General features: G+C 59.7%; 51 protein-coding genes (1 of these 51 only partly in view). 20 read left to right on the top strand and 31 right to left on the bottom strand.

All coding sequences use genetic code 11. The annotated features are described in order from the left end of the window. Positions 1–74 precede the first annotated feature (74 nt). The 4 genes from GM79_RS24610 to katG all read right to left on the bottom strand — a co-directional run bounded on the left by GM79_RS24610 (position 75) and on the right by katG (position 8,019). Positions 75–1,256 carry a DUF6011 domain-containing protein gene (locus GM79_RS24610; RefSeq protein WP_152559817.1) on the bottom strand — a complete coding sequence of 394 codons (1,182 nt, stop codon included), beginning with the start codon at positions 1,254–1,256 and terminating at the stop codon, positions 75–77. Positions 1,257–1,287: 31 nt separating this feature from the next. Further along, positions 1,288–4,719: a methylmalonyl-CoA mutase family protein gene (locus tag GM79_RS04075; protein WP_035559702.1), complete on the bottom strand. Its 3,432-nt coding sequence runs from the start codon at positions 4,717–4,719 to the stop codon at positions 1,288–1,290. Between the two features lie 195 nt (positions 4,720–4,914). Then, positions 4,915–5,517, bottom strand: a complete 603-nt coding sequence (locus tag GM79_RS04080; protein WP_035559705.1) for a Uma2 family endonuclease — start codon at positions 5,515–5,517, stop codon at positions 4,915–4,917. 189 nt (positions 5,518–5,706) lie between these two features. Beyond that, positions 5,707–8,019, bottom strand: coding sequence for a catalase/peroxidase HPI (katG, locus tag GM79_RS04085; RefSeq protein ID WP_035559708.1), 2,313 nt, complete (start codon positions 8,017–8,019; stop codon positions 5,707–5,709). Positions 8,020–8,407: 388 nt separating this feature from the next. On the opposite strand from katG, the gene GM79_RS04090 reads away from it, so the two are divergent. After that, a complete protein-coding gene (locus GM79_RS04090; RefSeq protein ID WP_035559711.1) occupies positions 8,408–8,692 on the top strand; it encodes a TIGR03643 family protein in 285 nt (94 codons plus the stop codon). A gap of 79 nt (positions 8,693–8,771) precedes the next feature. On the opposite strand, the gene GM79_RS04095 is transcribed toward GM79_RS04090, so the two are convergent. Next, on the bottom strand, positions 8,772–9,179 hold the full coding sequence (locus GM79_RS04095) for a GlcG/HbpS family heme-binding protein (RefSeq protein ID WP_035559713.1): 408 nt from the start codon (positions 9,177–9,179) through the stop codon (positions 8,772–8,774). A gap of 169 nt (positions 9,180–9,348) precedes the next feature. Beyond that, complete coding sequence (locus GM79_RS04100) at positions 9,349–10,203, bottom strand: hypothetical protein (protein WP_035559715.1); 855 nt, start codon at positions 10,201–10,203, stop codon at positions 9,349–9,351. A gap of 154 nt (positions 10,204–10,357) precedes the next feature. Between GM79_RS04100 and lepA the strand changes: the two genes are divergently transcribed. The 5 genes from lepA to GM79_RS04125 all read left to right on the top strand — a co-directional run bounded on the left by lepA (position 10,358) and on the right by GM79_RS04125 (position 16,791). After that, positions 10,358–12,145, top strand: a complete 1,788-nt coding sequence (gene lepA, locus GM79_RS04105; protein WP_035559717.1) for a translation elongation factor 4 — start codon at positions 10,358–10,360, stop codon at positions 12,143–12,145. 157 nt (positions 12,146–12,302) lie between these two features. Further along, entirely contained in the window at positions 12,303–13,217 is a 915-nt protein-coding gene (locus GM79_RS04110) for a bifunctional 5,10-methylenetetrahydrofolate dehydrogenase/5,10-methenyltetrahydrofolate cyclohydrolase (RefSeq protein WP_035559720.1), read from the top strand. 199 nt (positions 13,218–13,416) lie between these two features. Then, positions 13,417–13,998: a 7-carboxy-7-deazaguanine synthase QueE gene (locus tag GM79_RS04115; RefSeq protein ID WP_200875580.1), complete on the top strand. Its 582-nt coding sequence runs from the start codon at positions 13,417–13,419 to the stop codon at positions 13,996–13,998. Positions 13,999–14,006: 8 nt separating this feature from the next. Further along, positions 14,007–15,983, top strand: a complete 1,977-nt coding sequence (locus GM79_RS04120) for an OmpA family protein (RefSeq protein ID WP_035559722.1) — start codon at positions 14,007–14,009, stop codon at positions 15,981–15,983. Between the two features lie 430 nt (positions 15,984–16,413). Further along, positions 16,414–16,791, top strand: coding sequence for a hypothetical protein (locus tag GM79_RS04125; RefSeq protein WP_035559724.1), 378 nt, complete (start codon positions 16,414–16,416; stop codon positions 16,789–16,791). Positions 16,792–16,881: 90 nt separating this feature from the next. On the opposite strand, the gene GM79_RS04130 is transcribed toward GM79_RS04125, so the two are convergent. From GM79_RS04130 to GM79_RS04150, 5 genes are all read right to left on the bottom strand, one after another. Continuing rightward, entirely contained in the window at positions 16,882–18,174 is a 1,293-nt protein-coding gene (locus GM79_RS04130) for a citrate synthase (RefSeq protein WP_035559726.1), read from the bottom strand. 147 nt (positions 18,175–18,321) lie between these two features. Then, positions 18,322–19,746 carry a tRNA uridine-5-carboxymethylaminomethyl(34) synthesis GTPase MnmE gene (mnmE, locus tag GM79_RS04135; RefSeq protein ID WP_035559728.1) on the bottom strand — a complete coding sequence of 475 codons (1,425 nt, stop codon included), beginning with the start codon at positions 19,744–19,746 and terminating at the stop codon, positions 18,322–18,324. 59 nt (positions 19,747–19,805) lie between these two features. Continuing rightward, a complete protein-coding gene (locus GM79_RS04140; RefSeq protein WP_035559730.1) occupies positions 19,806–20,468 on the bottom strand; it encodes a metal-dependent transcriptional regulator in 663 nt (220 codons plus the stop codon). A gap of 117 nt (positions 20,469–20,585) precedes the next feature. Next, positions 20,586–21,596 (bottom strand): 3-oxoacyl-ACP synthase III family protein, encoded by a 1,011-nt coding sequence (locus tag GM79_RS04145; RefSeq protein WP_035559733.1) that lies wholly within the window; start codon positions 21,594–21,596, stop codon positions 20,586–20,588. A 110-nt stretch (positions 21,597–21,706) separates the two neighbouring features. After that, entirely contained in the window at positions 21,707–22,834 is a 1,128-nt protein-coding gene (locus tag GM79_RS04150) for a glycosyltransferase (RefSeq protein ID WP_152559818.1), read from the bottom strand. A 138-nt stretch (positions 22,835–22,972) separates the two neighbouring features. Here GM79_RS04150 and GM79_RS04155 point away from each other — a divergent pair, with 138 nt between their 5' ends. Both GM79_RS04155 and GM79_RS04160 read left to right on the top strand, forming a co-directional pair. Beyond that, positions 22,973–23,797, top strand: coding sequence for a 2,3,4,5-tetrahydropyridine-2,6-dicarboxylate N-succinyltransferase (locus tag GM79_RS04155; protein WP_035559738.1), 825 nt, complete (start codon positions 22,973–22,975; stop codon positions 23,795–23,797). Between the two features lie 12 nt (positions 23,798–23,809). After that, a complete protein-coding gene (locus tag GM79_RS04160) occupies positions 23,810–24,355 on the top strand; it encodes a hypothetical protein (protein WP_035559741.1) in 546 nt (181 codons plus the stop codon). A 35-nt stretch (positions 24,356–24,390) separates the two neighbouring features. On the opposite strand, the gene msrA is transcribed toward GM79_RS04160, so the two are convergent. Then, a complete protein-coding gene (gene msrA, locus GM79_RS04165; RefSeq protein ID WP_035559744.1) occupies positions 24,391–24,927 on the bottom strand; it encodes a peptide-methionine (S)-S-oxide reductase MsrA in 537 nt (178 codons plus the stop codon). 144 nt (positions 24,928–25,071) lie between these two features. Further along, positions 25,072–25,959, bottom strand: a complete 888-nt coding sequence (locus GM79_RS04170; protein ID WP_035559747.1) for a 3-hydroxybutyryl-CoA dehydrogenase — start codon at positions 25,957–25,959, stop codon at positions 25,072–25,074. Between the two features lie 198 nt (positions 25,960–26,157). Here GM79_RS04170 and GM79_RS24615 point away from each other — a divergent pair, with 198 nt between their 5' ends. Continuing rightward, positions 26,158–26,328 (top strand): lmo0937 family membrane protein, encoded by a 171-nt coding sequence (locus GM79_RS24615; RefSeq protein ID WP_152559819.1) that lies wholly within the window; start codon positions 26,158–26,160, stop codon positions 26,326–26,328. A gap of 71 nt (positions 26,329–26,399) precedes the next feature. On the opposite strand, the gene GM79_RS04175 is transcribed toward GM79_RS24615, so the two are convergent. Together GM79_RS04175 and GM79_RS04180 are read right to left on the bottom strand one after the other, a co-directional pair. Further along, positions 26,400–27,215, bottom strand: coding sequence for a hypothetical protein (locus GM79_RS04175; RefSeq protein ID WP_035559750.1), 816 nt, complete (start codon positions 27,213–27,215; stop codon positions 26,400–26,402). A gap of 76 nt (positions 27,216–27,291) precedes the next feature. Continuing rightward, on the bottom strand, positions 27,292–28,914 hold the full coding sequence (locus GM79_RS04180; protein ID WP_035559845.1) for an ABC-F family ATP-binding cassette domain-containing protein: 1,623 nt from the start codon (positions 28,912–28,914) through the stop codon (positions 27,292–27,294). A gap of 283 nt (positions 28,915–29,197) precedes the next feature. Here GM79_RS04180 and GM79_RS04185 point away from each other — a divergent pair, with 283 nt between their 5' ends. Both GM79_RS04185 and GM79_RS04190 read left to right on the top strand, forming a co-directional pair. Further along, the gene (locus tag GM79_RS04185) at positions 29,198–29,677 is read left to right on the top strand and encodes a DUF4199 domain-containing protein (protein WP_035559754.1); all 480 of its coding nucleotides are present in this window, start codon (positions 29,198–29,200) and stop codon (positions 29,675–29,677) included. A 184-nt stretch (positions 29,678–29,861) separates the two neighbouring features. Next, on the top strand, positions 29,862–30,278 hold the full coding sequence (locus GM79_RS04190) for a hypothetical protein (protein WP_035559756.1): 417 nt from the start codon (positions 29,862–29,864) through the stop codon (positions 30,276–30,278). A gap of 76 nt (positions 30,279–30,354) precedes the next feature. On the opposite strand, the gene GM79_RS04195 is transcribed toward GM79_RS04190, so the two are convergent. Continuing rightward, positions 30,355–30,759: a hypothetical protein gene (locus GM79_RS04195; RefSeq protein WP_035559760.1), complete on the bottom strand. Its 405-nt coding sequence runs from the start codon at positions 30,757–30,759 to the stop codon at positions 30,355–30,357. Between the two features lie 147 nt (positions 30,760–30,906). Here GM79_RS04195 and GM79_RS04200 point away from each other — a divergent pair, with 147 nt between their 5' ends. Beyond that, complete coding sequence (locus tag GM79_RS04200) at positions 30,907–31,683, top strand: murein L,D-transpeptidase catalytic domain family protein (RefSeq protein WP_081867546.1); 777 nt, start codon at positions 30,907–30,909, stop codon at positions 31,681–31,683. Positions 31,684–31,803: 120 nt separating this feature from the next. After that, on the top strand, positions 31,804–32,616 hold the full coding sequence (locus GM79_RS04205; RefSeq protein ID WP_035559763.1) for a M48 family metallopeptidase: 813 nt from the start codon (positions 31,804–31,806) through the stop codon (positions 32,614–32,616). Positions 32,617–32,828: 212 nt separating this feature from the next. Here GM79_RS04205 and GM79_RS04210 read toward each other — a convergent pair whose 3' ends face one another. Next, a complete protein-coding gene (locus GM79_RS04210; protein ID WP_035559766.1) occupies positions 32,829–33,464 on the bottom strand; it encodes an LON peptidase substrate-binding domain-containing protein in 636 nt (211 codons plus the stop codon). Positions 33,465–33,771: 307 nt separating this feature from the next. Here GM79_RS04210 and mtgA point away from each other — a divergent pair, with 307 nt between their 5' ends. Both mtgA and GM79_RS04220 read left to right on the top strand, forming a co-directional pair. Then, positions 33,772–34,536, top strand: a complete 765-nt coding sequence (gene mtgA, locus GM79_RS04215; RefSeq protein ID WP_035559770.1) for a monofunctional biosynthetic peptidoglycan transglycosylase — start codon at positions 33,772–33,774, stop codon at positions 34,534–34,536. Between the two features lies 1 nt (position 34,537). Then, positions 34,538–35,020: a YybH family protein gene (locus GM79_RS04220; RefSeq protein ID WP_035559773.1), complete on the top strand. Its 483-nt coding sequence runs from the start codon at positions 34,538–34,540 to the stop codon at positions 35,018–35,020. 67 nt (positions 35,021–35,087) lie between these two features. On the opposite strand, the gene GM79_RS04225 is transcribed toward GM79_RS04220, so the two are convergent. Next, on the bottom strand, positions 35,088–36,191 hold the full coding sequence (locus GM79_RS04225; RefSeq protein ID WP_051718495.1) for an App1 family protein: 1,104 nt from the start codon (positions 36,189–36,191) through the stop codon (positions 35,088–35,090). A 105-nt stretch (positions 36,192–36,296) separates the two neighbouring features. On the opposite strand from GM79_RS04225, the gene GM79_RS04230 reads away from it, so the two are divergent. Continuing rightward, positions 36,297–37,406 (top strand): DNA topoisomerase IB, encoded by a 1,110-nt coding sequence (locus GM79_RS04230; protein ID WP_035559851.1) that lies wholly within the window; start codon positions 36,297–36,299, stop codon positions 37,404–37,406. A gap of 94 nt (positions 37,407–37,500) precedes the next feature. On the opposite strand, the gene GM79_RS26235 is transcribed toward GM79_RS04230, so the two are convergent. Together GM79_RS26235 and GM79_RS04235 are read right to left on the bottom strand one after the other, a co-directional pair. Then, the gene (locus GM79_RS26235; RefSeq protein WP_262489433.1) at positions 37,501–37,626 is read right to left on the bottom strand and encodes a hypothetical protein; all 126 of its coding nucleotides are present in this window, start codon (positions 37,624–37,626) and stop codon (positions 37,501–37,503) included. A 61-nt stretch (positions 37,627–37,687) separates the two neighbouring features. Further along, entirely contained in the window at positions 37,688–39,307 is a 1,620-nt protein-coding gene (locus GM79_RS04235; protein WP_152559820.1) for a hypothetical protein, read from the bottom strand. A 241-nt stretch (positions 39,308–39,548) separates the two neighbouring features. Between GM79_RS04235 and GM79_RS04240 the strand changes: the two genes are divergently transcribed. Continuing rightward, a complete protein-coding gene (locus tag GM79_RS04240) occupies positions 39,549–41,084 on the top strand; it encodes a hypothetical protein (protein ID WP_035559775.1) in 1,536 nt (511 codons plus the stop codon). Here GM79_RS04240 and GM79_RS04245 read toward each other — a convergent pair. Then, the gene (locus GM79_RS04245) at positions 41,081–41,791 is read right to left on the bottom strand and encodes a hypothetical protein (RefSeq protein WP_051718497.1); all 711 of its coding nucleotides are present in this window, start codon (positions 41,789–41,791) and stop codon (positions 41,081–41,083) included. The two genes, GM79_RS04240 and GM79_RS04245, sit on opposite strands and share 4 nt — an antisense overlap. 170 nt (positions 41,792–41,961) lie before the next feature. Continuing rightward, positions 41,962–42,474 carry a pyridoxamine 5'-phosphate oxidase family protein gene (locus GM79_RS04250; RefSeq protein ID WP_035559780.1) on the bottom strand — a complete coding sequence of 171 codons (513 nt, stop codon included), beginning with the start codon at positions 42,472–42,474 and terminating at the stop codon, positions 41,962–41,964. A gap of 127 nt (positions 42,475–42,601) precedes the next feature. Between GM79_RS04250 and GM79_RS04255 the strand changes: the two genes are divergently transcribed. After that, complete coding sequence (locus tag GM79_RS04255; protein ID WP_035559858.1) at positions 42,602–43,198, top strand: ACP phosphodiesterase; 597 nt, start codon at positions 42,602–42,604, stop codon at positions 43,196–43,198. 88 nt (positions 43,199–43,286) lie between these two features. Here the strand turns inward: GM79_RS04255 and GM79_RS04260 are convergent, their stop codons facing one another. The 6 genes from GM79_RS04260 to GM79_RS04280 all read right to left on the bottom strand — a co-directional run bounded on the left by GM79_RS04260 (position 43,287) and on the right by GM79_RS04280 (position 47,902). Next, a complete protein-coding gene (locus tag GM79_RS04260; RefSeq protein ID WP_035559783.1) occupies positions 43,287–43,811 on the bottom strand; it encodes a peptidylprolyl isomerase in 525 nt (174 codons plus the stop codon). Between the two features lie 72 nt (positions 43,812–43,883). Beyond that, entirely contained in the window at positions 43,884–44,267 is a 384-nt protein-coding gene (locus GM79_RS04265) for a GxxExxY protein (protein ID WP_035559786.1), read from the bottom strand. Between the two features lie 85 nt (positions 44,268–44,352). Beyond that, complete coding sequence (locus GM79_RS04270) at positions 44,353–46,344, bottom strand: AAA domain-containing protein (RefSeq protein WP_235183916.1); 1,992 nt, start codon at positions 46,342–46,344, stop codon at positions 44,353–44,355. A gap of 66 nt (positions 46,345–46,410) precedes the next feature. Further along, positions 46,411–46,893 (bottom strand): hypothetical protein, encoded by a 483-nt coding sequence (locus tag GM79_RS24620; protein ID WP_152559821.1) that lies wholly within the window; start codon positions 46,891–46,893, stop codon positions 46,411–46,413. Beyond that, positions 46,886–47,245: a hypothetical protein gene (locus GM79_RS04275; RefSeq protein ID WP_035559789.1), complete on the bottom strand. Its 360-nt coding sequence runs from the start codon at positions 47,243–47,245 to the stop codon at positions 46,886–46,888. Before GM79_RS04275 ends, GM79_RS24620 begins: the two co-directional genes overlap by 8 nt. A gap of 15 nt (positions 47,246–47,260) precedes the next feature. Beyond that, on the bottom strand, positions 47,261–47,902 hold the full coding sequence (locus GM79_RS04280; protein ID WP_152559822.1) for a hypothetical protein: 642 nt from the start codon (positions 47,900–47,902) through the stop codon (positions 47,261–47,263). Between the two features lie 13 nt (positions 47,903–47,915). On the opposite strand from GM79_RS04280, the gene GM79_RS22735 reads away from it, so the two are divergent. Beyond that, positions 47,916–48,386 (top strand): hypothetical protein, encoded by a 471-nt coding sequence (locus GM79_RS22735; RefSeq protein WP_152559823.1) that lies wholly within the window; start codon positions 47,916–47,918, stop codon positions 48,384–48,386. Positions 48,387–48,576: 190 nt separating this feature from the next. Then, positions 48,577–52,230, top strand: coding sequence for a DEAD/DEAH box helicase (locus GM79_RS04290; RefSeq protein WP_035559800.1), 3,654 nt, complete (start codon positions 48,577–48,579; stop codon positions 52,228–52,230). 106 nt (positions 52,231–52,336) lie between these two features. Here GM79_RS04290 and GM79_RS04295 read toward each other — a convergent pair whose 3' ends face one another. From GM79_RS04295 to GM79_RS04305, 3 genes are all read right to left on the bottom strand, one after another. Beyond that, positions 52,337–53,257, bottom strand: coding sequence for an FKBP-type peptidyl-prolyl cis-trans isomerase (locus GM79_RS04295; protein ID WP_035559803.1), 921 nt, complete (start codon positions 53,255–53,257; stop codon positions 52,337–52,339). Positions 53,258–53,455: 198 nt separating this feature from the next. Then, positions 53,456–54,877 (bottom strand): Glu/Leu/Phe/Val family dehydrogenase, encoded by a 1,422-nt coding sequence (locus tag GM79_RS04300; RefSeq protein ID WP_200875578.1) that lies wholly within the window; start codon positions 54,875–54,877, stop codon positions 53,456–53,458. Positions 54,878–54,984: 107 nt separating this feature from the next. Next, positions 54,985–56,181, bottom strand: partial view of an efflux RND transporter permease subunit gene (locus GM79_RS04305; protein ID WP_035559809.1) — the 3' portion only. 1,110 nt of this gene lie beyond the right edge of the window; the window shows 1,197 of its 2,307 coding nt (coding positions 1,111–2,307); the start codon falls outside the window, past its right edge; its stop codon occupies positions 54,985–54,987.

The raw sequence follows: 56,181 nt of genomic DNA on the forward strand, positions 1-56,181 counted from the left end.
CGCCGCGTGGCGTAGCTGGGGAGAAGCAGGAGAAGCTGTTAAGTAGTAATAAATGCCACTATAGAATTAGTTAGCTAAACGGAGCCGCCCATATTCTGTAGGCATATCGGACCGATGCCATACTTGATAGAAATCGAATTAGTTAATGTTTTGCCACAAGCAAAGCAAGAGCCTGTTTCTACCCCGGATGAAAACTCAATCATTTTTCGCCCCCTCACAAATTCACAAAAGAGTATTGCAAAAGGCTTCGCCCCATCAATATTTTGAATAAAACGGCCCTGTTCATTAACACTCCCAATTCGGTTAGCTAGAGATTTACTGTAAATGCGAACCTTACTGGTTGAGTTGGCTAACTCACCTTCTTGTAAGTGAAAAACAATAGTATATTTCTCCTTGTGCGCAGCAGTTAGGGTAATTGTTGGGAAGTCAATACTAGCACTAGTGATATGATAGTTAGTAGGGACTTTAATAGAGGTAATTTTTTTATGAAGCTCAAATTTCCTCAATCCAAGCAAGAAGGTAATTACATGCCCACCATAGTATTCTAAAGCTTGATTTGCTAAAAAATGCAAATTATAAGTCTGTTGGCTATCATGGTTGAATTTTGTTGCGATGTCTCTTGCGATAGGGTCAGCCATCTTACCGCAAAGATTGCTTGCTTGCTGGTGAGTGAAAAAGGAAGGCAGATTCTTATTTGCAAATTCAACTGTTGTTACAGGCTCTGTGAATAAGTTTTTCTCAAATATTAATACATTGATTCTTTTTATAGAATCCAAAGAAGAGTTGTTAATAGCTGATTTGTCAGCGTCTTTCAAATGCTTCGTGAAGGGATTAAATGTTTTGCGGCGTAGCCTGTCTTCTGCATTGAAAGCACGTACCTCCGCCATCATTGCTCGGCTTTGAGCTTCAGAAGCTTTAATTTTCTCTTCTAGCTTATCAATCTTTTTTTGAAGAATGTCTCGGTATTTCTGAGCTTCAACTTTGGTTTTACTGGCAGCTATTGCTGCTCCAAGCCGAGACACCTCCGCCATCTCTTTCTCGTGCCTTCGTGATGCTTCCTCTTCTGGACTGCTGGAAGTCTTATTGCTAGGTGCCCTTGGCTTATGAACCTCTTTCCCAGGTATTACATCAAGTTCTTTACGAAGTTGCACTATCCGCTTTCTGTGCGGCCGAGCTTCAGCAGATGTATTGCTAGCTCTAATGGCAGTACGTAAAAGAGAGATTTCTGCAAGAATTTCCTCAGCGTTTTTAATCATAGTCTTTGAATTAAAAATGGCTTCGAACTCCTTACATATTTCGCCGGTACTGCCCGCCAACCTCAAACAACGCGTTCGTAATCTGGCCCAGTGAGCAAAATTTCACGGTTTCCATCAGCTCGTCAAACAGGTTGCCGTTGGCCACGGCGATTTGCTGGAGCTGCTTGAGGCGCGCCGGCGTTTGGGCCGCGTTGCGCTGGTGCAGCAGGATGAGCATGTCGATTTGGTACTGCTTTTCCTCCTCCGTGGCGCGGATGACTTCGGCTGGCACCACCGTGGGCGAGCCCGTGGACGAGAGGAAGGTATTCACGCCGATGATGGGGTACTCGCCGGTGTGCTTCAGCATCTCGTAGTGCATGCTTTCCTCCTGGATTTTGCCGCGCTGGTACATCGTTTCCATTGCGCCGAGCACGCCGCCGCGCTCCGTGATGCGGTCGAATTCGAGCAGTACCGCCTCTTCCACCAGCTCGGTCAGCTCCTCGATAATGAAGGAGCCTTGCAGCGGGTTTTCATTCTTGGCCAGTCCCAGCTCGCGGTTGATGATGAGCTGAATGGCCATGGCCCGGCGCACCGATTCCTCGGTGGGCGTGGTGATGGCCTCGTCGTAGGCGTTGGTATGCAGCGAGTTGCAGTTGTCGTAGATGGCATACAGCGCCTGCAACGTGGTGCGGATGTCGTTGAAGTCGATTTCCTGCGCGTGCAGGCTGCGGCCCGAGGTCTGGATGTGGTACTTCAGCATTTGGCTGCGGGCGTCGGCGCCGTACTTCAGCTTCATGGCCTTGGCCCAGATGCGGCGCGCCACCCGCCCAATCACGGCGTATTCCGGGTCGATGCCGTTGGAGAAGAAGAAGCTCAGGTTGGGCGCGAAGTCGTTCACGCTCATGCCCCGGCTCACGTAATATTCCACGAACGTGAAGCCGTTGCTCAGCGTCAGGGCCAGCTGCGTAATCGGGTTGGCCCCCGCCTCGGCAATGTGGTAGCCCGAAATCGAAACGGAGTAGAAATTCCTTACCCGCTCGGTGATGAAATACTGCTGCACGTCGCCCATCAACCGCAGGGCAAACTCGGTGCTGAAAATGCAGGTATTCTGCGCCTGGTCTTCCTTTAGAATGTCGGCCTGCACGGTGCCGCGCACCTGCGTCAGCGTCTTAGCCTTGATGGCGGCGTACACGTCGGCGGGCAGCACCTGGTCGCCGGTCACGCCCAGCAGCATGAGGCCCAGGCCGTCGTTGCCGGCCGGCAATTCGCCCTGGTAGTGGGGGCGGGGCTGCCCGTAGCCAGCGTACAGCGCGTCCATTTTCGCGCTCACCTCGTCTTCCAGCCCGTTTTCGCGGATGTATTTCTCGCAGTTCTGGTCGATGGCCGCGTTCATGAAAAACGCCGCCAGCGTGGCCGCCGGCCCGTTAATGGTCATCGAAACCGACGTGCTCGGGGCGCTCAAGTCGAAGCCCGAATACAACTTCTTGGCGTCGTCGAGGCAGGCGATGCTCACGCCCGCGTTGCCGATTTTGCCGTAGATGTCGGGCCGGTGGTCGGGGTCCTCGCCATAGAGCGTCACCGAGTCGAAGGCCGTGCTCAGGCGCTTGGCCGGCAAGCCCATGCTCACGTAGTGGAAGCGGCGGTTGGTGCGCTCCGGCCCGCCCTCGCCGGCAAACATCCGCGTGGGGTCCTCACCCTCGCGCTTGAACGGGAACACGCCCGCCGTGTACGGAAACTCGCCGGGGAAATTCTCCTGCATCGCCCAGCGCAGCCGGTCGCCCCAGCCCGAATAGCGCGGCACCGACACCTTCGGTATCATATTGCCCGACAGCGACTTGGTATGCGTCTGCACCTTAATCTTCTTGCCCCGCACCTCATACACGTACTCCGGGTCGCGGTAATTCTGGAGGGTGGCTTCCCAGTTTTCCAGCAACGCCTGGCTGTCGGCATCCAGCCGGCGCAGCTGCGTCTGCTTGTTCTTGGTAAATTCCTCGATGGTGCTTTCCGAGCTGTTTTTATCGGCGCGGTAGTGCTCCTCCAGTTTGGCAAAGGCTCCGGCCACCTCAGCAATATTGGCCTGCTCGCGCACCCGCTGGTCGTAGGCGCGGTTGCTCTCCGCAATTTCCGACAGGTAGCGGGTGCGGCTCGGCGGGATGATGTAGATTTTCTCCGAATCCTCCACGCTGGTTTCCAGGTGCGAGGCGAAGGTGGCCCCGGTTTTGGTTTCCAGCATCTTCAGCACCGCCCGGTACAGCCGGTTCATGCCGGGGTCGTTGAACTGCGAGGCAATCGTGCCAAACACCGGCATCTGGTCGGTGGCCGTGTCCCACAGCCCGTGGTTGCGCTGGTACTGCTTGCGCACGTCGCGTAGCGCATCCAGCGCCCCGCGCTTATCAAACTTGTTCAGCGCAATCACATCCGCAAAATCGAGCATGTCGATTTTCTCCAGCTGCGTGGCCGCGCCGTACTCCGGCGTCATCACGTACAGGCTGGCGTCGGAGTGCTCAATAATCTCGGTATCGCTCTGGCCGATGCCCGAAGTCTCCAGAATAATCAAATCGTAATTCGCGGCCTTCACCACGTCCACCGCGTCCTGCACGTAGCGCGACAGCGCGAGGTTGCTCTGGCGCGTGGCTAGGCTGCGCATGTACACCCGCGGCGAGTTGATGGCATTCATCCGAATGCGGTCGCCGAGCAACGCCCCGCCTGTCTTGCGCTTGCTGGGGTCCACCGAAATAATGGCGATGGTCTTCTCCGGGAAGTCCATCAGAAACCGCCGCACCAACTCATCCACCAGCGACGACTTGCCCGAGCCGCCCGTGCCGGTAATGCCGAGAATGGGAGCTGTTTTATTAGCTGTTAGCTCAGAGCTGTTCGCTGATAGCTTCTCGTCAGAACGGGAGCTATCAGCTAACAGCTGTTGGCTAAAAGCTCTTTTAAACTCCTCGGGGAAGTTTTCCGCCGCCGAAATCAGGCGGCCGATGCTGCGGGCGTCCTTCTCCTTGACGTGGCTGGCCTCACCGTTCAGGTTCTGGCCCGTGGGGAAGTCGGCTTGTTCCAGCAGGTTGTTAATCATGCCTTGCAGGCCCATCGCGCGGCCATCATCGGGCGAGTAGATGCGGGTGATGCCATAGTCCATTAGGTCGGCAATTTCGGTGGGCAGAATCACGCCGCCGCCGCCGCCGAAGAGCTTGATGTGGCCCGCGCCACGCTCCTGCAGCAAGTCGTGCATGTACTTGAAGTACTCATTGTGCCCGCCCTGGTAACTGGTAATGGCAATGGCCTGTGCATCCTCCTGAATGGCGCAGTCCACAATTTCCTGCACCGAGCGGTTGTGCCCGAGGTGAATAACCTCCGCGCCGCTGCTCTGAATGATGCGGCGCATGATGTTAATAGCCGCATCGTGCCCGTCGAACAAAGCGGCGGCGGTGACGATGCGAACGTGGTTCTTCGGTTTGTAGGGCGCGGTGGGAGCGGGGTGCATATAAATTAGAAGGCAGAGTTGAAGTCCGCCGTTAGGGAGCGTGAAAAACGTGTACGAAGGTACGGAATATGCCCCGGCGGGGTGGCCGGAGAAACAAATTCGAAAGCGGTTTTGCACAGAGCTCACAGAGTTAAAAGAGTTTTTGGGTGTTCCAAACTCTTTTAACTCTGTGCGAAAATTTCTTCGGCGCGGTTACTACCGCAACTTCCGCAAATCCAGCGCAAACCCTACCAGCACGTTCTCGCCCGAAAGCTCCCGCTCAAAGCTCTGCACGGTTTCATAACCAACCTGCCCGGTGCGGAAAATATAGGCCGTTTCATCATCGCAGGAAAGTAGCCAGCCCAGTGCAGTACCGTTGGCGCGGTACTCTTCCAACTTGGCCAGCAGTACCTTCAACGAGTCGGTTTTGGACCGCAGTTCCACTACAAACGGCGGGCAGATGTGCGCGAATTTCTCCTGCTGCTCGGGGCTCAGCGCGTTCCACTGCGCGGCTGGCACCCAGGAGGCATCAGGCGAGCGCACGGCCCCGTTGGGCAGCGTGAAACCTGCGTTGGAATCGAAAATTTCGCCGGCTTCGGGGTGCATGTTCCACCAAGCGTAAAGTTGACCGATGAGCCGAGCGTTACGCTTGCCGGTGAGCGAGAAGGTAGGAGCCATAATCAGGATTTCTTGCTGGGCATTGCGCTCGATGCGCCATTTGCGGTGCTGCTGGCAGAAGGCGAAGAACTCCTCCTCGCTCATGCGGCTCATGTAGGGGTCGTCCAAAACCAAAGGCTCGTCGGCAAAAAGCGGGTTCATGATAAAGGGCTCGTTGGTGAAGTAGCAAGTTACGGTCGAAACGATTGGCCGAGGCTGCGTAAAAACGCAAAACGAAAACAGCCGGACCGCCACTACTGGCGGCCCGGCTGTTGCAGTTGGGGCGGCAGCTACTTACGATGTAGCCGCCCGCTGTCGGGTGTTGTTCGCGGTTCTGAGCGCGGGCAAGCGCTACACTTTCACGTCGTAGCGGTCGAGCATCATCACCTTGTCCCAGGCCTTCACGAACTGCTTCACGAAGCGCTTGTGGCCATCGGCCCCGGCGGCATACACTTCGGCCACGGCGCGCAACTGACTGTTGGCCCCGAACACGAGGTCGGCGCGGGTGGCCGAGTAGCGGTTTTTACCCGAAGCGCGGTCGGTGAGCCAGAAGGTCATGCCGCGCGAGTCCGACTTCTTCCAGTCATAGTCGGTGCTGGTGAGCACGGTGAAGAAGTCGTTGCTCAGCACGCCCACCCGGTCGGTGAAGATGCCGTGGGCGGAGCCGTCGTGGTTGGCGTTCATGGCGCGCAGGCCGCCGGTGAGCGCCACCCACTCGGGGGTGGTGAGCGAGAGCAGCTGCGCCTTGTCGAGGAAAATTTCCTCGGGCGCAACGCCCTGCGAAATCTTATTAAAATCCTGGTCGAGGTAGTTGCGGAAGCCGTCGGCCACCGGCTTCAGCCAGGTAAACATTTCGATATCGGTGAGTTCCTGCGTCGTATCGCGGCGGCCCGGCGTGAAAGGCACCGCAGTGGCCACGCCCGCATCAGCGGCCGCTTTTTCGAGCGCTGCGCAGCCGCCCAGCACGATAAGGTCGGCGAGCGATACGCGCTTGCCGCTGTGGTCTTTGCTGTCCTTGTCCGGGCCGTTGAACTCCTCCATTACCGATTGCAGGGCCGCGATAACGGGCACCGTACGGCGGTTCACTTCCCAGTCCTTCTGCGGCGCCAGCGCCAGGCGGCCACCGTTGGCCCCGCCGCGCTTGTCGCTGCTACGGTGCGTAACCGCCGCCGAAAAAGCGGTGTACACCAGGTCCGAAGCGGAAATATCTGAAGCCAGAATCGACTTTTTCAGCGCCTCAATGTCCGCCGCGTCGATTATGGTATAATCGGCCACCGGAATGGGGTCCTGCCAAAGCAAGTCGTTCTCGTTCACCTTTTCGGGGCCGAGGTAGCGCTCGCGCGGGCCCATGTCGCGGTGGGTCAGCTTGTACCACGCCTTGGAGAAAGCCTGGGTGAAGGCGTCGAAATCGCCGAGGAACTTCTCGCACACCTTGCGGTATTCGGGGTCTTCCTTCAGGGCGATGTCGGAGGTCATCATCATCAGGTCGTTCATCTGGCCTTCGATGTGCGCGTCGGGCGTTTTGGGGGCGTTTTTGTCCACCGGGGTCCACTGTAGCGCGCCGGCCGAGCTCTTGGTCTGCTCCCAGTCAAACTTGAACAGGTTGATGAGGTAGTCGTTATCCCACTGCGTTGGGTTGGGCGTCCAGCTGCCCTCAATGCCGTTGGTGCTCGTGTTTTCGGCGTTGCCCTTGCCCTTGGGGTTGTGCCAGCCCAGGCCCATCTGCTCCATGGGCGCAATCTCGGGCTGCACGCCAATTTCGGCGGCCGGCACCATGCCGTGGCTTTTGCCGAAGGCGTGGCCGCCGGCAATCAGGGCCACGGTTTCCTCGTTGTTCATGGCCATGCGGGTAAACGTAATCCGAATGTCGCGGGCCGAGCCCAGCGGGTCGCCCTTGCCGTAAGGGCCTTCGGGGTTTACGTAAATCAGGGATTGGTGGGAGGCCGCCAGCGGGTTTTCCAGGTCGTAGTCGGCATCGCCGTTGCGGCCGCGCCAGCGCTTGTCGCGGCTTACCATTTCGTCGGGGGTGTGTTTCTTATGCCCGTCCCATACTTCCGGGCCCCAGTAAGTGCCGTTATCGGCCTCCCAGGCATCTTGGCGACCGCCGGCGAAGCCGTAAGTAGGGAAGCCCATGATTTCCAGCGCGCAGTTACCCGTCAACACAATGAGGTCGGCCCACGAAAGGGCGCTGCCGTACTTCTGCTTGATGGGCCAGATGAGGCGGCGCGACTTGTCGGTGTTGCCGTTGTCCCACCAGCTGTCGATGGGGGCAAAGCGCTGCAAGGCTTCCCCGGCGCCGCCCCGGCCGTCGGCAATGCGGTAGGTGCCGGCCGAGTGCCAGGCCATGCGAATCATCTGCGGCCCGTAGTTATTGTAGTCCGACGGCCACCAATCCACCGAAGTAGTGAGGAAGGTTTTGATTTCGGTTTTCAGCGCCTCCAGGTCGATGCTGTTGAATGCTTCGGCATAGTTGAAGTCGTCGCCGAGCGGGTTGGCCTGCGGGCCATTCTGGTGCAGCTGCTCCACTTTCAGCCGGTTGGGGTACCAGTCGGAGAGGGCGGGCGGCGTGCCCTGCACGCCGCCGATGCGGTCGCCGCCAAAGGGGCATTGACCGCCCATCTCGAATGTTGTGGTGTCGGTTTTATCGTTGCTTATGGGTTTCATTCTGGATTCTTCTAGAGTGGGTCTTTTTAACCAAACGCATGTTTTGGTTTAACTGTTTTGCGATTTTATCACCGAAAGGTTTTCTGCTTCTGTAACTCCAGTAGGATATTTTTTGTCTGTGTCTGCGCATGTAGCTCGCTCTTCGTGGCGGATATTTCTGGATGAGTCATCCAATACGAAAAGAGGGAAAGTACGTGAAGCAACCTGCCGCACAGACACTGCCAGAGTCCGTAGCTTAAACAGATATACCGCTAAAAGGATGCTGAATATTGACGCAGCGCCTGGTATCGTTTATTGTAATAGCCTACAATTTGAGGAAGGCCAAAACGCGCTTTTGACTGTTATACCGGGGCCAACCGCTACGCTTGCTACTAATCAATAAATGAGGATGAAACCACCCGAACTAAGCCCGGCCGACATTGACCGCATCATCGAAATGGCCTGGGAAGACCGTACGCCGTTCGAAGCCATTGAAGCGCAATTCGGCCTGCCCGAGGCCGAAGTTATCAAGCTGATGCGGCGGGAAATGAAGGCTTCTTCGTGGCGCATGTGGCGGGCCCGCGTGCAGGGCCGGGCCACCAAGCACCGCGTCAAAAGCGCCGTCGATGACGCCCGCTTTAAGTCCACGCTGCAGAAAAATATCACTTTCAACAAGATTTCCAAGCGCCGGTAGCACCCCGCGCGGCGGCGTAAACGCAAACAGCCGGGCTCCCTGAATAGGAAGCCCGGCTGCTTTGATTTTGCGCGGTAAACTAGTTGTTCTCCAGTGCCTTCACGCCGGCTTCGGCCACGGCATGGTCGTCTTCCACGGTGCTGCCCGATACGCCGATGGCGCCCATTACCCCCCCGCTGCGTCCCTTGATGGGGATGCCGCCGGGGAAGGTGATGAGGCCGCCGTTGGAGTGCTCAATACCGAAAAGCGAGCCGCCGGGCTGCGACAACCCGCCGATAGCGCCGGTGGGCATGTCGAAAAAGCGGGCCGTCTTGGCTTTCTTGATGGAGATGTCGAGCGAGCCGAGCCAGGCGTCGTCCATGCGAATGAAGGCGACGAGATTGGCCCCGGCATCTACCACGGCAATGTTCATCTTCACGTTCATGGCCACGGCTTTCTGGTGGGCGGCCTTGAGGGCCAACTGCGCTTGTTCTAAGGTGATTCCCATGAGATTGTTGGATTTGAAAGAAAAAAGGTTCCCTGTCACAACGGCTTTCGACCCGGCATGTTCACTTTCAAGCAGTATTTGCGCAGCTGCAACCCGGCTTTCTGGCACAGGCTGCCGAAGCATTTTGTCGGATGCTGGCTGTTAAATCCTCCGCTTCACTCGCGGGTATTTACCCAAATGCTACGGGCGGGCTCAGGGCAAGGCGCCACGCCAGGGCCACCAGCACGGCTAGTCCCACCAGCCCCCAGGCCACGTTGGTGGGGAGCGCACGCCGCACGGTTTCGGAAAACGTTTCATTCAAACAACCCGCCGCCATTGGCAGGAGTAGCAAGCCCATTGCCAGCAGATGCAACACTTCCTGGATGGATAGGTAGGGCAGCTTGGCTACCGAAATAAACAGCCCGCCAACCACCCAAGGCACTATTAAGGTTGAAAATACCATCAGCTTGCGGTTGAAATGGCGCATCACCGTTCGCGAATCGTGGGCCTGCAGGAAGGCAACCGCCCCGAAATAGCCCAACCCCAGCTGAACCAGCCCCGCCAGACCGGCCAAAATATAGTCGAGCACCTTGCCCATTTTGAACAGCCAATCCGGAACATAGTAAAAACCTGAGTGCGTAAATGTGTCGGCCAGCAGCGCGCCAAATACGGCATTGCAGCTGTGGAAAGTGAGCCACAGCAACAGGAGCTTGAACAGGCCGCGCTGCGCGCGGGCATACCGCCAGAACCACACGAACGCGGCCAAGCCCACCACCAGGCAGAGGGCCGGCCCCACGGCATATACCGTCACCACGGCCTTGCGCCACCACTCATTATCAGCCATGGTGTAAACCACACGGCTGGGCGTCCACATGCCGCGCAGGTGCCAAAACCGGGATAATCCAAACTTCGCGGCATCGTGCAGGCCCCACACCAGATAGTACGTGAGGATGTACAGGGCGGCCCCGTTGAAGGCGGCAACCAAAAATTTGGATTTGTCTGTTTCGGAAGAAATAGCAGCAGGCGTAGTGGTTTCCGATTGCATGAGCAAGTGGTGAAATGGATGCCAAAAAGGGCAACCAGCAAAACTAAGAACCTGAAATCATAAAACCAGCTATAGCATAGTATTCGCCCCAGGGCCATCGGCTGGCTTTTGCGCCCCGTGCTTCGTACCTTCGCGGACTGAAAAACCGCCTCCTGTGAAGAATATCCGCAACTTTTGCATCATTGCCCACATCGACCACGGGAAAAGTACCCTGGCCGACCGCCTGTTGGAGTTTACCAGCACCGTGGCCAAGCGCGACATGCAGGCCCAACTGCTCGACAACATGGACCTGGAGCGCGAGCGCGGCATCACCATCAAGAGCCACGCCATTCAGATGCAGTACCCCTACAAAGGGGAAATCTACACGCTGAACCTGATTGACACGCCCGGCCACGTCGACTTTAGCTACGAAGTGAGCCGTAGCATTGCCGCCTGCGAAGGCGCTTTGCTGATTGTGGATGCTTCGCAGGGCATTGAGGCCCAGACGATTTCCAACCTGTACCTCGCCATCGGGGCCAATCTGGAAATCATTCCGGTGCTCAACAAAATCGACCTGCCGCACGCTATGCCGGAAGAGGTGACCGACGAAATCGTGGACCTGATTGGTTGCGAGCCCGGCGATATCCTGCACGCCTCAGGCAAAACCGGCATCGGTATCGAAGCCATCCTCAACGCCATCTGCGACCGGATTCCGGCCCCTAAAGGCGACCCGGAAGCTCCTTTGCAGGCGTTGATTTTCGACTCGGTTTTCAACTCCTACCGGGGCATCGAAGTCCTGTTCCGCATCAAAAACGGCACCATGCGCAAAGGCGACAAGGTGAAGTTTATGGCCACGGGGAAGGAATACGGGGCCGACGAAATCGGTATTTTGGGCCTCAACCAGGAGCCGCGCCAGGAAATGAGCGCCGGCAACGTGGGCTACCTCATCTCGGGCATCAAGGAAGCCCGCGAGGTGAAAGTGGGCGACACGATTACGCACGTGGCGCGCCCTACCACCGAAGCTATTCAGGGCTTTGCCGATGTGAAGCCAATGGTGTTCGCCGGTATTTACCCCGTCGAAACCACCGAGTACGAAGAGCTGCGCTCTTGCATGGAAAAGCTGCAGCTCAACGACGCCTCGCTGGTGTGGGAGCCCGAAACGTCGGTGGCGCTGGGCTTCGGCTTCCGCTGCGGCTTTCTGGGCATGCTGCACATGGAAATTGTGCAGGAGCGCCTGGAGCGCGAGTTCAACATGACGGTGATTACCACGGTGCCGAGCGTGCAGTTCCACGCCATCGGCACCAAGGACCAAATGCTGACCATCAACGCGCCGAGCGAGATGCCGGACCCGAACATGATAAAGCTCATCGAAGAGCCCTTCATCAGGGCCCAGATTATCACAGCTTCGGACTACGTGGGCCCCATCATCACGCTGTGCATGGACAAGCGCGGCATTATCAAGGGCCAGTCCTACCTCACCTCCGAGCGGGTGGAAATGACCTTTGAGCTGCCGCTGTCCGAAATTGTATTCGACTTCTTTGATAAGCTTAAAACCATCAGCCGCGGCTACGCCTCGCTCGACTACGAGCTGATTGGCTTCCGCGAAGCCGACATGGTGAAGCTGGACGTGATGCTGAACGGCGAAAAAGTGGACGCCCTCTCGGCCATCGTGCACCGCTCCAAGAGCTACCAGTGGGGCAGCCGCCTCTGCGAGAAGCTGCGCGAGCTGCTGCCCCGCCAGATGTTCGACATCGCCATTCAGGCGTCTATCGGGCAGAAAATCATCGCCCGCGAAACCGTGAAGGCCCTGCGCAAAAACGTAATTGCCAAGTGCTACGGTGGCGACATCAGCCGGAAGCGCAAGCTGCTCGAAAAGCAGAAAGAAGGCAAAAAGCGGATGCGCTCCGTGGGCTCCGTCGAAATCCCCCAGGAAGCTTTCCTGGCCGTTCTGAAAATTGATTGATTTGTAAAAAGCGGCTTTCGGGCCGCTTTTTTTATGCGTTTTGTCAGGCTGACGCAGGAAGCATCTCATCACGGCTGCCTCATGTCAGATTTGCTATCACTTGCCGTGCGAGGCGTGAAAAGGTCCTTCGCGGTACTTAGGATGCCACACCCGTTTTATGAATTCCGTAACCACCACCAACCTCATCGACGGCAAGCAAACCGCCGAGGACATTAAAGTTGAAATCGCGGCGGCCGTGGCCTCCCTCAAAGCCCAGGGCAAAAAGGTGCCGCACCTGGCCGCCATTCTCGTGGGCCACGACGGGGGCTCCGAAACCTACGTGCGCAACAAAGTGCTGGCCTGCGAGCGGGTCGGGTTCCAGTCCACGCTGCTGCGCTACGAAGATGACATCACCGAGGCCGACCTGCTGGCCAAAGTAGCCGAGCTGAACCAGGACCCCGAGATTGACGGCTTCATTGTGCAGCTCCCGCTACCGGCCCACATCAACCCCGAAAAGGTCATCGAGGCCATCCGCCCGGAGAAAGACGTGGACGGTTTTCACCCCATGAACATTGGCCGGATGGTGGCCGGCCTGCCCGCCCTGCTGCCCGCCACGCCCTCGGGCATTGTGGAGCTGCTGGCGCGGCAGGGCATCAAAACCAGCGGCAAGCACTGCGTGGTTATCGGCCGTTCCAACATTGTAGGTACGCCGGTTAGTATACTGTTGGCCAAGAATTTGGATACGGCCAACTGCACGGTTACTTTATGTCATTCGCGCACCCGGAACCTGGCCGAAATCTGCCGCACTGCCGACATCGTGGTGGCAGCTATCGGACGGCCCGAGTTCGTGACGGCCGACATGGTGCGGCCCGGCGCCGTGGTGATTGACGTGGGCACGACCCGCGTGGCCGATGCCAGCAAGAAGAGCGGCTACACGCTCAAGGGCGATGTGAATTTTGCTGAGGTGGCGCCTCTGGCGTCGGCTATTACGCCCGTGCCGGGCGGGGTTGGCCCGATGACCATTGCCATGCTGTTACTCAATACGCTCCGCGCTGCCACGGGCGAAATATACCCCAATCCTACCCGCGGATAGTTAGGAATATTTGGTTAAGCTTTAGCTAAGCCGTACTTTTAAAGTCCGGCCTTGGGAACGGTGTGTTCCTGTGTCAACGTTCAGACTGCTGTGCTTTCTGACGCATTACGTTATGATTACCGTGAATTTGCTTTCTCCAGAAATAGTTGTATTAAATGGTGCTGAAGTGGCACCGGTATCGGGCTTGCTGCTGCCTGTCATGGAGCAGTTCTACACCATTCAGGGCGAAGGCTATAATACTGGCCGGGCCGCCTACTTCATTCGGTTGGGTGGCTGCGACGTGGGCTGCGTTTGGTGCGACGTAAAGGAGTCGTGGGATGCCGACGCGCACCCGCGCCAGTCCGTGGCCCAATTGGTCGAAGCGGTACTGGCCCATCCCGGCCGCGACGTGGTAATTACCGGTGGCGAGCCGCTGATGCACGAGTTGGGGCCGCTCACAACGGCCCTGCACGCCGCCGGCTGCCGCACCTGGCTCGAAACCTCGGGCGCGCACCCGCTGTCGGGTACCTGGGACTGGATTTGCTTGTCGCCCAAGAAGTTTAAGGCACCGCTGCCGGACGTGCTGGCGGCGGCCCACGAGCTGAAGGTGGTCATTTTTAATGGGCACGATTTTGCTTGGGCCGAAGAACACGCGGCACAGGTACCGGCCGCAGCCCGCCTCTACCTGCAGCCCGAATGGAGCCGGGCCGCCCGGATGACGCCCGAGCTGGTCGAATACGTGAAGCAGCACCCGCGCTGGCAGGTTTCGCTGCAAACGCATAAGTATCTAGACATCCCGTAGCTTATTCTATGCGTGCTATTTCAGTGGTGGGAGCTTTGCGGCTCGGAACGACGTTTCTGGTATGGCTGCTGCTCCTGGTTCCGGCCTGGAGCCAGACTCCTGTTAAAATTGCGCCGCCTACCAACACCAAGGCCCGCAACCTGCTCGAAAAAGCCCAGCAACAGGTCAAGGAGCGGGACTTCATCAAGGCCATCGAAAGCCTGAACCAGCTCAACGAGAAGTTCCCCTCGTTTGGGGAGCCGTACCTGATGAAGGGCTCGCTGCTGAAGGCAATTGGCAACAACCGGGGCGCCCTGGCGGCCTACCGCGACGGCTTGAGCAAAGTGGCGCTCGACGCCTCTCACGCCGCCGAATACCAGCTGCTGGGCGACCTGGCCCTGAGCTACGGCGAGTACCAAACCGCGCTGGACGCTTATAAGATGCTGCTGAAAGTGGCGCCCAAAACCTACCGCAACCTGGCCAAAGCCGAGCGGCAGCTGCGTACCTGCGAGTTTGCGCTGGAAGCCCTCAAAAACCCCGTGGGCGAGGCGCCGGTGCCGTTGCCGGCGCCACTCAACGCCTTTAAGTTCCAGTATTTTCCGGCCCTTACTGCCGATAACCGGTTTCTGCTCTTCACGGGCCGGCCGGCCGCCAGCAGCGGCGAAGACCTGTTTGTGAGCCGCCAGAACAAGGATGCCACTTTTGGGGCGCCGGTGCCCATCTCGCGCGCCATCAATACCAGCTATAACGAAGGGGCCGGCACGATTTCGGGCGATGGTAAAACCCTGGTTTTTGCCTCCTGCGACCGTCCCAAGGCCATCGGCAACTGCGATTTGTACATTTCGCGGCGCACCGGCAACAACTGGAGCGCTCCGGCCAATCTGGGCATCAACGTGAATTCTACGGAGTGGGACTCGCAGCCCTCGCTTTCGGCCGACGGGCGCACGCTCTACTTCACCTCGACCCGGCGCGGCGGCCAAGGACAGGAAGATATTTACGTGACCACCCTGCAAGCCAACGGCGGTTGGAGCCCCGCCCAGAACCTGGGCACGCCCGTAAACACCGCTGGCAAGGACATGGCCCCCTTTATTCATGCCAGCGGCACCACGCTTTATTACGTCACCGACGGGCTGGTGGGCATGGGCGGGCTCGACGTGTTCCGGTGCGAGCAGGGTGCGGATGCGAAGTGGAGCGAACCCAAAAACCTGGGTTATCCGCTCAATACCTTCGAAAACGAAGCTTCGCTTTTCATTACTTCGGATAACCAGAAGGGGTTTTGCTCGCGCAGCCGCGCTTCTGACGAGCCCGCCGCTGGCTCGCGCCTGGTGCGCGAACGGCCGGTGGAGCTGTTCAGCTTCGCGGTGGCGCCCGTGGTGAAGGCCCGCGAAACCAGCACTTACACGCAGGGCCGGGTGTTCGATGCCATCACGAAGAAGCCGCTCAAAGCCGAAGTCAAACTCTATGACATCGATACCGACGTGCTGACGCAATTTGTGACCTCAGACCCGGAGTATGGTGACTACACGGTGGTGCTGAACGAGGGCCACCACTACGCCATGTACGCCGCCGCCGACAAATACCTGCTCAAAAGCCTCAGTTTTGACTATTCCGACAAGCGTGCTTTCGACCCACTGACCCTGGATATTTACCTGGAGCCCGTGCGCGCCGGACGCACTATGGTGCTGAATAACCTGTTTTTCGACACCAACCAGTACGAGCTTAAACCTAAATCCAGAACTGAGCTAAACCGCCTCATCGAGTTCCTGCGCCAGTACCAGGACGTGCAGATACAGGTTTCGGGTTTCACCGATAACGTGGGCACCTCCGAAGCCAACCTGCAGCTTTCGGAGCGGCGGGCCCAATCAGTCGTTACGTACCTGGCGGGCCACGGCATTGCGCCCGCCCGCCTACGTGCCAAAGGCTACGGGGACCGCAACCCCCTTGCACCCAACGATACCGAGGCGAACCGGCAACTCAACCGCCGCATCGAGCTGCGTATTCTGTAAACTGCCAGTTTTGAGCAGTAGCCAGCTGCCATTATACTAGCTCGAACCAGCATAATTACCTGATGAGGTACTCTAAAACGGTCTTCCAAGCCGCTGCTTTGCGGTATGGTCCTGAACCCGAAAAGCGGCGAAAAGTGCGGTTTTACTTAAAGTAAGGCTTTAGGTAAATGATAATATAATATCATTTTGGTGGGAAATAAATATGGCTTGCCTGATGGCAGGCTTTTTTTTGGCCTAATGACGTTATTTTTTTGTCGAATCTATAATATTTAAAATCAATATTTTATGTGACTCAGTAGAAATCGTTGCATGCAAAAAGTGCCAAAAAAAATATATTTCGTTCAAAAATAAATTGTGCTTACGTTTGAACCAGTCAACCAATAGCCATTTGGCATTCTCGCAACTTTTTTCACCTTAAACCCCCAAACCCATGAAAAATTTGTTTTTCGCTACTTGCATTGCTGCAGGCGTTAGCATCTCGCCGGCCGCCCAGGCTGCTGGTCCGGGCGACGGCTCTTACTCGCAAGCCATGATGAGCCGGGCCACCACGCTCACCCGGGCGCTGGCCAACCGCATCCACTTCAACGAGGCCCAGTACCTGGCCGTGAAGCAGCTGCACCTGAACATGCTCACGGAGCGTCGCGATTTGGAGATTCTGCTCAACGGTGCCAGCGCCGAAGAGCGCGACACGCAGCTCTCGTGGGCGCAGCAGCGCTATGAAAGCGAGCTGATGTACCTGCTCAAGCCCCAGCAGCTGCTGGCTTACCAGGCCCTTCGCACCAATTTCACTGCCCACCGCGTGAAGTAGGGGAGGGACTTGCTTACCGACTCACCCGGCCACGAAAAAGCCCGCTTTGCAGAGCGGGCTTTTTTTGTGTTTGCCGTAGGCAAAAGATGGCTAGGCGCGCTCGGCAATACCAACGTAGTCGCGTTCCAGCTCGCCGGTGTAAATCTGGCGGGGGCGGCCGATGGGCTCCTTGTTCTCGCGCATTTCCTTCCACTGGGCAATCCAGCCGGGCAGACGGCCCAGGGCAAACATCACCGTGAACATCTCGGTCGGGATGCCCAGGGCTTTATAGATGATGCCGGAATAGAAGTCGACGTTCGGGTACAGCTTGCGCTCCACGAAGTACTCGTCGGTGAGTGCCGCTTGTTCCAGCTCCTGTGCGATTTTTAGCAGCGGGCTGTCCTGCAGGCCCAAGGCGTGCAATACTTCGTCGGCCGCCTTTTTGATGATGGTGGCGCGGGGGTCGAAGTTTTTGTAGACGCGGTGGCCGAAGCCCATGAGGCGGAACGAATCGTTCTTATCCTTGGCTTTGGCTATCCATTTGCTGGTGTCGCCGCCGTCGGCTTCGATAGATTCCAGCATTTCAACCACTTCTTGGTTGGCACCGCCGTGCAGGGGGCCCCACAAGGCGTTGATGCCCGCCGAAACCGAGCCGTAGAGGCTGGCATTGGCCGAGCCCACCAGGCGAACGGTACTGGTCGAGCAGTTCTGCTCGTGGTCGGCGTGCAGGATGAGCAGCTTGTTGAGGGCGCTTACTACAATTGGGTTGACTTCGTACTTCTCCGTCGGGAAGCTGAACATCATGTAGAGGAAGTTGGCGCAATAATCCAGGTCGTTGCGCGGGTAGATGAGCGGGTGGCCCACCGAGTTCTTATAGCTCCAGGCGGCGATGGTCGAAATCTTGGCCATAAGGCGCACGATGTTCAAATCCAGCTCTTCCTTGCTGATTTCGGGCGCGATGCTCTTCGGATAGAACGCCGTGAGCGAACAAATCAGCGAAGACAAGATGCCCATGGGGTGGGCTGACGAGGGGAAGCCATCGAGAATCTTGCGGATGTCCTCGTGCACGAGGGTGTGCTGCGTGATGCTGTGGTTGAAGGCGGCAAATTCCTTTTCCGTGGGCAGGGCGCCGTAAATCAGCAAGTAGGCGACTTCCAGAAAGCTGGATTTTTCGGCCAACTGCTCAATGGGGTAGCCGCGATACCGGAGAATGCCTTCTTCGCCGTCGAGAAACGTGATAGCACTTTTGGTGGCGCCGGTGTTTTTGTAGCCCGAATCGAGGGTGACATAGCCGGTTTGGTCGCGCAGTTTGCCGATATCAAACGCTTTTTCGTGTTCGGTGCCTTCAATGACGGGCAAGGTGATGGATTTGCCGTCGAGGATAAGTTCAGCAGATTCTGCCATGGGCGGGAGTGATGAAAGAGAAGTTACGGTGCGAAACTACGGCACAAGCCGTAAACCGGGAAGATTTCCAGCCATTCGCACAGGCCCTAGTACCGAAAAAGTAGGCCAGATGTTCGATAATAAATGCAGGCGGAGGCATTCAAATCCTTATTTACCGATGCAGAATTCGGTAAAAATGCTGGTAAGAAGGTCTTCGGATGAAATTTCGCCGGTTATCTCACCCAGTGCCGCCAGCGCGTGCCGCAAATCGGCGGCCAGCAACTCGGTGCCCAAGCCAGTATTGAGGCCTGCCTGCACGGCCGCAAGGTGCGACGCGGCCGTTTCGAGGGCCCGCGCATGACGCACGTTGGTGACAATGGTGGCCGACGCCGTATTTTCCAGAGCAGTACCCCGTACCTGGGCCAGCAGGGCCGTTTGCAGGTCGTTCAGGCCCAGCTGTTGGCCGGCCGCCACGAAAACCAGGGGCACGGCGCCAGCCACTAAGGCTTGACCCACCCGAAAATCTGTTTCAAAACCAGCTAATGCCTCGGCGGTTGATAAATCAGTTTTGTTGCCCACAGCCAGCACCGGAATAGCCAGCCCAGTGGTCAGCTCCTGAATTTCCTGCTGCACTTCGGCGGGCGTCAGCTCGCTCAAATCGAAGAGGTAGAGCAGCAGGGCGGCCTGGCGTACCCGCTGCCGGGTCCGGCGCACGCCGATGGCTTCCACCTCGTCGGCCGGGTCGTCGCGCAGGCCGGCCGTGTCCACGAACCGGAACCGGAGGCCGTCGATGCTCACCTCATCCTCGATAAAGTCGCGCGTGGTGCCCGGAATGGCCGAAACGATGGCGCGCTCCTCGCGCAGCAGCGCGTTGAGCAGCGTGGACTTACCCGCGTTGGGCCGGCCGGCAATCACGGCGGTGATGCCGTTTTTGATGACGTTGCCCAGCTCGAACGACCGGAGCAGGCCAGCTACCACGCCCCGCACTTCGGCCAGCAGGTGCGCCAGGCCCGTGCGGTCGGCAAATTCCACGTCTTCCTCCCCAAAATCCAGCTCCAGCTCCAGCAGGGCAGCGAACTTGATAAGCCGGCCGCGCAGCTCGCGCAGCTCCTGCGAGAAGCCGCCCCGCAGCTGATTCAGCGCCACGCGGTGGCTCAGAGCCGAATCGGCGGCGATGAGGTCGGCCACGGCTTCGGCCTGGGCCAGGTCCATTGCGCCGTTCAGGAAAGCGCGCTTGGTGAACTCGCCGGCTTCGGCCAGGCGGGCGCCCTGGCGCAGGAACAGGGCCAGCACCTGCCGCACCACGTAGTCGGAGCCGTGGCAGCTGATTTCCACCACGTCTTCGCGGGTAAAGGAGCGGGGATTGCGGTAGAGGGCCACCACTACTTCATCGAGAATTGCGCCGCTATCAGGGTCGCGCAGGATGCCGTAGTGCAGGGTATGGCCCGCTGCCGTGGTCAGGCTTTTCTTGGAGAAAACTGCCGCCGTGAGGGTCACGGCCGCCCCGCCGGATAAGCGGATAACGGCCAGCGCGCCCGCGCCCGGCGGCGTAGACAACGCGACTATCGTATCGGAAAATAATGTCTGGACCACGGATTCGCTCGGATTAATCGGATTTCACGGATTTGGTAGATGCTTGCCCGTCGTCCGGCTTATTCGGTCACGAACAGGTTGTTGCTGACTTCCGCTGAAATCAAAGCAGTTCGTTCTTTATTGATTCTGATTTCAAACGAGTTGTCAAAGGGGACTTTATCCAGCACTTCAACCAAAGCGCCGAGCTGCAACCCGACTTTGTCGAGGTATTGCAGGAAGGGGGCCGTGGTGTTTTTGACGGCAGCCAGGGTGCCTAGCTCGCCTACGGCCAAGTCGGCCAGCAGGCGGTGGGCGGGGCGGCGCATGGCCCCATCCTCGGCCGGAATGGGGTCGCCGTGCGGGTCGAGCGCCGGGTGGCCCAGGAAGCCGTCGAGCCGCTGCATAAGCAGGGGCGACTGTACGTGCTCCAATTCCTCGGCTACCTCGTGCACCTCGTCCCAGTTGAAACCCAGGTGCTGCACCAGAAATACCTCCCAGAGGCGGTGCTTGCGAATGGTGAGCAAGGCCAGGCGCTGGCCCTCGGCCGTGAGCTGCACGCCCCGGTAGCGCTCGTAGTTCAGCAGGCCCTTGTCGGCCAGTCGGCGGAGCATGTCCGTTACCGAAGCCGCGCGGGTGGCGAGGGCGGCGGCAATGCGGTTGGTGCTCACGCCGCTGTTGTCGGGCTCGGCCTCGGCCAGTTTGTAGACGGCTTTAAGGTAATTTTCTTCGGTGTGGCTGGGCATTTCTTTTTAGCTGCTAGCTGCTAGCTGCTAGCTGAAAGCTATTAGCTGTTAGCTTGGTGGTCGGACGTCAGCAAAAAGCTAACGGCTAACGGCTTTCAGCTAGCAGCTAAACCATATCTACCATTTAATCAGGGCCGAGGCCCAGGTGAAGCCGCTGCCGAACGCGGCCAGACACACGAGGTCGCCGCGTTTGATTTTGCCTTCCTGCACGGCTTCGCTCAGGGCAATGGGTACCGAGGCGGCGGTGGTATTGCCGTAGCGCTGGATGTTGCTGAATACTTTGTCATCGGAAAGGCCCATTTTCTGCTGCACGTACTGCGTGATGCGCAGGTTGGCCTGGTGCGGAATGAGCATGTCGATGTCGGTCGAAGCAAGGCCATTTTGGTCCAGCGCCTCTTTTATAACCTGCGGAAAACGCACCACGGCATGCTTGAACACGTTTTGGCCGTTCATGTAAGGATATAGCTCCTGCGGGTTGTCGAGCACGTATTGCAGGCGGTCGGCGCGGTTCGAGCCGGGTTCCTTCACAATCAGCTCTTCGGCGTGCTCGCCCTGTGCGTGCAGGTGGGTGCTGAGAATGCCCCGGCCTTCGTCGGTGCTGGGCCGCAACACCACGGCCCCGGCGCCGTCGCCAAAAATGACCGAAACGCCCCGGCCCTCAGGCGTTTTGTCGAGACCGGAGGAGTGGATTTCAGAGCCCACCACTAGCACGGTATCGTACATGCCGGTGCGGATGAACTGGTCGGCCACCGAGAGGGCGTAGATGAAGCCGGAGCACTGGTTGCGCACGTCCAGCGCCGGGGCGTTGTTTTTCATGCCCAGCTCGCGTTGCAGGAGCACGCCGGAACCGGGAAAGAAATAATCGGGCGAGAGTGTGGCGAACACAATCAGCTGCACGTCGTCGGGCGTCACGCCGGCCATTTCCAGGGCTTTGCGGGCGGCGTTGGCACCCATGTTGGCCGTGGTGTCCTTGCCTTCCTCAAACCAGCGCCGCTCCTGGATGCCGGTCCGTTCCTGAATCCAGGCATCGGACGTATTCATCATGGGTTCCAGCTCGGCGTTGGTAACGACCCGGCTGGGCACGTAATGGCCGACACCGGCGATGTAAGACTGACGTAGGGTTGCCATGGATGACGGAGAATAAATGGGAAGTCTAAAAAAAAGAGGTGGTTTTGGTACCAATGCGCTGTAAAGAACAGCTGCGCACTTGACGTAAAACGGGGGGCAAAGGTGGCAGGTTAAACGAGAGAATCCAGCAAAAGCCACAATTTTTTCCCTTCCGCAGCCCACAGAACATCAGTCGGCAGGCCCGACGGATAAAAATTGCTGGTTTGCAAACGGGTCACAACCGCCTCGCTATCGATTGGCCGGGCGAAATCGAGCTGCCAGCCCGCGCCGTGTTTACTCAGCAGCTCAAGCCACAGCCTATTGGGCGAGGAAATGACGGGCAGGCCGTGCGCCAGGTATTCGAACAGCTTGGTGGGGCGGCAGCGTTCGGTGCTGGGGTGCGGCTGGTAGGGCAGTAAGCCCAGGTGGCTGCGCGTTATTGCGGCCACAATGTGGGCGTGCGGCACCGGTTCGGCCCCGCCCACCAAGGTCAGTCTGGCCGGGTGCGCGGCCACTTTCGCCCGTAGTTGCCGCAGCAGGTCTGGCTGCTGGCAAAACCCGATGATGGTGAGGTGGGTGCCGCCGGGCCACGCTTGGTGCAGCTGGTCGGCAAAGGCAATGGCTTCCCACACGCCGTTGAGCTCGGAAATGGTGCCGGAATAGAGCAGCCGGAGCGGCTCAGTAGCCGGCGGGAGCGGCTGCGGCTGCTGGGGCAGCAGTTCTCCGGGGAGCGGCTGGTATTTGTTTTCGAGCACCAGCACCCGGCTAGGCGGGAGCTGGCTTAAAAAGGGCAACTCTTCGGCATAGCTGGCTTCGGCCAGGATGATGCCGGCGGCGCGGCGGGCCGCCAGCGACTCCATCCAGCGCAGCCCAGCCGCCAGCCCGCGCCGGACGCAACCCTTGTACACGCGCTGCGTGCTCACATTCAGGGCGTAGTTTTCGCGGATGTCATACAGAAACCGGCGGCCGGTGCCCACCGCCTGCCAGAGCAGGGTGAGCGGCAGCAGCTCCGGCGCGTGCACGACAACCACGGCGGGCCGCAGCCTTTGCAGCAGCCGCCCGTACCGCCATTGGGCCGTGAGACGGCCCAGGCTGAGGCGCGAACCTTGGAAAATTGAATGTTGGGTGACGCAGGAAAATTCTTTGGCTGTGCCGGTTTTCAGGTCGCTGCCGGGACTGCGGCCGGCCACGTGCACCTGCGACTGAGGCCGGCTAAGCAGCGTTTCGGCAAACTTTTCGCGCATACGGGTGTCGTCCACAGGTTTCAAAACCGAAGCCAGCAACACCACTAATTGAGAAGAACCGGAGCCAAGCACGACCCAAAGATGCTAGTTTTGCGGCTTCGAAGGGAGTCGCGGCATTCTTCGTCGACTGACCAGATTAATATTTCTTTACCGATGTCCGACCTGCAAACCCAAATTGAAGCCGCCTGGGCCGACCGCGCTCTGCTCCAAACTCCCGAAACCAAAGCCGCCATCGAGCACGTCATCGAGGAGCTGGACAAAGGCCGCCTGCGCGTGGCCACCCCGCCCACTGAAGACGGCGGCGAGTGGACCATCAACGAATGGGTGAAGAAGGCCGTGATTCTCTACTTCCCCATCCGTCAGATGAGCACCCAGGAAGTGGGGCCCTTTGAGTTTCACGACAAGATGCGGCTCAAAACCGACTATGCTGGTCAGCAGGTACGTGTGGTGCCGCCCGCTGTGGCCCGCTACGGCGCGTTTCTGGCGCCCGGCGTCATCCTCATGCCCAGCTACACCAACATCGGCGCCTACGTGGGCGAGGGCACGATGGTGGACACCTGGGCCACCGTGGGCAGCTGCGCCCAGGTGGGCAAAGGCGTGCACCTGAGCGGCGGCGTGGGCCTGGGCGGCGTGCTGGAGCCCGTGCAGGCAGCCCCGGTCATCATCGAAGACGGCGCCTTCATCGGCTCGCGCTGTATCCTGGTCGAAGGCTGCCGCATCGGCAAAGAGGCCGTGATTGGCGCGGGCGTCACCATCACGGGTAGCACCAAAATCATCGACGTAACCGGCCCCGAGCCCAAAGAGTACCGGGGCTACGTCCCGCCGCGCTCGGTGGTCATTCCCGGCACTATTCCCAAGCAGTTTCCGGCCGGCGAGTACCAGGTGCCGTGCGCCCTCATCATCGGCCAACGCAAGCCCAGCACGGATTTGAAAACGTCGCTGAACGACGCGCTGCGGGATTTCGGGGTGAGTGTATAATTCGATTGAGTGATGAGCGCGCTGTACTTTGATGACGAGGAAGAAGGATTGGCTTGGGAAACCAGTCATCCTATTTTTGTTGCGCATGCTTCAGCCGACTTTTACTACGATTGCGCGGACGATTTTTCGCCTTTTGGCAACGATTCAGGCAGTGACACTTTATCCAATCTTCAGGAATGGTATCGGGAACGAACGGCCGGAACCAGGGCCGTAACTTTTCTTCGCAACATGCTGGCCAATGATTGGGGGTTTGACACTGCTTATCTCAATTTGACCGAATTGGCGCAGCTGGATACTATTCTGCACGATGACCAGTCCCTAAATGGTGAGATAGACAAAGCAGTAATTGCAGTTGCTTTCGGGCAATTCAAAATTGCTGGCCAAGCCGACAAAATAATTGTGCAAATGGCTGCTGACGCTTTTCGGAGGCAACGTTACGAAGCAGAGAAGGCGGGTAAGCGTGAAAATCATCCTTGGGAATTCGCAGCAGAATTTTTGGCCCGCTTGGATATAATGGAAGCCGACCTTGCCGCAATGGCCAACAAAAAAGCCCGCTAATCAGCGGGCTTTTTTGTTGAAACGAAGCAAGCGAATTATACTCCGGCTTTCAATTTATCGCCGAACAGCGCCTTCACCTTGTCCACCTTGGGGCGGGCCACAAACTGGCAGTAGGGCTCGTGGCCGTGCAGGTTGAAGTAGTTCTGGTGGTAGTCTTCGGCGGGGTAGAAGGTGGGGGCGGCCACAATTTCTGTCACCACCGGGTTGGGGAAAGCTTGGTTATCGTTGAGCTTCTTTTTGTACGTCTCGGCCAGTTGCTTTTGCTCGTCGTTGTGGTAGTAGATGCCCGAGCGGTACTGCGTGCCCGTGTCGTTGCCCTGGCGATTGAGGGTGGTCGGGTCGTGGGTTTTCCAGAAGATTTCGAGCAGCTCCTCGAAGCTGATAACGGCTGGGTCAAAGGTGATGTCAATCACCTCGTTGTGGCCGGTGAGGCCGCTGCATACTTCTTTGTAGGTCGGGTTGGCAATACGGCCGCCGGCATAGCCGGATACCACTTTCTCCACGCCGTTCAGGTTCTGGAACACGGCCTCGACGCACCAGAAGCAGCCGGCGCCAAATGTTGCTTTTTGCATGGGTAGGAAGTTTATTCGTTGGTTGAAATCGACAACACGGCAAACGCAGCGGAAGTTGTTTTCTGAAGCGCTACCACGAAAAAAAGCACGCCATGCTCCGGTTATATCCAGCATGACGTGCTTCTTTTGCTAAAAGCCTAGCGCTTACTTCCGGAACCGCTCGGCTACCACCAGCTCCTTCGAGCCGGCCGTGTATTGGTAGAAGCCCTCGCCGGACTTGGCACCCAGACGGCCGGCCATCACCATGTTCACCAGAAGCGGGCAGGGCGCGTATTTGGGATTGCCCAAGCCCTCGTGCAGTACTCGTAGAATGGCCAGGCACACGTCCAGCCCGATAAAATCGGCCAGTTGCAGCGGGCCCATGGGGTGGGCCATGCCCAGCTTCATCACCGTGTCAATCTCCTCCACGCCGGCCACACCCTCAAAAAGCGAGATGATGGCCTCGTTAATCATTGGCATCAGGATGCGGTTGGCCACGAAACCGGGGTAGTCGTTGACCTCGGTGGGCGTTTTGCCCAACTGGCGCGACAGGTCCATTACCGTAGCCGTCACGGCATCAGAAGTGGCGTAGCCGCGAATCACCTCCACCAGTTTCATCACCGGCACCGGGTTCATGAAGTGCATGCCAATAACCTGCTCCGGCCGCTTGGTGACCGCCGCGATTTTGGTAATGGAAATGGACGACGTGTTGGACGCCAGAATGGCATCGGCGGGCGCGAACTGGTCCAGGTCGCGGAATATTTGCAGCTTTAGGTCCACGTTTTCGGTGGCGGCTTCCACCACCAGCCCGGCCCCGGCCACGCCGGCTTCCAACGAAGTGAAGGTCTTCAGGCGGCCCAGGGTGGCGGTTTTGTCGTCCTCGCTTAGCGCGGCTTTGGCCACCTGGCGGTCCAGATTTTTGGTGATGGTGCCCAGCGCCCGGTCCAGGGCGGGCTGACTGATGTCGATGAGGGCCACGGCAAAGCCGTGCTGCGCAAAGACGTGGGCAATGCCATTGCCCATGGTGCCGGAACCAATAACGGCTACGTTCATAACGAGTGGGAAAAAGGGGAGAGTGTGGAAATTAACGGCCAGTCGGCCAGTGCAACAAAGCTACAAGTGGTATTAGCAACCCGTGGTTTTGTTCGGGTTGTGAAAATTATTTCTTCACTTTTTATATCCTTTTAGATAAGGCCGCGTACAAAGCCGCAGAGACACTTTTTCTTTCACCTCCTTTCAATCTCTCTAGTCATGGGTAATCTTTTGTACATCATCGCCGTCATTCTCATCATCATTTGGGCGCTCGGCTTCTTTGGCGTTCTGGGTGCCGGCATCGGCGGCAGCAGCCTGATTCACGTATTGCTGGTAATTGCAATCATTGCCATTCTGCTACGGGTAATCAGCGGCCGCAAAGCCATTTAATTCCACCTTCGCAGGTAATACAAAAGGCCGTCCTGAGCAATCAGGACGGCCTTTTGTATGTACCAGATTCGCTATTTGCCGAAATTGAACAGAAAGCTAAAGCGCAATACAAATCCTGGGTAGAGCGAGCCAAGGGAGTTATCGAAATTGTAAAGCCCGACAATATCAACCGCCGAATTCTGGCCTAAAGAAGAGCGGTAGCCGATGCCAGCCAATGGGGTGGTGACGGTGCGCTTAAACTTGAAATACCCATCATTGGGGTCAAAACCAATCAGTTCTGCGTTGGTGACTTCGTATTCGGCGTGCACAAAGAACTCCTTATAAACGATGTACTGCGCGAATGCCTTCAACCCCAGGTTGCTGGACTTAATGCTTTTGTCGCCATTACTATTCAAGGCAAAGCCGGCCCGTTTGGCATTATCGTCCAGACTAAAGCTGCTGTAGGCGTAGGAAATGCCCGGCCCAATGGCAAATTTATCGGTGATGCGGAAGCCGATGGCTGGTGCGGCACTTATATTGAATTGATTGAGCCCCCCATTGGACGAGAAGCCCAGCCCAAAATTGGTGTAGAGAAACTTCTTCGTCGGCGGCTTGTCCTCCGCGCCACCAGCTTTGGTCGTCTCGCGATTAGGAAAATCCAGGCCCGAAGGGGCATCGCCCGAAGGCTGGGGCGCCGGATACCCTGACGGTTCGCGGACTGGTTCAGGCGCCGGAACCGGCGCCGGCGTGGGCACGGGCGCTGGCGTGGTTTCCGTGGGGCGTGGTGGCACAGGCGGCGGGCCGGGAGGCGCGGAGTTCAGCACCGGCTTTTCCTGCGCCTGGGCGCGGTGGGCGGGGAGCAGGGCCGCCCCGGCAAGGAGCAGCAGCGGAAGCAGCGGAAGTTTCATGTTTGTTTTTAGTTGAGCTGGCCGAATGAGAAATGAATGGTTATTTCTGATTCGGCCAGCTAGGCTACCAAAACAGCTAGGCCATTTTGTACATTTTCTGGCGCTGGGTTTTCAGCGTTTCATCGGCCAGGTATTCCTCGTAGTTCATCCGGCGGTCGATGATGCCATCGGGCGTGAGCTCGATAATGCGGTTGGCCACGGTGTCGATGAACTGCAGGTCGTGCGAGGCGAAGAGCAGCGAGCCAGGGTAGTCGCGCAGTGCGTTGTTGAGGGCCGTGATGCTTTCCAGGTCCAGGTGGTTGGTGGGGTCGTCGAGCACCTGCACATTGCCGCCTTCCAGCATCATTTTGCTTAGCATGCAGCGCACTTTTTCGCCACCGCTCAGCACGTTACTTTTCTTCTGCGACTCCTCACCCGAAAACAGCATCCGGCCCAGCCAGCCGCGCACAAAGCTCTCGTCCTTGTCGGCGGAGTACTGGCGCAGCCAGTCCACCAGGTTCAGCTCACCGGACTGGAAGAAGCTGTTGTTTTCCTTCGGAAAGTAGCTCGGCGTGATGGTCGTGCCCCATTTCACGTCGCCGGTGGCCGGCGTGGCCTCGCCAAACATGATGTCGAAGAGGAGGGAAGCGGCGCGGTCGTCGCGGCCCACGATGGCCACTTTGTCCTTCTTATCAAGCGTGAAGGTCACGTTCTTGAAAATCGTCTGGCCGTCCACTTTGGCGCTCAGGTTTTCCACGCTCAGCAGCTGATTGCCGGGTTCCCGCTCGCTTTTGAAAGCAATGTAGGGGTAGCGGCGCGAGCTGGGCTTGATGTCCTCGAGCGTAAGCTTTTGCAGCAGCTTCTGGCGGCTGGTGGCCTGTTTCGACTTCGAAGCGTTGGCCGAGAAGCGGCGCACGAATTCTTCGAGCTCCTTGCGGCGGTCTTCGGTTTTCTTGTTGGCGTCCTGGCGCTGGCGCAGCACCATCTGGCTGCTTTCGTACCAGAAGGTGTAGTTGCCGGGGTACATCTGAATTTTGCCGAAGTCCAAATCAGCCATGTAGTTGCACACGGCATCCAGGAAGTGGCGGTCGTGGCTCACCACAATCACGGTGTTCTGAAACGAGTCGAGGAAGTTTTCCAGCCACAGCACGCTCTCGGCGTCCAGGTTGTTGGTTGGTTCGTCGAGCAGCAGCACGTCGGGATTGCCAAAAAGGGCCTGCGCGAGCAGCACGCGCACCTTTTCGCTGGCGCCAAGGTCGGCCATCAGCGACTGGTGCTTGCTTTCTACAATACCAAGGCCGGAGAGCAGCTCGGCCGCTTCGTACTCGGCGTTCCAGCCTTCAAGGTCGGCAAATTCGCCTTCCAGCTCGGCGGCGCGCTCGCCGTCGGCGTCGCTAAAATCGGCCTTGGCGTACAGCGCGTCCTTCTCGGTCATCACCGCGTGCAGGCGCTGGTGGCCCTGAATCACCGTTTGCAGCACCGGCTGCTCGTCGTAGGCAAACTGGTTCTGGCTGAGCACGGCCAGGCGCTGGCCGGCCGGCATTTCCACCGAGCCGGTGTTGGGCTCCATTTCGCCAGACAGGATTTTCAGGAACGTGGATTTACCCGCGCCGTTGGCCCCAATGAGGCCGTAGCAGTTGCCGGGCAGGAATTTAGCGGTAACGTCTTCAAACAGGATGCGCTTGCCGTAGCGCAGGCTCACATTGGTGGTCGAAATCATGCAGTCAAAAAAAATAGCAAACAAAAACGCGCGCGCGGGTGCTCGGCGGGGCCCAAAATTACGCACTGGGCAGCGGCCAGAAAATCCACGCGGAAAGGAGTAGCCAGCTGGCCGCGAAAACAACGGCCTTATCGTCAAAATAGTGCCCTTTTCACGGCCCCTCGATGCCAGTCAATGCGCTTCCTTGCTGCTTTCTGATAACTTCCGAGCCCCCAAGCCAGTAGTTAAGGCGTGAACCAACCTGCTAAACGAGTATTTTCTCATTCACTTCACCTCCTCTCACATGGCTGACCATACAATAACCCCCGAAAACAATGGCCTGCGCATCGGCATCATCACGGCTATTGCCCTGATGGCCTACACCGGCATTGCGGCAATGGCCGGCTTTCTCCATCAAATCGAGGCCGGCACCCTCGACATTGCCATCCTGATAGTGGGCGTGGTGCTGGGCATTAAACGCTTCAAAAAGTCGCGAGGCAACCGCATGACGTACCTCCAGGGCTTTGGTACGGGCATCGTGACGGCCATGGTGGCTTCCGGGCTGCTGGCTGCTTTTTTCTGGCTGTTGGGCGGGCTTAGCCAGGGCGTAGTGGGTTCCGTGGAGCGTATTCAGGCCCGCGACCTGTTTGGCGCCGACCTGGGCATTCTTATCAGCGGCCTGGGCATCATCCTGATGGGTTCGATGACGGGGGTAATCACTTCCCTTATTGCCATGCAGTACTTTAAGAGTCCCGACCATCAGCCCATTACCAGCCTCGATTAGGGTGCCAATAGAAAGGGTGTCATCTGAAAAACGGCCTTTACCTAAGGCCGTTTTTTTATTAGCCCGACAGTAGTTTTAAAAGGAAAGATTTATCAATAAAATCAGACAAAACAGAAACTATCTGATACGTTGACTTCGTTAGCGGCGAAATAACGGGCTATCTTGCCTCAAAATCTTTTTTCTGATGCGCAACTTTGTAATTTCCTCCACCTTCTTTTTTCTGATTTCGGGTTCGCTTCCGGTTCAGGCCCAAATGGCGGACCGTCTGGCCGACCGTCCCACTTTTAGCACCGCTTCGATAGCCAAAGCGGCCGACCAGGACGCCCTGGCTATTACCCGGGAGATGAGCAACCGGCTGCACCTCAACGAAGGCCAGTTCATCAGCCTGCTCGCCCTGAACCGGACCAAACAGCTGAATCTTAAAACCCTTGCCCGCGAGTACCGCAGTAACGAAGCCGCCGGTGCCACCAGAGTAGCCGAGCTTGAAGCGCAGTTTGAACGCGAGTTCAGCCGCATTCTCACGCCCTCGCAGCTCAGCCAGCTGCAGCACGAGCCCAACCAGCAGCCCGCGCCCAGCGAACCCGGCCACGGACTGGGTTAAGCCTGGGCTAAGCATCGTCTCAACTTGTTTTCCTAAACGCAAAGAGCCCGCTATTGAAATAGCGGGCTCTTTGCGTTTAGGGCTGAGGCGTTTGCGGCCGTAGCGGGTCGGTCAAAACCTCCGTCACGGTGCCAATGGGGCCAAAGCGGATGCTGAGGCAGGCGGCTCCGGAGCGCGCGCGGCGGCCCTCGCACTGCGTGCCGGGCTCCAGATAATAGTAGTAAACCTTTTCGGTTCCGGCGCGGAGCTCTTCCTCGTCGGGCTGGCCAAGTAGGGCCGTTACGTCGTTGGCGCGGGATTCGTAGAGCTGCTCTTTGCCGCTTATCAACGCGGGCAGGGCCGCCCGGCGCAAATCGCGGCAGGCGTAGGGGTCGCTGCGCCAGGTGGGGGCATCAAAGCCGGGCAAGCTGGGCAGGGCGTGGCCGCACCCGTTCAGGACGCCGCCGAGCAGCAATAGCAGCAACAGGCGCGTGCGTCGCATAGCGAAAGAAGAAGGAGCCATCTGATTAAAGTGAAAATACCGCGGCGGGAATTGAGGTTGGAGCGAAGCTAAGCACTAATTTTGAAGTGGTTATTTAAGGTGGACTACTCAGAATTATTTAAAATCCACAGCATTACCCCTTTATTAATGATTAGAAAGAGTTTATTCGCGGGCCTTGTTCTGTCGCTGGCCCTTCCTTCGGCGGAGCTGGCCGCGCAATCGGTTTCCAAGGCGGCTGTCGCGGCTCTGCCGCCCGCGGCCCGCCGGGCCTATTACCAGGCGGCTTTTGAGCAAAAAGCAGCGCAGCTCTATGCCAAGCTGGGCCTGGGAGCGTCCGGGCTGGCGCTCCCGGTTTTCCGCCAAAGCCTGGTGGGCTACTACAACCTGCGGCCCGCAGGGCAGCGCACGGCCAGCCCGCCGGTGCTCACGCTGATTGATTTCAGCCGCGCCAGCAGCCAAAAACGGTTGTGGGTTATTGATGTGGAGCAGGGCAAGGTATTGTTTCATACGCTGGTAGCGCACGGCAAAGCCAGCGGGGCCGATGTGCCGGTGGCCTTTTCCAACAAAAACGGCTCGGAGATGAGCAGCCTGGGCTTTTACCGCACCGCGCCCACTACCTACACCGGCAAGCACGGGCTTTCGCTCCGCCTCACCGGCCTCGACCCCGGCTACAACACCAACGCCGAAAGCCGGGCCGTAGTGATACACGGGGCCGATTACGTGTGCCAGGACTTTGTGAAGGCCCACGGTCGCCTGGGCCGGAGCCAGGGCTGTCCGGCCTTGCCCGTGGCCGAAACCACTGCCATTGTAAGGGCCATTAAGGGCGGCAGCATCTTGTACCTGCACGGGCCAGCTGAGGCCGGCTACCGCTCGCGCTGGCTGAACATGGATACCGCCGTGACGGCTTTTGCCGGATTGCGATAAGCCCCGCAGCCAGGAAGGATAACCAGAACGGAAAGGGTGCGTTTAAAGGCCATCGGGCCAGATTCGGCGACGAAGCCACCCGAGTCGTCTCTCACGCTTACCCTTCTCTTCTTTAATATCATGAAACTAAATCTCCGCTTCATTATTGCCATTATTGTGGCGGCAGTGTCCCTTTTTGGCTATTATTTCAATACCTCTAAGAACGAGGTGACCGGCGAAACCCAGCACGTGAGCATGAGCGCCGACCAGGAAATAGCCCTGGGCGTGCAAGCCGCGCCTTCGATGGCCGCCCAGTACGGCGGCCTGAGTAACAATGCCCAGGCCCGCGCGGCGGTGCAGCAAATCGGAGAGAAAATTATTTCGTCCACCAAAGCCGGCCAAACGCCCTACAAATTCCAGTTTCACCTGCTGGCCGACGACCAGACCATCAACGCCTTCGCGCTGCCCGGCGGGCAAATTTTCATCACCGAAGGCCTGCTGAAAAACCTGAAAACCGAAGCCCAACTGGCCGGGGTACTGGCGCACGAAGTGGGCCACGTAGTGGGCCGCCACTCGGCCGCGCAGGTGGCCAAATCCAACCTGACGCAGGGCCTGGCCGGTGCAGCCACCATTGCCTCCTACGACCCCGACAGCCCCGGCAGCTCCGTGGCCAAAGCGGCCATCGCGGCAGCCATTGTTAAGGTAGTCGGCATGCGGTTCAGCCGCAACGACGAGCTGGAGGCCGATAAGCTGGCCGTGGATTTTGTGCCCCAGGCCGGCTACGACCCCCGCGCCATGATTGGGGTAATGAATATTCTGGCGCAGGCCGGCGGCCGCAGCTCCACGCCCGAGTTCCTGAGCACGCACCCCGACCCCGGCAACCGCATCAGCAACCTGGAGCAGGAAATTGCCGCTGATTTCCCGCAGGGAGTACCCGCCGGCTTGAAACAATGACCACCGATTGAACGGATTGAACGGATTATTTGTGGTTCGGGCCGGTTGGTTTTAGCGTTCTAACACGAAAAGAGGCGGCCCATTCAGGCCGCCTCTTTTCGTTGCTATCGGCCGGTATTAAGCTTTTCACTTACCGGGCCGAACCACAAATAATCCGTTCAATCCGTTAAAATCCGTTCAATCGGTGGTCAAAAATCCGAGCCAATCCGTGGTTAGAAATTTGGGGGCGTCAGGTTTTTGAAGTGGCCGTTGAGGCGCACCCGCTCCTTGAGGCGCTCGGTTTCGAGGACCACGGGTAGGATGGTGTCGAGGTGGTCGCGGACCATTTCCTGGCGTTCCTGCTCGCTGGTGGTGGCCAGCAGCTGGTACTCCTGCTCGGTGCTGAAGCCGATGTGATGCGCCACGTCGAAGATGCAGTAGTCGGGAGCCAGCTCCATCAGCAGCTTGCGCAGGCCCAGCGCCTCGTAGAGCTGCCGGACCTGCCGGGTGATGATTTGGCGGAGTACGGGGTCGGCCACGTTGTCCTGCACCACGTCCTCAACCTGAGCCCCGGCGTAGAGTTTGCCCGGTGCCTGGCGGAAAAACTTGTTGATGCGGAACACGCCCACGGCCTTGGTGCGGATGTCCAGCTCGCCGCTGGAATAGGTTTGTTCCACGCCTAGCAGGCGCATTTCGGTGCCGAGCTCGCTGAGCGACTCATCGAGGTAGGGCGGGATGCCGAAGGTGATATTCTGCTCGATGCACTCGCGCACCAGCTGGCGGTAGCGGGGCTCGAAGATGTGCAGGTTGAGTTTTTCACCCGGAAAAACCACCAGGTTGAGCGGAAATAGCGGTAACAAACGGGGCATGGGACCAGAGCTGGATTTGAGAAGCCAATGGCAGTCTCAACAAGTAAAGGGGTTGGTTGGGTTTTGAAAGGTAGTTGCTGATTGTTCTGTTGGGCTGGCGCGCGTCTCTGACGCGTTGCCGATTTGCTGCGATTCTCAGGCTCGAATCGGGAGCACATCTACGATGCCTTTGCACGTGCGAGCCAGCGGCGCGAAGCCAAGAGGAAATGCGTCGGAGACGCGCGCCAGCTTATTGATGCGTAACTGACAACCAGCGAAAGGTAGGCGGGAATGGCGAAACCCGGCCTACTGCGCTACTTTTGCCCTAATGGCATCCACCCCACTGCTCCCTCCGATTTCGATAATTCTCAAAAAAACGTTTCGGCTGCTGCTGCAGGTGGGGGCCGCGCTGTTTCTGGCTTCGGTGGCTTGGGTGCTCGTCTACCGGTGGGTGGCGCCGCCCGCCACCTGGCTGATGCTCGACCGGCGCGCGCATGCGCCCGTGGGCCACGGCTACCAGGGCATTCAGGAAGATTCCCGGCAGATTCGCTACCGGTTTCGGAACATCAACGAGGTGGCCCCGGCCATTCCCCTGGCCCTGGTAGCGGCCGAAGACCAGCGTTTTCTGCTGCATCGCGGCTTCGATTTCGATGCCATTACCAAAGCCGCCAAGCGGAACTGGAACGGTGATGGCACGCACATTGTGGGCGGCAGTACCATTACGCAGCAGGTAGCCAAAAACGTGTTTTTGTGGCAGGGCCGCAGCTACGTGCGCAAGGCCGCCGAAGCCTATTTCACGGTGCTGATTGAGTTTATGTGGGACAAGCGGCGCATTATGGAAATGTATTTGAGCGTGGCCGAGATGGGCGACTGCACCTTTGGCGTGGAGGCGGCCAGCCAGCGCTACTTCGGTAAGCCGGCCAGCCAGGTTACTACCGCCGAAGCCGCGCTGCTGGCCGGGGTGCTGCCCAACCCGCTGCGCTTTCGGGCCTCCAACCCCGGGCCGGTGGCCCGCGCCAAACAGCGGCGCGTGATGCGCAACATGCGCCGGCTGGGCGGCACTTCTTACATCAAATCTCTGCTTACTGATTAACATGGCCACGATGCTCAAATCAACCGAAAAAATGCTGCTGGCGGTATCGTTGCTGGGCCTGACAGGCTGCGCGGGGAGCATGCAAACGGCCACCAAATCCGGCGGCGATATCCAGTCTGCCGCCGCCATTCGCACCGTGCTCACGACCCAGGCCGCCGCCTGGAACAGGGGCGACATTCCCGGCTTTATGCAGGGGTACTGGAAGTCTGACTCGCTCGTTTTCCTCGGCCGCAAAGGCCCCACCTACGGCTGGCAGCAAACGCTTGACAACTACCAAAAAAACTACCCCGACGCGGCAGCAATGGGCCAGCTCGATTTCAATGGCCTGCGCATCACGGTGCTAAACCCCAACGCGGCGCAGGTAATCGGGCGCTGGCACCTGGCGCGCCCCGTGGCCGGCGACGAGCAGGGCTATTTCCTGCTGATAATGCGGCAGATTGACGGCAAATGGGTAGTGGCGGCCGACCATACCAATAGCCAGTAGGTTGTTAGCCGCAAGCCACAAGCCCGCAATTATTCTCGGCGTGAGGCTTGCAGCTTAAAGCTTGCAGCTAAATGATAAGGCCCAGGCTGGCGGCGTGGGCGGCGGCAGTGGCATAGTCGGCTACCAGTAGCATGGGCACGCCCTCGGCCTCCAGCTCGGCGGTGATGGGGCCCACGAGTAGGGCGCGGGCGGGCACCTGCACGTCGCGAATGTAGATGACGCGAATGCGGCCGGGGTGCTGCCGCACCACTTCGCGGTAGATGCGCGCGTCTTCCTGGCCGCTGTCGCCGAGGAGCACGAAGGACAGGTGCGGGTAGGTGGCCAGCACATTGTTGATTTCGTGCAGCTTGTGGCCAAAATGAATGGCTGCCGAGCCCGTGACGCCGGGCAGGGGCGTGGTTTTGGGCCGGGCAATGCCCAGGTCGCGGAGCAGGAGTGGGCCAGGCGGCATTTTGTGGATGCCCATGAACTCCTCCAGCACGTCGTACAAATTCCACGGGCTGCTGCTCACGTAGAAAAACGGGTTGTCGGGCTTGCTGGTATTGCCGCGCTGCAGGCGGCGGTAGAAATCGGCCACGCCCACGAATGGCAGCTTGGAATGCGCGTTGCTGAAGAGCGTGCGCGCCAGCATTTTCAGCAGGTTGGTGGCACTGGTTTCGAACACGGTGTCGTCGAGGTCGCTGATAATGCCAAATTCGGCGGTGGCCGGCGGCACCAGCACCTTGGCCGATGCTTGAACAGTGGGCAGCGGGGCACGGAACTGCGCGGGCAGGCGCGACACCTGCACCGGCACCGGGTACCAGAGGTAGGCCACGGGCTCGGGCAGGGCCTGGGGCTCGATGATGAGGGTGAAATAGCCTTCGTCGTCGGTGGTGACGAGGTGCTGGCTGCCATCGGGCAACTCGGCCACGAGGTCGGCGCCGGCTACTTCGCGGCTGTTGAAGCGGCGCACCATGCCCTGGAAATTGCGCCAGCGCGAGTCGGTAGCGGTTTGGGTGCCCAGCCCGCGCTCGGCCAGCAGGCGGCCTTTGATGTAGAATTTCGCGCCCGTGCCGTAGCTCCGGTACGCGTCGAGCTGGAGGGGGCGGAGCCGGCCCGTCCGCGCCCGGGACCGGGTGAGGAGGTGGTCGGTCCATTCGAGGAAGGAGGCAAGGGCAGCGAGCGGCTTCATGGGGCAAACCTACGGCCGGGGCGGGGCAACCGCAGAACATGGCCGCCCGTGGGCTGCTTACGTAATACGGCAATGCCCGCCTTTCGGGGCTCTTTTTACCGCTCTATGTCCACTGCCGCCGCGCCCCGCTCCAAAACTAAAAAGAAGACCCTCATGCCTCAGGAAGAGGCCCATGTGGTGTACAAAGACCCCGCCCGCCAAGCCCAGATGGCGGGCCTGCGCTACGCCACCGACCAGGCGCCCGGCATCGTCCGAAAAACCACGCGGGCCGGAAATTTTACCTACCACGACGCGAAAGGCCAGAAAATTACGGATGCCAAAACGCTGGACCGAATCGCCAGCTTTGTGGTGCCACCGGCCTGGACCGACGTATGGATTGCCGCCTCGGCTACCGCCCACCTGCAGGTGACGGGGCGCGACAGCCTGGGCCGCAAGCAGTACCGCTACCACCCCGCCTGGGACGAAATGCGCAGCCTGACTAAATTCTCCCGCTTGCGCACCTTTGGCGAGCAGCTGGCGGCGTTGCGCGAGCAATTCAGCAAAGACCTGCGCCGTCCGGCCTTGGACCGCGAGAAAGTAATAGCCCTGGTGCTGACCCTGATGGACCAGTCTTTCATTCGGGTGGGCAATAAGGAATACGCCAAAAAGAACAAGAGCTACGGCCTGACGACCCTGCGCGACCAGCACGTCGCGATTGACGGAGCTGATGTGAATTTCAGCTTCGTGGGCAAAAAAGGCGTGCCGCACGACGTGACCCTGCACGACGCCCGCCTGGCCCGGCTGGTGCGCAAGTGCAAGGAAATTCCCGGCCAGCACTTGTTTCAATACTACACCCGCGATGGCCAGCGCCACGCCCTGGAATCGGGCGACGTGAACGAGTACCTGCAGCGCCACACGGGCCTGGCCCTCTCGGCCAAAGATTTTCGCACCTGGGGCGGCACCGTCAAAATGGTGCAATGCCTGGAAGCCGTGCTACAAGAAGAGCCCGATTTAACTCCCGAAAAAGTGGTGAAAAAGGCCGTGAAAGAAGTTGCCGTCGGCCTGGGCAACACGCCCACGGTCTGCTCCAAATACTACATTCACCCGCAGGTTGTAGAGTTGTTTAAATCCGGGCAACTAATTGATTACCTGCGCAGGCACGATGCCGAAGCCGCCCCCGGCGACCTGCTCACGCCCGTGGAACGGCTGGTGCTGCGGATGCTGACGGAGGTGTAGTAACTGCTCAATCAGCGCTTGTTTTTCTGATTTCGGCTCTGACCAAGACGAACCGAAAACGCCTGCGACCAACCTTCGGCTATTCAGTCGATGGTTAATCGCAGGCGTTTTCAGTCGGCGCGCTGCCCTGGCTGAAAGTGACTTTGCTGAGCTGAAATTCATCGGTGCCCAGCCAGCCGTAATCGGGCCGGGCCTCCGCCTGAAAATATGGTTTTAGCACTATTGACCGAACTGATAGAAGAGCGCAAGCCGCTGATTGAGACAGGTTGTGGGCTCCTTCCTTAGCGTCCTTTCGTGTCGATAGTGCGGTTGTAGGGGAGGTGGTTTTTGCTGGGTGAGCGGGGTTTTGGGGCGTTGGGCGCGGTCAAATCAGAAGCTTCGTCATAAATTTTGAGCCGGGTGCCGGGACCTTGCAGGCGCAGCTGGTCCTGCCCGGCGCCGCCGTACAAACGCAGCCGAATGGGCCGGCCCGCGCCGGTGCTTCGCAGCTCGAATACGTCGTTCCCTTGCAGGGATTCCAGGCTGAGCTCGCGGGTTTCGGTGGTGAAATAGGTGCGCCGGAACTGCAGCGAATCCTGCTGGGCGGGCTTACTGCCGGATACAGTAAACACGTTTACAGTAGTGGAATCAGCGTAGCGGTGCACCACAAACCGCTCTGCCCGGGCAGTGCCGCCCACCACGGGCTTGCGGGCCAGCGCCAGGTAGAAGTCTTCGGCCGCCTGGGGCAGGGCTTTGCGACGGGCCCGGAGCGCGCGGTCCAGGGCAGGGCCTTCGAGGGCGTACACGGCCGGGGGCAGGCGGCGCAGGGCCCGCGCAATGAGCGAATCGGGCAGGCGGCGCTGCAAGTCGGCCGCCGTGCGGCGGAAGTCGGCGCGGGTCATTTGCCGCAGGCCACGCTGGTCAATAAAGTCGCCTTGCTGCACCAGCCCCGCCACATTTTCATACTCGGGCTTAAACGTCTGGAACCGGGGAAGAAAAAATGGTCGGCTCACCAGCCAGGGAATCAGGCCGTCGTCGAACCGAAAATAGACCTGGTCCCGGTCCTTTGGAATGGCCTGGTAGCGCACGCGGCCGTCGGGCCCTTTGAATTCGGCCCAGTCCCACTGACCTTCGTGGCGGTCCCAGTCGCCGAGCCACACGTCCAGCAGGCGCGCCCGCAAAAAGGCAGCCTCGTCGATGGTGTGGGCCGGGTCGGCATACACGTCTTCCAGCATAGCTTCGCCGCCCTTGAAGTTGGTGACGCCCGCCAGGTCGGGCGTGCGTGAGGCCAGGGCCTCGTACTTCTCCTCCAGCAGGGCCGTTTTGCCCTGAAACCGGGCCGACATTTCGCCCAGACCGGTTTCGTCCTTGCGCACGTACACCAGGCGCGGCCGGGTATGCGCCACGCCGGCCGCCTGGGCCAGCGGCGGCACCGTGAGGGCGCCATACGGCAGCGCCGCCGAGGTGGCGTCGCGCACCGCATTCAGCAAAAAGCTGTTTTGCAAGAACTTAGGCAGGGTTTTAACAGGGTTTTTATCCAGGGCCCGCAGCGCGTATTCGCGTTTTTGGGTTCCTTCCAGCGTCATGCTGATGCTTTGGTAGCCGCCGCCGGCCTTGCCGGCTTTCAGGCCACCGGGCACGGCAATGGCTAGCTTGAGCACCGGCGCCATGGCAGGCGCGGCCCAAACGGGCCGGTAATGGTGCCCCCAAAAAAACTCATAAAATTTGGAGTGCTGCGCGTACTGGCGGCCTGCCACGGTCAGCACACTATCGGCAGCGGCGGGCAGGGGTTCAGCACTGCCGGGCCCCACGCGGGCGTCGGGCTGAAAAAAATCGCGCCGGGCGCAGCTGCCAGCTACCAGACCCAGGACCAATAAAAAGCAAAAACGAGAAGCCGGCGGCTGAGCGGAGAATGAAAGCATCCGAAAGAATAGGGGAGCATGTTTGTGCTTTTAACGCAGATTCTTGCCAAAAGTCGACCAAGGCCAACGACGACTCTACAACCATTCGCCACTCATTTGCGGTATAGGCAGGGACAATGCTCCCGCCAGCAAGCAGGTATGGGCTGCGGTGTCCTCGATAAAATTATTGGCTATGTCCAGGTTATTAAGTAAAAGAGGCGGCTTTTGGCAAGGGCTGATTTGTGCGTTTGCCCTAATGCCAATGGCTTGCAATAGCCAGCAAGCCGCCCAAAACGTAACCACTCAATGGGCGCCCGACTCGGCCACCGTGCGCCTGGCGGCTGGCCCCGAGTACGACCGGGGCGGCGTATGGCGGTTTTTCTGGGGCACGCACTACCGGAACGTCTGGGCCACGCCCGTCACGGTGCCGGTATTAAACTTGGCCACGGCCGTGCCCGGCGGCCTGGTGCCCATCAAGGCCGGCGGCAGCTACCAGAGCCGCACCCTGCGGCTGGGAGCCGATAACGGCGATGAATTCGTGCTGCGCTCCGTAGACAAAGATGCCAGCGCGGCCCTGCCCGAGGGGTGGGTGCGCGGCCTGCTGGGCGGGCTGATGAAAGACCAGACCAGCGCCGCCAACCCCTACGGCGCCTACGTGGCGGCCCGCCTGGCCGAGTCTGCGGGCGTGTACCACACCAATCCCCGGCTGGTGTACGTGCCCGACGACCCGGGCCTGGGCAAGTACCGCAAAGGCTACGGCAATGCCCTGTACCTTTTGGAGGAGCGCCCACAAGGGAATCAGTCTGCCGTGGCTAGTTTCGGCCGTTCCATCGCCGTCATCAACACGGAGAAGATGCTGACTGAAATCAGAAAAAGCCCTGGCGCGGTGGTTGATGCCCGGGCCTACCTCCGGGCCCGCCTGCTGGATATATGGCTGGGCGACTGGAGCCGCCGCGAGGACCAATGGCGCTGGGCCAGCTTCCAAACCAAGGGGCACGTGGTTTTTCGCCCCATTCCCCGCGACCGCGACCAGGCTTTCTTTCTGTTTAATGACGGCGTAGTGACGCGGTTAGTGTCGTGGTTTGTGCCCAAGTACCGCAGCTTTGGCCCCGGCCTGCCCGTCAGCGGCGTGCAGGGCCTCACCACCACTGCCCGCACCCTCGACCGCACCCTGCTGGCTGCCCTCAGTGCCGAAGACTTCCAGGAAGTGGCCGATTCGCTGCGCCAGCGGCTGACGGATGCCGCTATTTCTCACGCTCTCCAGGCCGGACCCCAGGAAACCCAGGCCCTGCTGGCGAATCAGCTGGGCCCCGTTTTGCGCAAGCGGCGGGAGCGGCTGCCGGCGGCGGCGGCCCGCTTCTACAAGATTCTGGCGGCCGAGGCGTGGTTGGTGGGCACCGACAAGCCCGAGCGGTTTGCGTTGCGGTTTCTGGAGGGCGGCCGCCTGCGGGTTAGCGTGTCGGCGCTGCGGCCGGGCCAGCCCGATAGCCTGCTCAGCAAGCGAGTATACGACCGAAAGGACACGTATAAGCTCAGCGTGTTTGGCTTGGGTGGCGATGATGTATTCGAGCTGCAGGGCGCCGGCGGGTCTGGTCCGGCAGTGCATCTTTACGACGGCGCCGGGCAAGACGAGGTGGTGCGCAGTGCTCCCGAAAGCCGCAGTGGCGTGACCTGGCACCGCGCGCCCGACGGCAACCGCGAAACCAACCTCACGGGCATCAAGCTGAAGCCCGATACCGCCCCCGCTGAAACAGCGAACTACCAGGGCTGGCTCAAACGCTACAATCTGGACGACTAATCGGGCAGCCCCAGCCCCGCCAATGGATTTTGGCCATCGAGCGTGCCCTGGCTGCCCAGCACCGCAAACCGGGCGAACATTTCTTCGCCATACCATTGCTCGCTGCGCGTGAGCTTGATGACTTCCCGGTGGCGCGCATCGCGGTAGGCGTATTCCTGCATGGCCTGCGCCGACTCCCACACGCTGAACGTGGCCTGCCGCACCACCGGTAGCTCGCCCAGCCCAATGGCCGCGCGCACGCCCACGGCCTGACCCAGGGCCGCGCTGGTGGGCTCTACAAACTGCCAGAAGCGCGGCGTCTTGCGCAGCCGGATGCTGGCGCGGGTGAGCACCGCCACGGGTGCGTTTTCGGGGGCGGCCTGAGCGTTGGGGTAGTCAAACGGGGTTTTGCCGTCCCAGAGCCCGTGCGATTTTAGCGGAGCCAGCTGCAGCGTCCACAACTCGGTGCTGCGCTGGCGGTAAGTGGCCCACAGCGGGTGCTGCGCAAAAAATGCGTCTGCCGCGGCGGCATCGTCCCACACCCCCATGAAGCCGTAGCGGTCCAGGTTGGGCCACAGGCCAAACCCGTTGGCGGCACCGCTGCCCAGCAGCTTAAAAAACTGCAGGCCCGGCACCCGCTTCAGGGTGGGCGGGGAGGTGCCCATCTGGGCCAGGCCCCAGCGCTTGTTGCCGGGCTTGAGGGTGAATACGGTGAGGGTGGTGAGCAACGGGGGGTAGCTTTAGCGGGTACAGCAGCGCCGCAAAGTGAGTAGAGGCGGCCACAAACAAACCGAGCCGAAAGGCCGCTTGTTCAGGGCACCTTTCGGCTCGGTATTCTTAATCAGTAAGGCAAATCAGCTACGACCCTGCGGCACCAGCTGAAATTTACCGAACGAATTTACTTGGGCTGCACCTGAGCGTGCTCGTTCACGTCGTCATCCTTGCTGCGCTCGCCGGTTACCACGGCGCGAACGTAGGCGTAGGCCTGGCTGAGGAGGCTGCTGGGTGAGTCCCAGTATTCGGCCTTGTCGATAGTGATTTTCAGGATGTTGATGCGTGGGTCGTCTTTGCCCTTGGGGAACCAGCCACGCATGGGCTCGCTCCACAGTTCGTCAATTTGGGCCTGGTCGCGGTAGGCGTCGGCCTTGCCCGATACCGAGACGTAGATGTTGCTGCCGGGGTCGGAGTAGTTGAGGTTTACCTGACTGTCCTTTTTGATTTCGTACACCTTGGCCGACTCTGAATCGGTGAAGAAGTACAGGGCCTGGTCTTTGCCGGGCTGGATGGTAGCCATGGGCCGGCTGTGCAGGCTGCCGTGCTCGTCGGTGGTAGTGAGCATGGCCATGCGCACATCTTTAATTTTTTCGAACAGCTGGCTCAGGTCGTGGGTTACGGGTGTCTTATCGGACATGGGGGGAGGAATTGGGAAGTGAAATCGTGGGCTGGGCCGGGGTTGGCCGGTGGCCTATTTGCTTACGGCAGCCAGCGGGCAGGGGTTGGGCAAGATGCCGGTCCAGGCCCGTACTTTGCCCTCGAAAATGAATTTTCTGGCCCATCTTTTCCTTTCCGGCTCCCCAGGGGCGGCCCGCTACTCCGACGTGCTGCTGGGCAACTTCATCGCCGACTCGGTGCCCGGCAAACAGCTGGAAAATTATCCGGCCAACGTGCAGACCGGCATCCGCCTGCACCGGGCCATCGATACCTTCACCGACCAGCACCCCGTGGTGCGCCGCGCCACCCAGCGGCTGCGCGCCGCCGGCTACGGCAAGTACGCCGGCGTGATTTCAGACATGTTTCTCGACCATTTTCTGGCCCGTCACTTTCAGCACTACACCCCTGAAGGCCTAGCCGACTTTGCCCAGCGCATCTATGTTCAGCTCACGGCCCGGCGGCAGGAAATGCCGCCCCGCGTGCAGCACTTCCTGCCCTACATGGTAGAGCACAACTGGCTGCTGAACTACGCCAACCTAGAAAGCATCACCCGCGCCCTGAACGGTTTGAGCCGGCGCGCCTCACCCGGCTCCGGCATGGAAACCGCCGTAGTGGAGCTGCAAGCCAACTACGCCGCCTACGAAGCCGACTTTCTGGAATATTTCCCGCAGCTGCAGCAGCACGTGGCCCAATTCCTGGACTAGCACCGATTTACAGTACATTATCCGAACTGAAAAAGGCATGCTGCATTTACTGCAGCATGCCTTTTTGTTGTCGAATGAGCGAATCCGGTTAGTGCTGGTGGCCGCCTTCGCCGTGGGCGTGGCCGTGGGCCAACTCGTCGGCCGTGGCTTCGCGCACTTCCTGCACCTTGCCGGTGAAGTGCATCACCATGCCCGCCAGGGGGTGGTTGAAATCCATTTGCACGACCGACTCGCCGATGCTTATCACCTTGGCCTGCATGTGGTTGCCTTCGTTGTCGGCCATGGGCAGGAAGTTTCCCTCTTGCAGCATTTCCTCGTCCAGCTTACCGTCGATAAGGAATACTTCCTTGGGGATTTCCACCAGTGCCTGCTCGTCGTACTCGCCATAGGCCTGCTCCGGCGTGAGGCTGAACTGGAAGTCATCGCCGGTATTTTTGCCGTCGAGCTGGATTTCAAACTCCTCGGGCAACCCGCTGTGGCCAAAAAGAAAGACCATGGGCGCATCGGCTTCGGCAGATTCTACCAGTACTTTTTCCTGGTTTTCGTCGGTCACACTCAGGTCGTAGGTGATGGTGACAACCTTGTTATCGCTGATTTTATCGCTGATTTGCATTGATTTTATTGATTACGTTGATTCTTTTTTTTGTCGCTGAATTGCGCTACTTGTTTGGTTCGTGAAATCGGCTTAGATGGTTTTGATGAACCTTTTGAACTGAAGACTTGGCTGGCCAAAGTTAATGAGCAAGCCCGTTTGAAGGCGGTAGGCCGTGAGGTAGTTGATAATTTGGGCAAAATGGTGCTCATCTAAAACCGTGGTGGCCTTCAACTCGACCAACACGGTGTCAGCTACTAAAAAGTCAACACGCCGAGTTCCTACTTGCTGATTCAAATAGAAAACCGGCCGCTCTATTTCCCGCTCGAAAACCAGTCCCGCGTTTTCCATTTCCAACGCCAAACTACGCTGATAAACCACCTCCGGAAACCCAGGCCCCAGTGCCGAATGCACCCGCATAGCGCACCCAATTATTACTTCTGTCAATTCCGAATGCGCGTACCGATTGTCAATCATCCCGCAATAACGCTAACCCAGAAAACACCGCAATCGAGAAAAACCACCCAACAGGGAAAAATCAGCGAAATCAATTAAATCAGCGTCAATCAGCGATTTCCCAAGCCGTGCGGTAGCCGCCAATGCGCTCCACGTACGCCAGCAGCTCCTTGAAGAACGGGTTGGAGCTGAGCGTGGATGAGTCGCCCACCAGCAGCAGCTTGCGGCGGGCGCGGGTCATGCCCACGTTCATGCGGCGGATGTCGCTCAGGAAGCCGATTTCGCCGTGGTTGTTGCTGCGGGTGAGGGAAATGGCAATGATGTCGCGCTCCTGGCCCTGAAACGAGTCCACGGTGCCCACGCTCAGCATGCGGTGCGCCATTAGTCCATTCAGCTCGTCGTTTTCCTCAATGGCGTCCTTCAAATAGTTGATTTGGGCGCGGTAGGGGGCAATTACGCCAATGGTGAGCAGGTCTTCCTCGTGCTCCACTTGGTCGTAGGGTTCCAGGAGCTGGGCGAGGCGCTTGAGGAGCAGGTCGGCTTCTTCGGGGTTGGCGGTGGAGCGGCTTTCCGGAATGGTGATTTCCTGAAAGCCGAAGCCGGCCGTGTCGAGAAACTCCACCGGCAGGTCGGGCGCGAAGCTCAGGTCGTAGGCATCAAGCCCGGCGTGGCGCACGGTGTCGTGGGCAACGAGCTGGCCGTCGTAGAATTGCTCCGAGCTGAATTCCATAATCTGCTCGTGCATGCGGTACTGCACCATGAGCATGCGGGCCGTGGCCGGCTGGCGCTTGATGCACTTCTCAAACAGCGTTTCGCGCAGGCCCTCGCGGGCCGCTTTTTCGCTCTTCACGGTGGGCGGCAACTGGTGGTGGTCGCCGGCCAGCACCACGCGTTTGGCCTTGGCAATCGGAATCCAGCAGCCCGGCTCCAGCGCCTGCGCCGCTTCGTCAATAAACACCGTTTCGTAGGTGAGGTGGCGGATGTTGCGGTTGCTGGCGCCCACCAGCGTGCAGGTTATCACCTGCACCGACTCCAGCAAATCCTCGGTGATGTAGCGCTCCAAATCGTCGGCCTGCTGAAACAGCATCTTGGCCTCTTCCTTCAGCATCCGGCGCTGCTGCTGCTCTTCGTAGCCGAAGTTGCGCACGTGCTTGCTAGCGGTTTCGCGGTACTGGTCGGCGGTCTGGCGCATCGAGCGCATCTCGTTGTAGCTCTTATGGGCCATCACCTGGGCATCGAGAGTGTGCTCGAGTAGTAAGTCCGACACGCGGCTGGGGTTGCCCATCCGAATGACGTTGACGCCGCGCTCGGCCAGCTTTTCAGTGAGCAGGTCCACGGCCGTGTTGCTGGGCGCGCAGACAAGCACGCGCCGCTCGCGCCGGATGGTTTCCAGAATGGCCTGCACCAGCGTGGTGGTTTTGCCGGTGCCGGGCGGGCCGTGAATAATGGCCACATCCTGCGCCGCCAGCACGTGGCGCACCGCCGCCAGCTGACTTTCGTTGAGCGGGCTGGGGTAGAAGAGGTCGTCGGCTTTCTCGGCCCGGAACCGGGCCTCCCGGGCGCCCAGCAGCACGTCGCGCAGCTCGGCCAGCCGGTCGCCGTAGGCGCCCATCACCTTGCCCAGGGCGTAGTCCATCTCCCGGTAGCTCACCTCATCAAACGTCAGGTCGATGCCCATCTTGCCGCCATCCAGCACCCAGTCGGGCAGGTCTTCCTTATTGGTGGAGAGCAGTAGCTTGTTGCGCCGCACGCTGGTAATCACGCCGCTGAGCGTGGGTCGGTCGGTGGCCGAGCGGCCGGGCACGTTGCCAAACAGCGAAGCGTTTTTGCCGACCTGAAACAGGTGCAGGCCCTGCTGTCCGGCCGGGCGCTCCAGCTCCAGCACCACTTTGCCCCCAAAGCCAATGTCTTCCTTGGTAATGGTGACGGGGTACCAGGTCAGGCCGCGCTGCTGGCGCTCGGCAATACTGGCCTTAGCGTTTTTCAGCTTGAACTGCTCCAGGTCTTCCTTCTGCTCGAGCTGCATGAGGGCCTGAACGCGGCGCAGCTCTTTCTCAATGGCGTAAGGGTCGGTGGGGATGAAAGTGAGGTCGGACAAAGCAATGCGGGTTGGGTTCGTTGGCGAACGCGAACAACCATTAACGAGTGATGATTTATTTAACTGCTACCGCCAATGCGGTAGTGTCGAGCAGAGTATTTCAGCAAAATCCTGCGTTAGCTCGGGGGCAGACTGATTTGCTTGGTGTTCCTTAATCAGCCGAACAGCGGCCAAGCTATAACAACTTTTCACGCGAAGGTTTGCGATGTCCTTCGCCTTAATAATGGCTTTGATAGGTCGATTCGATTTTCGATGATGCCCAATCACAACAACTCGGTCGCAGGTGCCCGGAAACCAGTCAATGATATAAACCTTAGCTCCGACGCGGAAATGCTTGGTGCCTATGCGGGTTTCTTCACCATTAGGTCCGTATGACTGTTCGGCAATAATATTACCGATAGCAGCACAGAAAGACTCTTGACTATTTTCAGGGTCCATAGTTGCCCATAGTTTCTTTAAGCCGCTGCCAGCAGTACTTCGGCCGAAATGCCCAGGTTTGAGTACATAGCTGTAATAAGCTTCTGCAAATGCAGTAGCTTCTTCACGCAAAAAAGTCGTCCGGGTCGGTTTGGCTCAGGTACTTCTGGAGCTTGGGCAGGGTGCCGAAAAAGGGAAGGACGCAGGCCAGGAACTGGTCGGCCACGGCCTGACTGGGGGCGTAGGCTACGAAGGTGTGGCCGCCTTCCTCAAACTCGATTTCATCGAGCAAAGTGGGCTGGTGCTCCTCGATAATGGTTTCAATGTGCTCGACCCAGCACTCGGCGGTGCCGCCGAACCCGTGGTTCTGAAAGAGGACGTAGTATTCTTCGAGGCCGCCTACGTCGGCGAAAATGGCCAGCTGGCGCTCGGGCGAAGTGGGCGGCGGCAGGGGCGCCATCTGGAAAGGAAACGTAGCGGACATAGCATCAAAGTACGGCTATTTGCGGCGGGCAGGAGGCGTTTTCCGGCGATTGAGCGCCACTACCAGGCCGATACTTACTGCGGCCAGCCCGGCAATAAGGGCGTCGCGCACGAACTGGCCCTGCTTGACCTCGGCGATTTCGGCTTCGAGGTTACGCTCGCGGGTAATCCGCTGCTTTTCGCGCTGCCGGAGGTTTTCGGTTTCGTTTTGAACTTCGGACAGGCGCTGGGAAGTGTTGTTGCGGTCGTCGCGGCTGGTGCTTTCCAGGTGGGTGGTGGTGGCGGCCAGGCGCACGGACGTGGTGCGGGCCTGCTGGGCGGTGGCGTTGAGCACGTCCACAATCTGCTGGTCTTTGTCAACGATTCCCTGCAACGCATCCACCACTTCCTGTAAATCCTTTTTGGAAGCCTTGTTGCCGAACAGGCTGTGCCGCTGGGCGCTGGCGGCGGCATATTGGCGGGTGAGCACGGACCGCTCGCGCAACAGACCGGGCAGGCGGGCGTCCAGCACCAGTGAATCGGCCTGGCCGAAAGCGGCGCTGAGCGGCGCCGTGCTGAGCAGGCCAAGGAGGGCAAGCGAAAGAAAAAAGGGCCGTTTGGCGGGTGGCGGCGTTCTTTGTAGTACCGATAGGATGGGTGTCAAACAGGCAGTCATCATCAAATTTATGGTTATGAGCAAGAATACGTGGCTCCTGATGGGAGTTTTGGGAATGACAACGGCCGGGTGCACCACCAGCCAGAAAACCCCCACGCTGTACGGTACGTCGGCCGTGCCCGCAGCGGCTAACTCCGATGCGAGCAGCACCGTGCTGCCGTTTGTGGTGCGCGGCGTGAGCGAAGACGCAACCTACGGGTACACGGCCGAAAATCCGGTGCGGGTGGGTGGCGGACGCACCGCTGGCGCCCGCAATCAGCAGCGCTACCTGAACGCGCTGAAAGGCCCCAAGGGCCAGCCCGTTACCTACGAGCGCCAGGCCAGCTGCTGCGCCTTCAAAACCCGCCGGGGCGCCGTTGACAACACGGCCCTGCTGGACGTGTACCAGGTAAGCTGGGAGGGGAAATCGAGCCCCGTTACGCTCTACATCAACATGTACCGCAGTGGCCGGCTAGTGGCGCCGCAGGGCTTCACGGGGGCCCGCTAGGCGCGGGGAGGCGGCGCCGACTACATTTATAGATAGTGCTTTAAAAGCCTAACCAACTAGGCTGTTTGGATAGTCTCTGAGTAGTAGTGCAAAAGTAAACAGGTTGCTCGCAGTCGTTTGTTAGTCAATTTATTGTGGCTGAAAAAAAACAACTGACAACGAGCAAGCAATAACAAAATCCTCTACCCCGATGGCTACCCGCTACTACCCGCACCTGATTGCCCTGGCCACCGACGTGGCCGCCGCGCCCGCCGACCAGCTGCCCAAGCTGCGCAAGCTCCTCGAAACGGTGCTGCGCGACGAGTGCAAGCGGCAGGAAGCGTCTTTTGTCAACCTCAGCCAAGCCATTGGCCTGGTGGCGTACGAGCGGAACTTGCCGGTGGCCTTGCGCAGTCAGCTCCAGGCCCTGCGCTTGGCGGCCAACCTGGTGGTGCACGAAAGCTACGCCGGTACGCCCCTGGAAGCAGCCAGTGGCTTTGCCGCCGTGGCCGCCCTGGTGCTGTACCTGACCGGTAGCGCGTATGACGGGCCCACGCTGCTGGCCGCGCCGGAACCGGCAGATTGGGCGGCCGAAAGCAGCCTGCAAGAATCACAAGCCTCAGTGCCTGAGGTGGGCACCGCGGGCACGGTGTGGCGGGTGAACGTGCTGCACGCCGACCTACCCACCGGCGAGCTGACCGTGGAAATGGCCACGCCGGCCGACGGCCGCCCCGCCGCGCCGTTTCGGCTGCTGCTGCCGGTGGCCTACGAAAACCTGCTGCCGCTGGCCGCCGCGCTGCACCCCACACTGCACCTCATTGGCCCGGTGCTGCTGCCCGATGGCCGCGTGCGGGCACGCCGCGTGGTGCTGGAACCCGACTACCTGATAAGCGTGACCACGGTGGCCGAGTGCGCCCAGCGCGACGGCACCATCCCGGAATGGGCGCTGCTGAACGCGTTTCTGCCCGATGAAACGTCGCGCCCCTTGGTGCTAGGAAATCTGGTGAACCTGCTGCTGGACGAGGAAGTGAGCCACGCAGCCCGGCAAGCTGAGGGCAAACCCCAGGAAGATGCGGCCAAATCGCGGCTCGAAAAGTTGCTGGGGCTGCGCGATACCATTCTGCCGTTTGGCGGAACGAGGGAGGCGGCACCGGTTGCCGGAAACGACGAGGAATTCGACCTGGAAGCATTTCTGAAAAAGCGGCTGTTTCGCACCTCGCCGCTGGCGTTGAGCACGTTGCCGGAGTTTCAGACGCGGACGGGCGTGCCCGAGCTGCTCAACGACCTGCGCCGGCACCACCGCACCCTGCGTGAAACCCGCGTGCAGGGCTTCGTGGCCGAAAGCCGCACCGGCTACCAGCAGGAGCCCCTGCGCCTGGCCGACTGCTTCCTCGAACCCACGTTTTTGTCGGCCACCTATGGCTTACAGGGTCGGCTGGATTTATTGCACGAAAGCAGCACCGGCTACGACCTCATTGAGCTGAAAAGCTCCACCAAAGTGCCCTACGCCGAGCCCTGGAGCAACCACGCGGCCCAGGCCCAGCTCTACCGGCTGCTGCTCGAGTCGGTGTTTGGGGCCGATGGGGAAACGGCCGGGCGGGGGCGCACCAGTATTTTATACTCGAATGCGGCCACCGGGCAGGTCGCCGTGCGGCGCGTCGACCAGGACCAGGAGTTGATTGACCGGCTGCTCTCGGCCCGCAACCAACTGGTGGGCACCGAGCTGCAGCTGGCCCGCGCCACCGGCCCGCGCCAAACGGCGCACTTACTGGCCCCGGTGCTGCACCCGAATCTGATGGCGCTGCCATCGTTCGGCAGGACCAAGGCCGAAAAAGTGGCCAACGCCTGGGCCGCGGCCGACCCCGTGGAACGCGCCTACTGCCTGGAGCTGGCCCGCTTCACGGCTCGCGAAATGCGCCTGACCCTGCTCGGCGACGAGGCCCGGCCCGGCGACGCCGGCGGCCAGGCCGGTCTGTGGCTGCTGCCCCAGGCCCGCAAGCACCAGAATTTCAGCCTGCTTGATGATTTGGTGCTGTTGGAAGACCACAGCAATGCTGAGGACGACGCCCGCGAAGGGCTGGGGCCACACCTCATTTTTCAGCGCCCGGTGGGCGGGCGGGAGGTCAACTTCCGGGCCGGCGATACCCTTATCCTCTACCCGCGCCGGAAAGTGGGGACACAGGAAACGGCGAGTCTGGAGGCTCAAAATGCAGCGGAAGCTGGGGTTTCACGCTCCGGCGCAAGCCTCCCAAACCCCAATATCAAACATCCAGATTCCCAGGTTTCCAAGTCCCTGAGTCCCCTCGATAGCCAGGTGGTGAAAGTGGTGTTGGCCGAAGACCTCCGGGCCGATGGGCAGGTGGTGCTGAGCGTGCGCAACCGCCGCATGGCCCCACGCTACCTGCGGGGGCATTCGCACTGGGCCCTGGAGCCGGATACGTACGACACCTTCCGGCGGGAGTGGGCGGGGCTGTCGGCCTTTCTCAGCCTGGCGCCGGAGCGGCGCCTGCGCCTGCTGGCCCGCACCGGCCCGCGCCCGCCCGAGGACTGGAACCCGGCTGCCGCGCCGGCCACCACCGCTTCGGAAGTAGTGGCCCGCGCCCTGGCGGCGCCCGATTGGTTTGTGCTCTGCGGCCCGCCCGGCACCGGCAAAACCCGGGCGGTGCTGCGGGAGCTGGCGGTCAATCTGTACCAGCAGGACAAGCAGGTGCTGCTGGCGGCCTATACCAACCGCGCGGTAGACGAAATCTGCGAGCAACTGGTGGATGCCGGGCTGCCGTTTATTCGGGTGGGCTCGCGGCTGGGCACGGCCCCCGTGTACCGGCCGTATCTGCTCGATAACATGCTGCGCGACTGCACCACCCGGCAGGTTGTGCGCGGCCGGCTGACCACCTGTCCGTTCTACGTGGGCACCGTGGCCAGCCTGCTGGGCAAGCCCGAGCTGTTTATGCTCAAGCAGTTCGACGTGGCGGTGGTGGACGAAGCCAGCCAGGTGCTGGAATCTCCGATGCTGGCGCTGCTGGCCAAGGTGCGCAAGTTTGTTCTGATTGGGGACCACCGGCAGCTGCCCGCCGTGGTGGCCCAGGAGCCCGAAACCAGCGCCATCGCCGCCGAGTGTGCCGACCTGCTGCGCGACGAATTGGGGCTGACCAACCTGCGTAATTCCTACTTCGAGCGCCTTTTTCGGCGCGCCGAGACGCATTGGCCGCACGCCCACGGCACCCTGGCCGACCAGTACCGCATGCACGAAGAGCTGGCCGCGCTGGTGAACCAGGATTTCTACGAAAACCAGCTCCGCTGCCCGCAGTCCTGGCAGTCGGCACCGCTGGACCGGGCATCGTGGCCGGCTCCGGATGCGGCCGATGCTTTTACAACCGCTTTGCGCACGCAGCGAGTGGTGTTTGTACCCACCCGCCGCCTGCCCGAAGATTTGTCGATGAAGGAATCGGCGCAGGAAGCCGAACTGGCTGCCCGCGCCGCCGCTTACGTTGCCCAGGGTTACGGCCCGCAGTTCAACCCCGAAACCACGTTGGGTATCATCGCCAGCTACCGCAACCAGGCGGCCCGCATCCGGGTGCGGCTGGCCCAGCTGGCTGTGGAGCTGGATTTGCCGGCCCTGGCCCGCGTCAGTGTCGATACCGTGGAGCGCTACCAGGGCAGCCAACGCGAGGTAATTATCGTCAGTTTCTGCTGTCACCACGAGCACCAGTTGGAGCTGATGGTGTCGCCCGACGAAACCGGCCACGTGGACCGCAAGCTGAACGTGGCCCTGACGCGCGCGCGCCAGCAGCTGGTGCTATTGGGCAATGAGCTGGTGCTGAGCCGGGCGCCGCACCACGCGGCCCTATTGGCACGAATCAATTGAGCCCACCAAAAAAAGCCAGACGCTGCCGGGCTGAGACGTACTCAGTTCGGCAACGCCTGGCTTTTTGGTGGGCTCAGGCTAAGCTATGATGAACTTGCTTTCGGGCCTAGCGGATTTCCAGCAATTCCAGCTCGAAGCGCAGCACCGCGTTGGAAGGTATGGTGGTGCCGGCGCCGACTGGGCCGTAAGCTTGCGACGAGGGCAGGAAAACTTCGGCCTTGTCGCCCTTGTGCATGAGGGTGATGGCTTCTTCAAAGCCCTTAACGACTGAGTTGCCACCGATTCGGAAGGAGAATGGGGTGTTGCCATTCTGGGAGGAAGCATCGAATACGGTGCCGTTGGCATCGAGGAAACGGCCGGTGTAGAGCACCGAAACCGTAGAGCCTACGGTGGGCTTCGGCGCCGCAGGGTTGGTGGTGATGGGCAGGAAGTAGATGCCGGAGGGTTGTTTCTGGGCTCTCGTAACGTTCTTTTCGGTCAGGTATTTCACAATCAGCGCATCATCGATGGCATCGACATCAAGCACTTCCACTTCAAAACGTAATACTGAATTAGCAGGAATTTTGTCGCTGCTCTGCGAGCCGTAGGCCAGTGCCGAGGGAAGAATCAGCTCGGCCTTTTCGCCCACCCGCATCAGGGCAACGCCTTCTTCAAACCCGGAAATCAATCGACCGCCCCCAACCTGGAAAATGAGCGATGCATTGGTTTGATTAGTATTAGTGTCGAATACGGTGCCGGCGGCGTCGAGCAACCGCCCGGTGTACTTCACCGAAACAATAGTGCCGCGGACGATTTTAGCACCGCTTGGGTTGGTGGTTATCGGCTGGAAATAGAGGCCCGAGGTCTGTTTCTGTGCGGTGGTGATGTTGTTGTCGGTCAGGTATTTTTGGATGAGGGCGTCGTCCCGGCCGCTGAAGTCCTCAACCTTGGGGTCGTCTTTGGAACAGGAGGTGGCGGAAAGGCCGGCCGTAGCCAGCAACATCAATAATAGAAACCGATTGAAGGCGGTGTAAACGGAATGCTTCATGCGCTTTTTTTGGCGAAATTACGGGTTTATCCCCACTCTGACACAGGAATGGGGGCGGCACCTCAATCATTCGCTATCGACTTTGGTTCCGACCCCCGGCCAATTCTCCTACTGCCCGGCAATGAGGCCCGGACGCAAAAACCGGAAATCGGGATTCCCAATTTCCGGTTTGCAGCTAAGCGACGGATACCGTTGGGCTTACGGAAATATGCCCAGCGACTGGTAGCTGACGCCCACTTTCTCGATGGCGCTGTAGAAGGCCGCCGTGCGCAGGTCCTGAATGCCTTTGACCTGGTTCATCACCGAGCGGATTTCGTGGTAGGCCACTATCATGGTGTCCTCCAGGCCAGAGCGCACCAGGTCCAGCTCGTCGGTGCCGTGCACAATGAGGGCGCGCTCCTGCGGGCTGATGCTTTTGCCGGTGCTTTGCTCGATAATGGTGACGAGCCGTTGCAGCGAGGCTTCCTCGGCCCGCTTGCCCATGCGCCCGAAACGGACATTGGAGAGGTTTTTCAGCCATTCGAAATATGACACCGTGACGCCCCCGGCGTTCAGGTACAGGTCGGGCAGAATGACAATGCCCCGTGCTAAGAGGATTTTCTCCGCGTCGCGGGTGACGGGGCCGTTGGCACCTTCAGCCACTATTTTGGCTTTGATGCGGGCCGCGTTGCCTTCGTGAATCTGGTTTTCGAGGGCGGCGGGCAGCAGCACGTCGCATTCGTATTCGAGCAGCGTTGCGGTGTCGGGTACGTTTTTGGCGCCTGGGAAATCCAGCAGCGAGCCGGTTTCGGCACGTTGCTTCATCACGGCTTCCAGGTCGAGGCCATCGGCGTTGAAAATGCCGCCTTCGCGCTCGGCGATGCCCGTAATCAGGGCGCCTTCCTGCTGGCAGAAGTGGGCGGCGTGGTAGCCCACGTTGCCCAGGCCCTGCACAATAATGCGCTTGCCACTCAGGCCGCTGCTCAGGCCAATCTGCTTGAGCATTTCGGCGTCGTTGAACAGCTCACGCAGGCCAAAAAACACGCCCAGCCCGGTGGCCTCGGTCCGGCCCCGAATGCCGCCCTGGCCCACGGGCTTGCCCGTTACGCAGCCCAGGGCACTGGTATCGCCGTACTTAAAAGTCTGGTAAGTATCGGCAATCCAGGCCATTTCGCGGCTGCCGGTGCCGTAGTCCGGCGCGGGCACGTCCACGCCCGGCCCGATGAGGTTTTTCTTAATCAGCTCGCTGGCGTAGCGCCGGGTCACGCGCTCCAGCGTTTGCTCGGAGCTGGTGCGGGGGTTGATTTTTACGCCGCCTTTGGCGCCGCCGAAGGGCACGTCCACCAGCGCGCACTTAAAGGTCATGAGCGTGGCCAGGGCTTTCACCTCGTCCTCGTCCACATATACGCTGTAGCGGATGCCGCCTTTGCTGGGCAGCTTGTGGTGGCTGTGCTGCACCCGAATGCCTTCGAAAACCTGAATTTTGCCTTCGACTTCGACAGGAAAATTTACCTTGTAAATGCTGTTGCAGGCCTTAATCTGGGCGAGAATCCCAGGGTCCAGCTTGGAGAATTGTGCGGCCTGGTCGTAAAACTGCAGCACGCTGTCATAAAAATCTTTCCCTTCAATCGGCTGGCTCATGCTCATTGAGATTTAGTGGATGTATCCAAACCTAACGGCAAACGGAAGGGGCGCGTTGTATCGTGGCGTTGGAGCGGCGCACGCGCCAAAACACTGGTAAATGGCGGTTATTTCTCAAGCAGCTCCGGCTGCGGCACATCGCCGGCGGGGGCTTTGGGCCGCTTGTAGAAGTAAAGAATGAGCAGCGGCAGCAGCGTGAGCTCGGCCACCACGCCGAAAAGCAGCGTCAGGCCGATGAGCAGCCCGACATAGAAGGTGCCGTCGAATTTCGAGAAAAGCAGCGTGGAGAAACCGCCCACGAGAATGAGGGAAGTGGTGATTACGGCTTTGCCGGCCAGCAGATACGTACGCCGCACGGCCTTAAAAATGTCGGGCTCTTTGGCCAACGTCAACCGCAGCTTGGAGATGAAGTGGATGGTGTCGTCGACGGCGATGCCGAAGGCGATGGTGAAAATGATGCTCGTGCTCACCTTCATGCTCACGCCGGCCAGGCCCATTACCCCGGCCACGATGACGATGGGCAGCAGGTTGGGAATGAGCACCACGATGACCATACGGCCGGATTTGAACAGGGCCAGCACAATAAGGGTCACCATTAGCACATCGATGGCCATGCCCTGAATCATGTTCAGGGTCAGGTTTTCGTTGTTTTTGTCGATGAGGTTGGATGAGCCCGTGAGGCGGGTGGTCAGCACCTTGGGGTCTACGGTGGCGCGCAGGTGCTGGCGCAGGGCGTCGTTCAGCTTGCCGGCCCGCACGCTGCCCACGTCGGCCATGCGGCCCGTAAGCCGGCCAGCCGAGCCATCGGGCAGGGCCAGGGCGCTGAATTCGGCTTTTTTGCGAAACAGCCGGAGCTTGCCGCGCAGGCGTTTCAGCTCCGTAGTGTCGGCCGGGAGGCGGTATTCGGCCAGGCCGCCGCCGTTCAGGGCTTTGCGCACCGATTTCACCAGCGTGACCGGCGAGGCGGCGAAGCGCAGGCCGTACGTGGTTTCGAGGTAGCCCTCAATTTTCTCGGTTTCCCGCAGCACGTCCAGGTCGTAAATGTCGCGGCCGGGGGCCGGCTTCAGCTCCATTTCAAAGGGCCGCACCCCGGCAAACTGCCGCTCAAAAAAGGCGAAATCCTGCCGTACCGGGTCATTAACTGACAAATCATCGAGCAGGGCGGAGTTGATGCGAACCCGCGTGGAGAAGCCGATGGCCGTGGCCAGCACCAGTCCGCTCACGATGAACACCAGCCGGCGGCGCAGCAGCACCTGCCGAAACAGGCGGCCCAGCACGCCATCCCAGCTGTGGCCCTGGCGGCG

This window comes from Hymenobacter sp. IS2118, assembly GCF_000715495.1.
Classification (GTDB): domain Bacteria; phylum Bacteroidota; class Bacteroidia; order Cytophagales; family Hymenobacteraceae; genus Hymenobacter.

Bases quoted from the DNA above. Each gene is read 5' to 3' on its own strand.
- GM79_RS24610 (WP_152559817.1), bottom strand. From the start codon at position 1,256: ATGATTAAAAACGCTGAGGAAATTCTTGCAGAAATCTCTCTTTTACGT.
- GM79_RS04075 (WP_035559702.1), bottom strand. From the start codon at position 4,719: ATGCACCCCGCTCCCACCGCGCCCTACAAACCGAAGAACCACGTTCGC.
- GM79_RS04080 (WP_035559705.1), bottom strand. From the start codon at position 5,517: ATGAACCCGCTTTTTGCCGACGAGCCTTTGGTTTTGGACGACCCCTAC.
- katG (WP_035559708.1), bottom strand. From the start codon at position 8,019: ATGAAACCCATAAGCAACGATAAAACCGACACCACAACATTCGAGATG.
- GM79_RS04090 (WP_035559711.1), top strand. From the start codon at position 8,408: ATGAAACCACCCGAACTAAGCCCGGCCGACATTGACCGCATCATCGAA.
- GM79_RS04095 (WP_035559713.1), bottom strand. From the start codon at position 9,179: ATGGGAATCACCTTAGAACAAGCGCAGTTGGCCCTCAAGGCCGCCCAC.
- GM79_RS04100 (WP_035559715.1), bottom strand. From the start codon at position 10,203: ATGCAATCGGAAACCACTACGCCTGCTGCTATTTCTTCCGAAACAGAC.
- GM79_RS04110 (WP_035559720.1), top strand. From the start codon at position 12,303: ATGAATTCCGTAACCACCACCAACCTCATCGACGGCAAGCAAACCGCC.
- GM79_RS04115 (WP_200875580.1), top strand. From the start codon at position 13,417: ATGGAGCAGTTCTACACCATTCAGGGCGAAGGCTATAATACTGGCCGG.
- GM79_RS04120 (WP_035559722.1), top strand. From the start codon at position 14,007: ATGCGTGCTATTTCAGTGGTGGGAGCTTTGCGGCTCGGAACGACGTTT.
- GM79_RS04125 (WP_035559724.1), top strand. From the start codon at position 16,414: ATGAAAAATTTGTTTTTCGCTACTTGCATTGCTGCAGGCGTTAGCATC.
- GM79_RS04130 (WP_035559726.1), bottom strand. From the start codon at position 18,174: ATGGCAGAATCTGCTGAACTTATCCTCGACGGCAAATCCATCACCTTG.
- GM79_RS04140 (WP_035559730.1), bottom strand. From the start codon at position 20,468: ATGCCCAGCCACACCGAAGAAAATTACCTTAAAGCCGTCTACAAACTG.
- GM79_RS04145 (WP_035559733.1), bottom strand. From the start codon at position 21,596: ATGGCAACCCTACGTCAGTCTTACATCGCCGGTGTCGGCCATTACGTG.
- GM79_RS04155 (WP_035559738.1), top strand. From the start codon at position 22,973: ATGTCCGACCTGCAAACCCAAATTGAAGCCGCCTGGGCCGACCGCGCT.
- GM79_RS04160 (WP_035559741.1), top strand. From the start codon at position 23,810: ATGAGCGCGCTGTACTTTGATGACGAGGAAGAAGGATTGGCTTGGGAA.
- msrA (WP_035559744.1), bottom strand. From the start codon at position 24,927: ATGCAAAAAGCAACATTTGGCGCCGGCTGCTTCTGGTGCGTCGAGGCC.
- GM79_RS04170 (WP_035559747.1), bottom strand. From the start codon at position 25,959: ATGAACGTAGCCGTTATTGGTTCCGGCACCATGGGCAATGGCATTGCC.
- GM79_RS24615 (WP_152559819.1), top strand. From the start codon at position 26,158: ATGGGTAATCTTTTGTACATCATCGCCGTCATTCTCATCATCATTTGG.
- GM79_RS04175 (WP_035559750.1), bottom strand. From the start codon at position 27,215: ATGAAACTTCCGCTGCTTCCGCTGCTGCTCCTTGCCGGGGCGGCCCTG.
- GM79_RS04180 (WP_035559845.1), bottom strand. From the start codon at position 28,914: ATGATTTCGACCACCAATGTGAGCCTGCGCTACGGCAAGCGCATCCTG.
- GM79_RS04185 (WP_035559754.1), top strand. From the start codon at position 29,198: ATGGCTGACCATACAATAACCCCCGAAAACAATGGCCTGCGCATCGGC.
- GM79_RS04190 (WP_035559756.1), top strand. From the start codon at position 29,862: ATGCGCAACTTTGTAATTTCCTCCACCTTCTTTTTTCTGATTTCGGGT.
- GM79_RS04195 (WP_035559760.1), bottom strand. From the start codon at position 30,759: ATGCGACGCACGCGCCTGTTGCTGCTATTGCTGCTCGGCGGCGTCCTG.
- GM79_RS04200 (WP_081867546.1), top strand. From the start codon at position 30,907: ATGATTAGAAAGAGTTTATTCGCGGGCCTTGTTCTGTCGCTGGCCCTT.
- GM79_RS04205 (WP_035559763.1), top strand. From the start codon at position 31,804: ATGAAACTAAATCTCCGCTTCATTATTGCCATTATTGTGGCGGCAGTG.
- GM79_RS04210 (WP_035559766.1), bottom strand. From the start codon at position 33,464: ATGCCCCGTTTGTTACCGCTATTTCCGCTCAACCTGGTGGTTTTTCCG.
- mtgA (WP_035559770.1), top strand. From the start codon at position 33,772: ATGGCATCCACCCCACTGCTCCCTCCGATTTCGATAATTCTCAAAAAA.
- GM79_RS04220 (WP_035559773.1), top strand. From the start codon at position 34,538: ATGGCCACGATGCTCAAATCAACCGAAAAAATGCTGCTGGCGGTATCG.
- GM79_RS04225 (WP_051718495.1), bottom strand. From the start codon at position 36,191: ATGAAGCCGCTCGCTGCCCTTGCCTCCTTCCTCGAATGGACCGACCAC.
- GM79_RS04230 (WP_035559851.1), top strand. From the start codon at position 36,297: ATGTCCACTGCCGCCGCGCCCCGCTCCAAAACTAAAAAGAAGACCCTC.
- GM79_RS04235 (WP_152559820.1), bottom strand. From the start codon at position 39,307: ATGCTTTCATTCTCCGCTCAGCCGCCGGCTTCTCGTTTTTGCTTTTTA.
- GM79_RS04240 (WP_035559775.1), top strand. From the start codon at position 39,549: ATGGCTTGCAATAGCCAGCAAGCCGCCCAAAACGTAACCACTCAATGG.
- GM79_RS04250 (WP_035559780.1), bottom strand. From the start codon at position 42,474: ATGTCCGATAAGACACCCGTAACCCACGACCTGAGCCAGCTGTTCGAA.
- GM79_RS04255 (WP_035559858.1), top strand. From the start codon at position 42,602: ATGAATTTTCTGGCCCATCTTTTCCTTTCCGGCTCCCCAGGGGCGGCC.
- GM79_RS04260 (WP_035559783.1), bottom strand. From the start codon at position 43,811: ATGCAAATCAGCGATAAAATCAGCGATAACAAGGTTGTCACCATCACC.
- GM79_RS04265 (WP_035559786.1), bottom strand. From the start codon at position 44,267: ATGATTGACAATCGGTACGCGCATTCGGAATTGACAGAAGTAATAATT.
- GM79_RS04275 (WP_035559789.1), bottom strand. From the start codon at position 47,245: ATGTCCGCTACGTTTCCTTTCCAGATGGCGCCCCTGCCGCCGCCCACT.
- GM79_RS04280 (WP_152559822.1), bottom strand. From the start codon at position 47,902: ATGATGACTGCCTGTTTGACACCCATCCTATCGGTACTACAAAGAACG.
- GM79_RS22735 (WP_152559823.1), top strand. From the start codon at position 47,916: ATGAGCAAGAATACGTGGCTCCTGATGGGAGTTTTGGGAATGACAACG.
- GM79_RS04290 (WP_035559800.1), top strand. From the start codon at position 48,577: ATGGCTACCCGCTACTACCCGCACCTGATTGCCCTGGCCACCGACGTG.
- GM79_RS04295 (WP_035559803.1), bottom strand. From the start codon at position 53,257: ATGAAGCATTCCGTTTACACCGCCTTCAATCGGTTTCTATTATTGATG.
- GM79_RS04300 (WP_200875578.1), bottom strand. From the start codon at position 54,877: ATGAGCCAGCCGATTGAAGGGAAAGATTTTTATGACAGCGTGCTGCAG.